The organism is Arthrobacter sp. SPT-J7, from assembly GCF_059089965.1.
Genome location: NZ_JBNHFF010000001.1, coordinates 511236 through 565368, shown reverse-complemented (window position 1 = coordinate 565368; position 54133 = coordinate 511236). Strand labels below are relative to the sequence as shown.

The 54133-nt window shown below is 66.7% G+C and carries 60 protein-coding genes and 1 riboswitch (2 of these 61 only partly in view); of the genes, 32 read left to right on the top strand and 28 right to left on the bottom strand.

The genetic code is table 11. The features are described from left to right. Together rfaE2 (AC5RWX_RS02650) and AC5RWX_RS02645 are read right to left on the bottom strand one after the other, a co-directional pair. Positions 1-1015, bottom strand: the 5' portion of a protein-coding gene (gene rfaE2, locus AC5RWX_RS02650) for a D-glycero-beta-D-manno-heptose 1-phosphate adenylyltransferase (RefSeq protein WP_493956634.1). It extends 512 nt beyond the left edge of the window; the window shows 1015 of its 1527 coding nt (coding positions 1-1015); its start codon is at positions 1013-1015; its stop codon lies off the left edge, out of view. Further along, the gene (locus AC5RWX_RS02645) at positions 1012-2409 is read right to left on the bottom strand and encodes an aldehyde dehydrogenase family protein (protein ID WP_494096952.1); all 1398 of its coding nucleotides are present in this window, start codon (positions 2407-2409) and stop codon (positions 1012-1014) included. Before AC5RWX_RS02645 ends, rfaE2 (AC5RWX_RS02650) begins: the two co-directional genes overlap by 4 nt. 436 nt (positions 2410-2845) lie before the next feature. Here AC5RWX_RS02645 and AC5RWX_RS02640 point away from each other — a divergent pair, with 436 nt between their 5' ends. Continuing rightward, entirely contained in the window at positions 2846-4033 is a 1188-nt protein-coding gene (locus AC5RWX_RS02640) for a glycosyltransferase family 9 protein (protein WP_493956636.1), read from the top strand. Here AC5RWX_RS02640 and AC5RWX_RS02635 read toward each other — a convergent pair. The 7 genes from AC5RWX_RS02635 to AC5RWX_RS02605 all read right to left on the bottom strand — a co-directional run bounded on the left by AC5RWX_RS02635 (position 3999) and on the right by AC5RWX_RS02605 (position 10814). After that, positions 3999-4700, bottom strand: a complete 702-nt coding sequence (locus AC5RWX_RS02635) for an SDR family oxidoreductase (RefSeq protein WP_493944985.1) — start codon at positions 4698-4700, stop codon at positions 3999-4001. The genes AC5RWX_RS02640 and AC5RWX_RS02635 overlap by 35 nt on opposite strands. A 122-nt stretch (positions 4701-4822) precedes the next feature. Further along, positions 4823-6184, bottom strand: a complete 1362-nt coding sequence (gene rfaE2, locus AC5RWX_RS02630; RefSeq protein ID WP_493941150.1) for a D-glycero-beta-D-manno-heptose 1-phosphate adenylyltransferase — start codon at positions 6182-6184, stop codon at positions 4823-4825. After that, the gene (locus AC5RWX_RS02625; protein ID WP_493945028.1) at positions 6181-6837 is read right to left on the bottom strand and encodes a D-sedoheptulose-7-phosphate isomerase; all 657 of its coding nucleotides are present in this window, start codon (positions 6835-6837) and stop codon (positions 6181-6183) included. Before AC5RWX_RS02625 ends, rfaE2 (AC5RWX_RS02630) begins: the two co-directional genes overlap by 4 nt. 113 nt (positions 6838-6950) lie before the next feature. Then, the gene (locus tag AC5RWX_RS02620) at positions 6951-8213 is read right to left on the bottom strand and encodes a glycosyltransferase (RefSeq protein WP_493944986.1); all 1263 of its coding nucleotides are present in this window, start codon (positions 8211-8213) and stop codon (positions 6951-6953) included. Then, positions 8210-9214 carry a glycosyltransferase family 4 protein gene (locus tag AC5RWX_RS02615; protein ID WP_493941152.1) on the bottom strand — a complete coding sequence of 335 codons (1005 nt, stop codon included), beginning with the start codon at positions 9212-9214 and terminating at the stop codon, positions 8210-8212. Before AC5RWX_RS02615 ends, AC5RWX_RS02620 begins: the two co-directional genes overlap by 4 nt. Then, positions 9211-10278 (bottom strand): glycosyltransferase family 9 protein, encoded by a 1068-nt coding sequence (locus AC5RWX_RS02610; RefSeq protein WP_493944987.1) that lies wholly within the window; start codon positions 10276-10278, stop codon positions 9211-9213. The genes AC5RWX_RS02615 and AC5RWX_RS02610 overlap by 4 nt, the downstream gene beginning before the upstream one ends. Continuing rightward, positions 10275-10814 carry a D-glycero-alpha-D-manno-heptose-1,7-bisphosphate 7-phosphatase gene (locus AC5RWX_RS02605; RefSeq protein WP_493944988.1) on the bottom strand — a complete coding sequence of 180 codons (540 nt, stop codon included), beginning with the start codon at positions 10812-10814 and terminating at the stop codon, positions 10275-10277. Before AC5RWX_RS02605 ends, AC5RWX_RS02610 begins: the two co-directional genes overlap by 4 nt. A 153-nt stretch (positions 10815-10967) precedes the next feature. On the opposite strand from AC5RWX_RS02605, the gene AC5RWX_RS02600 reads away from it, so the two are divergent. Beyond that, positions 10968-11984 carry a glycosyltransferase family 9 protein gene (locus tag AC5RWX_RS02600; protein WP_493956637.1) on the top strand — a complete coding sequence of 339 codons (1017 nt, stop codon included), beginning with the start codon at positions 10968-10970 and terminating at the stop codon, positions 11982-11984. Here the strand turns inward: AC5RWX_RS02600 and AC5RWX_RS02595 are convergent. Together AC5RWX_RS02595 and AC5RWX_RS02590 are read right to left on the bottom strand one after the other, a co-directional pair. Then, complete coding sequence (locus AC5RWX_RS02595; RefSeq protein WP_493941156.1) at positions 11917-12672, bottom strand: sigma-70 family RNA polymerase sigma factor; 756 nt, start codon at positions 12670-12672, stop codon at positions 11917-11919. The genes AC5RWX_RS02600 and AC5RWX_RS02595 overlap by 68 nt on opposite strands. Positions 12673-12867: 195 nt before the next feature. Beyond that, positions 12868-13608 carry a DUF427 domain-containing protein gene (locus tag AC5RWX_RS02590; protein WP_493944990.1) on the bottom strand — a complete coding sequence of 247 codons (741 nt, stop codon included), beginning with the start codon at positions 13606-13608 and terminating at the stop codon, positions 12868-12870. Between the two features lie 86 nt (positions 13609-13694). Here AC5RWX_RS02590 and AC5RWX_RS02585 point away from each other — a divergent pair, with 86 nt between their 5' ends. Beyond that, positions 13695-14165 carry a carboxymuconolactone decarboxylase family protein gene (locus AC5RWX_RS02585; RefSeq protein ID WP_493944991.1) on the top strand — a complete coding sequence of 157 codons (471 nt, stop codon included), beginning with the start codon at positions 13695-13697 and terminating at the stop codon, positions 14163-14165. A gap of 113 nt (positions 14166-14278) precedes the next feature. Here AC5RWX_RS02585 and AC5RWX_RS02580 read toward each other — a convergent pair whose 3' ends face one another. Beyond that, positions 14279-14671, bottom strand: a complete 393-nt coding sequence (locus AC5RWX_RS02580; protein WP_493941159.1) for a RidA family protein — start codon at positions 14669-14671, stop codon at positions 14279-14281. A gap of 145 nt (positions 14672-14816) precedes the next feature. Here AC5RWX_RS02580 and AC5RWX_RS02575 point away from each other — a divergent pair, with 145 nt between their 5' ends. The 9 genes from AC5RWX_RS02575 to AC5RWX_RS02535 all read left to right on the top strand — a co-directional run bounded on the left by AC5RWX_RS02575 (position 14817) and on the right by AC5RWX_RS02535 (position 20549). Next, entirely contained in the window at positions 14817-16064 is a 1248-nt protein-coding gene (locus AC5RWX_RS02575; protein WP_493941160.1) for a pyridoxal phosphate-dependent aminotransferase, read from the top strand. Between the two features lie 127 nt (positions 16065-16191). Beyond that, the gene (locus tag AC5RWX_RS02570) at positions 16192-16845 is read left to right on the top strand and encodes a septum formation family protein (protein ID WP_494096951.1); all 654 of its coding nucleotides are present in this window, start codon (positions 16192-16194) and stop codon (positions 16843-16845) included. 135 nt (positions 16846-16980) lie between these two features. After that, entirely contained in the window at positions 16981-17190 is a 210-nt protein-coding gene (locus tag AC5RWX_RS02565; protein WP_493944993.1) for a hypothetical protein, read from the top strand. A gap of 56 nt (positions 17191-17246) precedes the next feature. Continuing rightward, positions 17247-17615 (top strand): VOC family protein, encoded by a 369-nt coding sequence (locus tag AC5RWX_RS02560; protein WP_493944994.1) that lies wholly within the window; start codon positions 17247-17249, stop codon positions 17613-17615. Between the two features lie 306 nt (positions 17616-17921). Further along, positions 17922-18173, top strand: coding sequence for a hypothetical protein (locus AC5RWX_RS02555; RefSeq protein ID WP_493944995.1), 252 nt, complete (start codon positions 17922-17924; stop codon positions 18171-18173). Between the two features lie 189 nt (positions 18174-18362). Next, positions 18363-18752 carry a VOC family protein gene (locus AC5RWX_RS02550; RefSeq protein WP_493944996.1) on the top strand — a complete coding sequence of 130 codons (390 nt, stop codon included), beginning with the start codon at positions 18363-18365 and terminating at the stop codon, positions 18750-18752. Between the two features lie 52 nt (positions 18753-18804). After that, positions 18805-19101: an acylphosphatase gene (locus tag AC5RWX_RS02545; RefSeq protein ID WP_493944997.1), complete on the top strand. Its 297-nt coding sequence runs from the start codon at positions 18805-18807 to the stop codon at positions 19099-19101. Positions 19102-19165: 64 nt separating this feature from the next. Further along, the gene (locus AC5RWX_RS02540) at positions 19166-19597 is read left to right on the top strand and encodes a YbaK/EbsC family protein (protein WP_493944998.1); all 432 of its coding nucleotides are present in this window, start codon (positions 19166-19168) and stop codon (positions 19595-19597) included. A gap of 409 nt (positions 19598-20006) precedes the next feature. Then, the gene (locus tag AC5RWX_RS02535; protein ID WP_493956638.1) at positions 20007-20549 is read left to right on the top strand and encodes an AMIN-like domain-containing (lipo)protein; all 543 of its coding nucleotides are present in this window, start codon (positions 20007-20009) and stop codon (positions 20547-20549) included. A 7-nt stretch (positions 20550-20556) separates the two neighbouring features. Here AC5RWX_RS02535 and AC5RWX_RS02530 read toward each other — a convergent pair whose 3' ends face one another. Further along, entirely contained in the window at positions 20557-22464 is a 1908-nt protein-coding gene (locus tag AC5RWX_RS02530; protein WP_493945000.1) for a penicillin-binding transpeptidase domain-containing protein, read from the bottom strand. A gap of 151 nt (positions 22465-22615) precedes the next feature. Between AC5RWX_RS02530 and AC5RWX_RS02525 the strand changes: the two genes are divergently transcribed. The 6 genes from AC5RWX_RS02525 to AC5RWX_RS02500 all read left to right on the top strand — a co-directional run bounded on the left by AC5RWX_RS02525 (position 22616) and on the right by AC5RWX_RS02500 (position 27315). Next, positions 22616-23542, top strand: a complete 927-nt coding sequence (locus tag AC5RWX_RS02525) for a diacylglycerol/lipid kinase family protein (protein WP_493941170.1) — start codon at positions 22616-22618, stop codon at positions 23540-23542. A 200-nt stretch (positions 23543-23742) separates the two neighbouring features. Further along, a complete protein-coding gene (locus AC5RWX_RS02520) occupies positions 23743-24561 on the top strand; it encodes an amino acid ABC transporter substrate-binding protein (protein WP_493941171.1) in 819 nt (272 codons plus the stop codon). Positions 24562-24592: 31 nt separating this feature from the next. Beyond that, positions 24593-25258, top strand: a complete 666-nt coding sequence (locus tag AC5RWX_RS02515; RefSeq protein ID WP_493941172.1) for an amino acid ABC transporter permease — start codon at positions 24593-24595, stop codon at positions 25256-25258. Further along, the gene (locus AC5RWX_RS02510) at positions 25245-26048 is read left to right on the top strand and encodes an amino acid ABC transporter ATP-binding protein (protein ID WP_493945001.1); all 804 of its coding nucleotides are present in this window, start codon (positions 25245-25247) and stop codon (positions 26046-26048) included. The genes AC5RWX_RS02515 and AC5RWX_RS02510 overlap by 14 nt, the downstream gene beginning before the upstream one ends. A gap of 360 nt (positions 26049-26408) precedes the next feature. After that, positions 26409-26621 carry a hypothetical protein gene (locus tag AC5RWX_RS02505; protein ID WP_493941174.1) on the top strand — a complete coding sequence of 71 codons (213 nt, stop codon included), beginning with the start codon at positions 26409-26411 and terminating at the stop codon, positions 26619-26621. A gap of 121 nt (positions 26622-26742) precedes the next feature. After that, a complete protein-coding gene (locus tag AC5RWX_RS02500) occupies positions 26743-27315 on the top strand; it encodes an NADPH-dependent F420 reductase (RefSeq protein WP_493941175.1) in 573 nt (190 codons plus the stop codon). 26 nt (positions 27316-27341) lie between these two features. Here AC5RWX_RS02500 and AC5RWX_RS02495 read toward each other — a convergent pair whose 3' ends face one another. Then, on the bottom strand, positions 27342-27545 hold the full coding sequence (locus tag AC5RWX_RS02495) for a hypothetical protein (protein ID WP_493945002.1): 204 nt from the start codon (positions 27543-27545) through the stop codon (positions 27342-27344). Positions 27546-27641: 96 nt separating this feature from the next. Here AC5RWX_RS02495 and AC5RWX_RS02490 point away from each other — a divergent pair, with 96 nt between their 5' ends. Both AC5RWX_RS02490 and AC5RWX_RS02485 read left to right on the top strand, forming a co-directional pair. After that, positions 27642-28511: a prephenate dehydratase gene (locus AC5RWX_RS02490; protein ID WP_493941177.1), complete on the top strand. Its 870-nt coding sequence runs from the start codon at positions 27642-27644 to the stop codon at positions 28509-28511. 100 nt (positions 28512-28611) lie between these two features. Continuing rightward, positions 28612-28726, top strand: a riboswitch (SAM riboswitch). Between the two features lie 42 nt (positions 28727-28768). After that, positions 28769-29275: a flavin reductase family protein gene (locus AC5RWX_RS02485; protein ID WP_493945003.1), complete on the top strand. Its 507-nt coding sequence runs from the start codon at positions 28769-28771 to the stop codon at positions 29273-29275. Here the strand turns inward: AC5RWX_RS02485 and AC5RWX_RS02480 are convergent. Continuing rightward, complete coding sequence (locus AC5RWX_RS02480) at positions 29272-30264, bottom strand: aldo/keto reductase (RefSeq protein ID WP_493945004.1); 993 nt, start codon at positions 30262-30264, stop codon at positions 29272-29274. The two genes, AC5RWX_RS02485 and AC5RWX_RS02480, sit on opposite strands and share 4 nt — an antisense overlap. 188 nt (positions 30265-30452) lie before the next feature. On the opposite strand from AC5RWX_RS02480, the gene AC5RWX_RS02475 reads away from it, so the two are divergent. Continuing rightward, a complete protein-coding gene (locus AC5RWX_RS02475; protein WP_493945005.1) occupies positions 30453-32120 on the top strand; it encodes an MDR family MFS transporter in 1668 nt (555 codons plus the stop codon). Positions 32121-32173: 53 nt separating this feature from the next. After that, entirely contained in the window at positions 32174-33169 is a 996-nt protein-coding gene (locus AC5RWX_RS02470; RefSeq protein WP_493945006.1) for an aldo/keto reductase, read from the top strand. A 40-nt stretch (positions 33170-33209) separates the two neighbouring features. Here the strand turns inward: AC5RWX_RS02470 and AC5RWX_RS02465 are convergent, their stop codons facing one another. From AC5RWX_RS02465 to AC5RWX_RS02440, 6 genes are all read right to left on the bottom strand, one after another. Then, complete coding sequence (locus tag AC5RWX_RS02465; protein WP_493945007.1) at positions 33210-34226, bottom strand: alpha/beta hydrolase; 1017 nt, start codon at positions 34224-34226, stop codon at positions 33210-33212. Between the two features lie 100 nt (positions 34227-34326). Then, positions 34327-34704 carry a hypothetical protein gene (locus tag AC5RWX_RS02460; RefSeq protein WP_493945008.1) on the bottom strand — a complete coding sequence of 126 codons (378 nt, stop codon included), beginning with the start codon at positions 34702-34704 and terminating at the stop codon, positions 34327-34329. A 110-nt stretch (positions 34705-34814) separates the two neighbouring features. Then, positions 34815-35747: a cytochrome b/b6 domain-containing protein gene (locus AC5RWX_RS02455; RefSeq protein ID WP_493945009.1), complete on the bottom strand. Its 933-nt coding sequence runs from the start codon at positions 35745-35747 to the stop codon at positions 34815-34817. A gap of 181 nt (positions 35748-35928) precedes the next feature. Then, positions 35929-36642, bottom strand: a complete 714-nt coding sequence (locus AC5RWX_RS02450; protein ID WP_493945010.1) for a FadR/GntR family transcriptional regulator — start codon at positions 36640-36642, stop codon at positions 35929-35931. Next, the gene (locus AC5RWX_RS02445) at positions 36639-37883 is read right to left on the bottom strand and encodes an MFS transporter (protein ID WP_493945029.1); all 1245 of its coding nucleotides are present in this window, start codon (positions 37881-37883) and stop codon (positions 36639-36641) included. Before AC5RWX_RS02445 ends, AC5RWX_RS02450 begins: the two co-directional genes overlap by 4 nt. A 285-nt stretch (positions 37884-38168) precedes the next feature. Next, positions 38169-39410 (bottom strand): glycerophosphodiester phosphodiesterase family protein, encoded by a 1242-nt coding sequence (locus AC5RWX_RS02440; protein ID WP_493945011.1) that lies wholly within the window; start codon positions 39408-39410, stop codon positions 38169-38171. A gap of 201 nt (positions 39411-39611) precedes the next feature. Here AC5RWX_RS02440 and AC5RWX_RS02435 point away from each other — a divergent pair, with 201 nt between their 5' ends. The 6 genes from AC5RWX_RS02435 to AC5RWX_RS02410 all read left to right on the top strand — a co-directional run bounded on the left by AC5RWX_RS02435 (position 39612) and on the right by AC5RWX_RS02410 (position 45875). Further along, positions 39612-39995: an RNA-binding S4 domain-containing protein gene (locus AC5RWX_RS02435; RefSeq protein ID WP_493941318.1), complete on the top strand. Its 384-nt coding sequence runs from the start codon at positions 39612-39614 to the stop codon at positions 39993-39995. 221 nt (positions 39996-40216) lie between these two features. Next, positions 40217-40843, top strand: a complete 627-nt coding sequence (locus tag AC5RWX_RS02430) for a DUF4240 domain-containing protein (protein ID WP_493941317.1) — start codon at positions 40217-40219, stop codon at positions 40841-40843. 93 nt (positions 40844-40936) lie between these two features. Then, positions 40937-41665 (top strand): hypothetical protein, encoded by a 729-nt coding sequence (locus tag AC5RWX_RS02425; protein ID WP_493941316.1) that lies wholly within the window; start codon positions 40937-40939, stop codon positions 41663-41665. Between the two features lie 257 nt (positions 41666-41922). After that, positions 41923-43329 (top strand): NAD-dependent succinate-semialdehyde dehydrogenase, encoded by a 1407-nt coding sequence (locus AC5RWX_RS02420; RefSeq protein ID WP_493941315.1) that lies wholly within the window; start codon positions 41923-41925, stop codon positions 43327-43329. Positions 43330-43602: 273 nt separating this feature from the next. After that, entirely contained in the window at positions 43603-44685 is a 1083-nt protein-coding gene (locus tag AC5RWX_RS02415; protein ID WP_494096950.1) for a fatty acid desaturase family protein, read from the top strand. Positions 44686-44810: 125 nt separating this feature from the next. Then, positions 44811-45875, top strand: a complete 1065-nt coding sequence (locus tag AC5RWX_RS02410) for an ATP-dependent DNA ligase (protein ID WP_493941313.1) — start codon at positions 44811-44813, stop codon at positions 45873-45875. Positions 45876-45882: 7 nt separating this feature from the next. Here the strand turns inward: AC5RWX_RS02410 and AC5RWX_RS02405 are convergent, their stop codons facing one another. Continuing rightward, positions 45883-46908, bottom strand: a complete 1026-nt coding sequence (locus AC5RWX_RS02405) for an LLM class flavin-dependent oxidoreductase (RefSeq protein WP_493941312.1) — start codon at positions 46906-46908, stop codon at positions 45883-45885. An 812-nt stretch (positions 46909-47720) separates the two neighbouring features. Here AC5RWX_RS02405 and AC5RWX_RS02400 point away from each other — a divergent pair. Beyond that, positions 47721-47945, top strand: a complete 225-nt coding sequence (locus tag AC5RWX_RS02400) for a hypothetical protein (RefSeq protein WP_493941311.1) — start codon at positions 47721-47723, stop codon at positions 47943-47945. Positions 47946-48235: 290 nt separating this feature from the next. After that, positions 48236-48505: a hypothetical protein gene (locus AC5RWX_RS02395; RefSeq protein ID WP_493941309.1), complete on the top strand. Its 270-nt coding sequence runs from the start codon at positions 48236-48238 to the stop codon at positions 48503-48505. Positions 48506-48581: 76 nt separating this feature from the next. On the opposite strand, the gene AC5RWX_RS02390 is transcribed toward AC5RWX_RS02395, so the two are convergent. Beyond that, on the bottom strand, positions 48582-49010 hold the full coding sequence (locus AC5RWX_RS02390) for a hypothetical protein (RefSeq protein WP_493941308.1): 429 nt from the start codon (positions 49008-49010) through the stop codon (positions 48582-48584). Positions 49011-49164: 154 nt separating this feature from the next. Between AC5RWX_RS02390 and AC5RWX_RS02385 the strand changes: the two genes are divergently transcribed. Both AC5RWX_RS02385 and AC5RWX_RS02380 read left to right on the top strand, forming a co-directional pair. Beyond that, positions 49165-49362: a hypothetical protein gene (locus AC5RWX_RS02385; protein ID WP_493941307.1), complete on the top strand. Its 198-nt coding sequence runs from the start codon at positions 49165-49167 to the stop codon at positions 49360-49362. 452 nt (positions 49363-49814) lie between these two features. Further along, positions 49815-50291 (top strand): SRPBCC family protein, encoded by a 477-nt coding sequence (locus AC5RWX_RS02380; RefSeq protein ID WP_493941306.1) that lies wholly within the window; start codon positions 49815-49817, stop codon positions 50289-50291. A gap of 131 nt (positions 50292-50422) precedes the next feature. On the opposite strand, the gene AC5RWX_RS02375 is transcribed toward AC5RWX_RS02380, so the two are convergent. From AC5RWX_RS02375 to AC5RWX_RS02355, 5 genes are all read right to left on the bottom strand, one after another. Continuing rightward, entirely contained in the window at positions 50423-50959 is a 537-nt protein-coding gene (locus AC5RWX_RS02375) for a flavin reductase family protein (protein ID WP_493941305.1), read from the bottom strand. A 20-nt stretch (positions 50960-50979) separates the two neighbouring features. Next, on the bottom strand, positions 50980-51831 hold the full coding sequence (gene catA, locus AC5RWX_RS02370) for a catechol 1,2-dioxygenase (RefSeq protein ID WP_493941304.1): 852 nt from the start codon (positions 51829-51831) through the stop codon (positions 50980-50982). Between the two features lie 146 nt (positions 51832-51977). Next, positions 51978-52256, bottom strand: a complete 279-nt coding sequence (catC, locus tag AC5RWX_RS02365; RefSeq protein ID WP_493941321.1) for a muconolactone Delta-isomerase — start codon at positions 52254-52256, stop codon at positions 51978-51980. 31 nt (positions 52257-52287) lie between these two features. Further along, positions 52288-53388 carry an enolase C-terminal domain-like protein gene (locus tag AC5RWX_RS02360; protein WP_493941303.1) on the bottom strand — a complete coding sequence of 367 codons (1101 nt, stop codon included), beginning with the start codon at positions 53386-53388 and terminating at the stop codon, positions 52288-52290. After that, positions 53378-54133: the 3' portion of a LysR family transcriptional regulator gene (locus tag AC5RWX_RS02355; protein WP_493941302.1), read on the bottom strand. 144 nt of this gene lie beyond the right edge of the window; only the last 756 of its 900 coding nucleotides appear in the window; the start codon falls outside the window, past its right edge; it ends in the stop codon at positions 53378-53380. The genes AC5RWX_RS02360 and AC5RWX_RS02355 overlap by 11 nt, the downstream gene beginning before the upstream one ends.

Sequence of the window (54133 nt, the reverse complement as noted above, 5' to 3'; positions counted from 1 at the left end):
CTGCATCTGAGAAGGTGCCCAGGTGCGCGGCCAGGTCCATGGTGCTACAGACCGAGGTGCCTCGCCGGTGCACCACCACATCGGCGGCCGCTTGAGCCAAGTCCAGGCTGGTACTCAACGGCAGGCCTGCGGCCCGAGCCAGGGTCAGGCACGCCACGTAGGTGTCGCCCGCCCCGGAAGCCTGCTTCTCGGTAACCGGGCTTGCCCACGTTCGGTGCGTGCCGCCGTCGTGCATCAACAGGAGAGAGCCGTCCTTGTCCAGCGTGACGACGGCGGCGCCCGCCCCGGTTGCCTCGAGCAGTTTGCCGGCATGGGCGGCCACTGCGGCAGCCCGGTCGGTGTCCGGGTCCAGTGTCACCCCCAGCAGGGCGGCAGCTTCTGCGGCGTTGGGCGTGACGAGATCCGGTGCTATCCCCGACCACAGCGACGGGTCGTGGGCATCTACCACCAGCAGCCGGCCGCCGCGGTGCCGGGCCAGCACGCTGCGCACAGCATCGCCCAACCCGCCGGTGCCGTAGTCGCAGACCACTACGGCGTCGCTGCCGGCCAAGGCAGTAGGCACAGCCGCAGCCAGCCGCTCCTGGGCGGCTTCGGGCACCCGGTCCATGGTCTCGTCCAGGCGCAGCATGATCTGGTCGCCGCCGATGATGCGATACTTGGTGGTGGTCAGGACGTCTTCGTGTTCCACCAGCCCCGAGGTGTCCACCCCCGCTCCCTGAAGCAGCGTACGCAGCTGCCGTCCGGCGTCGTCCGGTCCAATCAAGCCGACCATGCGCACCCGCGCGCCGAGGGCGGCCAGATTCATGGCCGTGTTGGCGGCGCCGCCCGGGGCATACTCCCGTTTGGCCATGTCCACTACCGGTGCCGGCGCCTCCCGGCAGAACCGCTCGATTCGTCCGCTGAACCAGCCGTCCAGCATCACATCGCCCACCACGGTGACCTGCGGTGCAGCCTCGGCCAGCCGGGCCGGCAGCCAGCCGGCGAGTCCGGAAACATCCGACAGGGGGGTGCTCATGGCCGCGCTCCGCCGGGCAGGCCCAGATGGACCACTTTGACCGCGCTGAACTCGTCCAGCAGTTCGGGCCCATAGCCGAAACCGTGGCCGCTGGCCCTGCGGGGCTGGGCGGAGCCGCCGGGCGCGCCGCCGAAGACCGCGTTGACCTTGACGGTGCCGACTTGGAGCGCTGCCACGGCGCGGTGGGCATGTTCCATGTCCGCTGTCAGGACGTTCGCGGCCAAGCCGTACCGGCCTTCCGTCGCGAGCCACAGCCCGTCGTCGAAGCTGTCCACCACCTGGACCGGGGCCACCGGGCCGAAAGTCTCCTCCTGCATCACGGCCATGTGGTCGGCGCAGTCCAGCAGGACGGTGGCCGGGTAGTGCGCGCCGGGGCCTTCGGGCACCACACCGCCTTCGGCTGCCGTCGCGCCGAGCGCGAGCGCTTCGGCCACCTGCGCCTGGACGCTGTCCCTCAGCCGGCGGTCCACCAGCGGGGCCATCAGGCCCTCCGCGTTGCGCTGGCGGGCCTCGGCGACGAGCGCTTCACAGAACCGTTCGGCGACGGCCCGGTGCACATAGATGCGTTCCACCGAGGTGCAGATCTGCCCGCTGTTGGTGAAGGCACCAATGGCTGCCTGTTCGGCCGCCCACACGGGATCGACGCGGTCGTCCACAATCAGCGGATCGTTGCCGCCGTTCTCCCTGATGACATGGGCTCCGGTGAGGGCTGCCGCCCGGGCAATCCTGGCGCCGGTGAGGCTGGAGCCCACGTGCGCGATGACGTCTACGTCCGGGTTGCTGGCCAACGCGGCACCCACTGCCGGTCCGCCGTTCAGCGTGGTCATGACCTGCGCGGGCAGCACGTCGGAGAAAATCCGGCCCAGCAGTTCACCCAGATGCGGGCAGCGTTCGCTGGGTTTGTGCAGCACGGTGTTGCCGGTCGCCAGCGCCGCGCCCAGCAACCCGGCGGCCACCGCCACCGGATCGTTCCACGGCGTCAGCACCACTGCCACGCCACGCGGTTCGCTGACTGTGTAGTCGACGGCCAGCTGACCGCCGCGCAGGCTGCGGCCGCGATGCACCGGCCCCAACTGCGCGTACTGCCGCAGCGTTCCCGCCCCGGCCATAACGCCCTCCAGGGCTTCGTGTATGGGCCGGCCGGTTTCGCGGGCGTTCAGCTCGGCAAGCTCCGCGGCGTGCTCCTGCAATGCTGCGGCGGCGGCTTCCAGCAGTTCACCGCGAACCGCAGCGTCGGTGCCGGCCCAGCCGGGTTGGGCTGCTTTGGCGGAGGCGACGGCGGCGCGCACCTCGTCGGGGGTTGCTTCCTCCAGCGTTCCCACCAGGCTGCCGTCCCTGGGGTCGTACACCTCCAGCGAGACAGTGTCCCGGGCAGTATCGGAATCGGTGGTCATATCGCTCCTCCCGTCCAAGGCAGGGCCAAGGCCGGCCCGCTGGTCTCTGGTTTAGGTCCACATTCACGCAACGCCGGTGCGCTGCCCGCCGCGGGGAATCCCCGCCGACAGCAACGCCTGCCGCATCGCGTGGTACTGGATTCCTACCCCTCGCCGCGCGCTTTCAGACAGTCCCAGCCGAAGCCGGATTCTTTCGCCGTGTCCTCGGTTTCCCCCGCGGCGGAACACGGTTCCGGTGGGCCGCGAGCACCTCCTGGCGGGTTGCGGGCTCTGGCCAGCGGCCCGGAAGCGCCCTAGGGTGAATTTCACGGCGGGGCTCCCGTGGGCGGACTTATTGGGGGCCGTGGGAGACAGGGAAGCCCCGAAACTGCTGCAGTGATGAAACCCCGGAGCCGGCAAGAACCGGCTGCCGCGGGCGTGGATCCAGGAGGTCAAGATGACAGATTCCCCGACAGGCGGCGCCGCTTTCGGCAACCAGCGGCTAAGCACCGAGGCCAGGCACGGGATCGGAATCGGACCGGTGCTGCAGCCCTTCGAGGACGTACGCAAAATAGCGGTCCTCCGTGGCGGCGGCTTGGGCGACGTGCTGTTTTCGGTCCCTGCCCTTGAGTCGCTCGCTGCCGCCTATCCGGAGGCGACCCTGACCCTTTTGGGCACTGAGGCACACGCAGCGCTGTTCCGCGGCAGACCCAGCCCGGTGAACCGGGTAGAGCCGCTTCCGTTCGCGCACGGCGTCCGGCCGGGACCGGAGGACCCGCAGGCTGTGGCGCAGTTCCAGCAGCGGATGCGCGGCGAGCAGTTCGACCTGGCGGTGCAGCTGCACGGCGGCGGCCGGAATTCGAACCCGTTCCTGCTGGAACTGGGTGCACGGCACACGGTGGGTACCCGGACCGAAGACGCGGCGGCGCTCGAGCGGACCATCCCATACCTCTATTACCAGCACGAGGTGTTGCGGGCGCTGGAAGTCGTGGGCCTGGCCGGCGCGGCCCCGGCCGCGCTCCAGCCGGAGCTGGAGCCACTGCACGATGAAGAGGCGATGCTGGCCGGGCTGCTCGACGACGGCCGGCCCTCGCTGGTGACCATCCACCCGGGTGCCACCGACCCACGGCGGCGCTGGCCGGCGTCGCACTTTGGCCAGGTGGCTGCTTGGGCGGCGGACGACGGGTGCCAAATCCTGGTGGTGGGCGATCCGTCCGACGTCGCGCTGGCCGACGAAGTGGTGGAACGCGGCCGCGAGACAGCCGGATCCGGCAGCGGCAGCATCAGCTCCGTGGCCGGACGGCTGGGCCTGGACGAGCTGTCCGCACTGCTGCGGGCCAGCGACGTGATGGTGGGCAACGACAGCGGTCCGCGGCACCTGGCCCAGGCGGTCGGCACACCAACGGTCGGCATCTATTGGGCCGGGAACATGATCATGGCCGGGGCGCTGGGCCGGACCATGCACCGGGTGCACATGTCCTGGATGACGAACTGCCCGGTCTGCGGGGCGGATCTGACCCAAGTGGGTTGGACGGCCGAACGCTGCAGCCACCAGTTCCCGCTGACGCGGGAGATCCGCGCAGAGGATGTCTACGCGGATCTCCGTCAGCTTAGGGCCACGAGTCTTCTTCTTCGTGGCAAATGACCATCTCGCGCACTTCGCAGCCCTTCGGCTGTGAGAGCGCGAAGATGATGGCATCGGCCACCCGTTCCGGGTCGTTGAGCCGGGAGTCGTCCTGCGGCTTGTACTGCTCGGTGCGGTCATCGAAGAACCTGGTCTTCATGCCCGCCGGAATCATCGTGGTGACGCCGATCTGCCCGCGGGTTTCGGCCGCCAGCGCGCGGCTGAAACCCACGACGCCGAACTTGGAGGCGCAGTAGGCGGTGGCGTCGGAGACGGCCTTGATCCCCAGCGACGAGGCCACCGTGATCACCCGTCCGTGCGAGGACATCAGGTGCGGCAGGGCGGCCCGCACCACCGAGACGGTACCCATCAGGTTGACCCCAATGACCTTCTCCCATTCCTCGGCGGGGACGTCCTCCAGGCGTCCGCAGCGGTCGATGCCGGCGGCCGTCACCACGGCGTCAAGCCCGCCAAGCGTGTCGGCGGCCTGCTGCACGGCTGCTTCGACGGCGGCGCGGTCGGCGACGTCGACCTCCACGCTCTTGGCCTGGCCCACCCGGCTCACGTCGCGGTCCAGCACCACCGGGGTGCCGCCGGCCGCCAGGACCGCTTCCACCACGGCGGCTCCGAGACCGGAGCCTCCGCCGGTCACCAGGACACGGCCGGGATTGGTTGCTGCAATACTCATGTTTCCTCCTCGGGTTCGAAATGGCGGTTTCCCGCCGGGGCTATCGGGTGGAGAGCAAGCGGCATCCCGGGAACCCCGGGCTCCGCCCTCCTCGCCACTGGATGGTTGCTGCTCCGGTGGCCTCAGCCGACCTTCGCCAGCGCTGCGGCCAGACCGGTGGTGGAACGGGCCGGGTAGTAGGGCACGGTGACGGTCTGACCGCCCCACGACTGCAGCAGCCGGGCTTCGGGCAGCTGGTCGGCGGTGTAGTCGCCGCCCTTGACCCAGATGTCGGGACGCAGCCGTTCCAGTGCCGCTTCCGGAGTGGATTCATCGAAGACCAGCACGGCATCCACGCATTCCAGCGCCAGCAGCAGTTCGGCGCGGTCCTCCTGGTTCATGATCGGGCGTTCCTCACCCTTCAGCCGGCGGACCGAATCGTCCGAATTGAGGCAGACGATCAGGCAGTCGCCCAGCTTCCGTGCGGCCGCCAGCGTTCTGGCGTGGCCTGCGTGCAGTAGATCGAAGCAGCCCCCGGTAGCCACCACCGTGCCGCCGGCTTCGCGCGCCTGGGCGGCAACCCGCATGGCGTCCACGCCGGGCCCGCGCAGCTGGACCGGCGCGGTCTCTTGGCGCAACGAGGCCACGCCGCCGGCTGCGAGGAAGGCCGCCGCCTGCCCAACGGCTTCCTCCACCGAGGCGTTCAGCGGGAGCCCGGAGGCCAGGCCCACGGCCAGTGAGGCGGCGAACCGGTCGCCCGCGCCGCAGGTATCGGCCGCGTCCGCCGCGGGGGCGGGAATGGCCTGCGGCAGTTCGCCGTCCTGCTGGACTATCGCTCCTTCCTCGCCCAGCGTGACGACGACGGCGCGGCTGTTCCAGCGCGAGCGCAGTTCGGCGGCCGCGAGCGCTGCTTCGCCGGTGCCGCCCTGCGCCAGTCCGACCATCCGCAGCGCCTCCGGCAGGTTCGGCGTCGCGGCAGCCACGCCCTCGACCGGATCCGGGCCGGCAGGATGTGGGTCCCAGACCACCGGAATCCGGTGCACCAGCGGAGCGAGCGCGTCGCGCAGCGCGGGTGCAGCCGCCAAGCCGCGGCCGTAGTCCGCCACGATGATGGCGTCGGCCGTTCCGAGCGCGTCAAGCATGTCCGGGGTCGGAACCGGCAACGGGGCGGGGGCGCAGCCCTCGTCCACCCGGACCACCGACTGGCCGCCGGCGCGGATGCGGGTCTTCACCGGCGTCGGCGCGCCCGATGGCCCGGCGACCACCTGGATCCCGTCCAAGGCATCGCGCAGCCGCGAGGAGGCATCGTCGTCGGACAGTGCCGTCACCAGAAGGACGTCCCGGCCATCGCGGGCCAGCATCCGGGCAACCAGCCCCGCTCCCCCGGCACGGTACGTCGTTTCGGCAGCGTCCACCACCGGCACCGGTCCGTCCGGGCTCAGCCTGGTAGCTGCCCCTTCCACATCGGCGTCCAGCAGGATGTCGCCCACCACTACAATCCTCATGACCGGGTCACCCCGCTGTGTGGGCCTCGTTCTGCGTCTGCGGTGGAGTTCGCGTGCCGCGCCACCTCGGCGTCGAACGCCCGGCACATCGCGTGCAGCGCCATCAGGTGGCCCTCCTGCACATTGGCAGGCAGCGCGTCCACGGCCACGTAGTCGTCGCAGAGCCTGGTCAACGGGTTCGGTGCGCTGCCGGTCAGCGCCCAGCTGGTGATGCCAATGTCGCGGGCAGCTTCGGCCGCCCGCAGCAGGTTCTCGCTCTTGCCGCTGGTGGTCAGCAGGAGCAGCACATCGCCGGCCCGCCCGTGGCCCAGCACCTGCCGGGCGAAAAGATGGTCGTAGCCGTAGTCGTTTGAAATCGCCGTGACAGCCGACGTGTCCGCGTGCAGTGAGATGGCGGAGAAGGCCTGCCGTTCGCCCTCGAAACGGCCCACCAGTTCCGCGGTGAGGTGCTGGGCTTCGGCCGCGGAACCACCATTGCCGGCCGCCAGCAGCCGCCCGCCGTCAAGCAGCCGCCGGGCCAGCTCGGTTCCCCAGCCGGCCAGTTGCCCGGCCTGGGCGCGCAGTGATTCCACCGCGGGCTGCACGGCCTGCAGGTGCGCCAGCACGGCGTCCACCGCCTCGGTTCCGGTGTGCCGCTCAGGGGCCGCCGGCACCGGGACGAGTGCGGGACCTGGCCGGAGATAGGCGTCGGTCCGGGCGCGCGGGGCGGCAGCGGTTGGCGCACCGGTGCCGGCGGTTGTGGGGCGGCCGTCCGTTACTGCGCGTTTCACAGTGCTTCTCCTTCGAGTTGCCGGGCTCCGACGGCGACTGCGCTGGACCCTTGGTTAACTGCCAGGTGATAGGCCTTTTCGGTGTCCGCCGCCACCCGGTCCCATGAGTAGCGGGTGCGGGCACGCTGTTGCCCGGCTTTGCCCAGTTCCCGGCGCAACTCCGGATTCGCCAACAGCTCGGCGACTGCGTCCGCTATTGCCTGCGGGTCCCGCGGCGGCACGTGCAGACCGGTCTTCCGGTCCACCACGGTGTCGATCAGGCCGCCAACCGAGGCCGCGACCACCGGAACACCGCAGGCCATCGCTTCCAACGGGACAATCCCGAACGGTTCGTACCACGGCGCGCAGATGACCAGGTCGGCGCTGCGCAGCACCGGCGGGATTTCGGTCTGCGACAGCTGGCCGCGCAGCACCAGTTGGTCTTCCACGCCGAGTTCCCGGGCCAGGCCGCGCAGCCGCTGGGCTTCCGGATCGGCCGCCAGCCCCGCTGCCCCGGCAGCCCCGCCGACCACCAGCAGCTCGACGTCGTCGATGCCTCGGTCCTTGAGCAGCCGCAGGGCGCGTACCGCCAGATCGATGCCCTTGCGCGGAACCAGCCGGCCGAGCGTCACAATCCGGTGGGTGCGGCCGCGCGGTTCGGCCTCGCCGTCGGCGGTGAAAAGTGCCACATCCACGCCGCAGGGGGCGATGGACACATTGCTGCGCGGGATGCCCATGGCCGCCAACTCGAACACCTCGTCGGAGCAGGTGGCGATGATGCGGTCCACGTCGCGGCCCACCAGGGGTTCCAGCCAGGCGCGCTGTGCCGGGCTGGTGTCCTGGGCGCCCTGGTGGCGCCGCTTCACGGTGCCAAGCGCGTGGAAAGTCTGCAGCACCGGCACCTGGCAGCTGCCCGGGCGGCGTGCTGCATCAAGGGCAGCGACGCCGGACATCCAGAAATGCGCGTGCACCACATCCGGCGGGTTCTCCGCCCAGTCCGCGCTGATGCCGTCGGCCAGCTGGCCCATGAACGGCAGCAACTCGTCCTTCGAGACCGGTTCCGGCGGGCCGGCGTTGATGTGGACCACCTCCACCCCGGGCCGCATGGTGACGCGGGCCGGCAGCAGCGGATCATCGCGGCGGGTGTAGACGCTCACGCTGTGCCCGCGGCGGGCCAGCGCTGCGGAAAGGGCCGCCACGTGCACGTTCTGGCCGCCGGCGTCCACCCCGCCCAGCGCGGCCAGCGGGCTGGCGTGTTCGGAAACCATCGATATCCTCACGGCTCTCTCCTCTCGTTGGCGGCCATGGCCCGTCCGGTACGTGTGGTGGTCTCGGCCAGCAGGCTGTCCCAGTTATCCAGGAATGCCTGCAGCCCGTAGTTCTGCAGCGCCACCTCGCGCGCGACGGCGCCGCGTGCCGCAGCCTCGTCCGGATCCTTCAGCAGGCGGGCCGCTTCGCGGCGCAGCTGGCTTACGTCAGTGGAGATGGCCCCCGCTTCCGGTGGAACCGCCCGAGCCGCCTCCGTAGTGTCCAGCGCCACGACCGGCATTCCCAGATGCATGGCTTCCAGCAGCGCCAGGCCCAGCGACGTCCAGCGCAGCGGGTGCAGGTAGAGGCGGCAGCGTGCCAGCTCGGCGTGCAGCAGGTGGCTTGGCAGATCTCCCCGGACGCGCAGCTGGTCTGGGCCCAGATCGGTGGCAGCGGCCAGCTGGTCGGTTCCCATGCCGAACACGTCCAGCGGCCCTGCCTGCGCAAAAGCCGGCAGCAGGTCCGTCCCGGTGACGCGCCAGCGGCGTACCGGTTCGTTGACCACCACGCCCTGGCGTTCCAGTTCTCCGGTGTAGAGCTTGCCGGGGTCCACGATGCCGTGCTCGATCACGGTGGTCCGGGCCGTTCCGCAGTCCCAGAACAACTCGTTGAAGTGGGTGACGTGCACTATCGTCATGTCCTGCTGGTCGGCCAGCGGATGCAGCGAGTTGGGCACATCGCCCTTGGGCGTGTTGTGTTCGAGGAACACCGCGGGAATGTCCCGTCCCGGCCGGCGGCCGAGCAGCCGCTCGCATTCCTCAATCTCCTCGGGCCGCTGCAGCACCACCACATCGGGTTCCTCGTCGCGCAGTCGGCCCGGCTCCACGTCCCGCACCGACGGCGGCCAGTCGCGGCCGGCGCGGCCCAACCCCCACGCGCCGCCCTCGGCCGTGGCGGGCAGCAGGTACTCGTGACGGCCGCGCACAAAAGCGTCGGTCCAGCCACCATGGACATGCCAGAGCAGAATCTTCATGCGTTCCTCATCTTTCTCCGGGCGGACAGGTACGTCACATCGCGGGTCAGCCGTTGTACGGCCTCCAGCACTTCTTCCGGGGCCACATTGGACAGGCAGGGATGCCCGGGAACCGGGCAGATGCGGGCACGGCTGAGCCGGCACGGCGCATGCTGGTCACCGAGCAGCTCCAGCGGGACTTTGTAGGGCGCCCAGCGGATCGCCGGCACCACCGGCGCGAACAGTGACACCACCGGGGTGCCTACGGCGGCGGCAAGATGCGCGGGTCCGGTGTTCCCGGTGACGACGGCGGAGGCTCCGGCGAGCACTCCGGCCAAGCTCCGCAGGTCCGTTTGCCCGCCCAGGTCCAGCGCACCCGGGACGGCCACGGTGGCGGTCAGCTCCTGCTCCTGCGGGCCGCCGGTGACCACCACCCGGTATCCGGCGCCGATCAGCAGTTCGACGGCGGCGGTATGGTGCAGCGGCGGCCAGGCCCGGGCCGGAACCGCCGCGCCGGGATGGACCGCGATGTACGGCTCGCCGCCGGTCAGGAACGAGGTATCCGGAATGTCGCGTACCTGCAGCCGGCCGTCATCGCCGGCGGGCAGCCGGTAGCCGGCAGCCGCGGCGATCTCCAGCGCACGCTCGGCCTCCGGCTGGTCCTCCGGAAAGTCTTCGCCCGGGCGGAGCCGCCGGTCCAGCAGCGAGCCGGCGTAGTCCACGGAAGCCCCCGTGATCTGCCCGACGCCGGCCAGCCGCAGCAGCAGCGCCAGCGGCAACGGGGACTGGTGGAAGGAGGTCAGAATGATGGCCTCGGAGATGCGGCTTGTCCGTACCCAGTCCACCAGCGCCGCAACGTGGTCCTGGGTTGCCGGCGGTGCAGGGTCCACAATCCACGGACTGGCCCAGCTGAAAACCTCGGCAACGCCGGGAAGCAATTCCGCGGCGGCTTTGCCCTGCGGGCCACACAGCATCACGACGTCGTTGGGGCTGCCGCCTTGGCCCGCTGCCACTGCCCGCACCGCCGGACCGGCCAGCAGCACATCGCCCGCGCTGTCCAGCCGCGCCACCAGCACGCGGCTCACGGGCGCCCCGCCAGCAGAAGGGAAACGGCGTCGGCCAGATTCTCAGCCACCAGTTCGGCGGCCTCCACCTCTTCGCGCCGAGTAACCGGCGTCGGCACCAGCACTCCGGTTGCGCCGGCGGCGGCGGCAGCCTCGACGTCGGCCCCGATGTCCCCGATGTAGGCCACGTCGGACGGATCCAGTCCCAGCCGGTGGCAAGCCGCGAGGATCATCCCGGGCTGCGGTTTGCGGCAGCGGCAGCCGTCGTCGGGGTGATGCGGACAAATTTCCCAGACGTCAAAGGGGCCGAGTAACTCTTCGACCCGCGCATTGACCGCGTCGACCTGATCCCGGTTCAACAGTCCGCGGCCAATGCCGGATTGATTGGTCAGCACTCCGCAGGGCAGCCCCGCGGCCCTGACCGCCTCGAGTGCCTCACGGGCGCCGGCGACGGGCCGGACCTCGGCGGGATCCGGGTTATAGGGCACGTCCGTGACCAGGGTGCCGTCCCGGTCGAACAGGATGGCCCGCGGCGGGGAGACTGCGGTTGCGCTCATACCAGCACTGTTCCCAGCAAAGCCGCGACCTAAACACTTCTGCCGCTACTGGATTTGCCGTGCGGCTGCCTTCCGGCGGCCGGGCAGGGCCGGGAAGCGGATGCCGCAGGCATCTGGCAGGATGGGCCACAACCGGCTTGGAAGGAAGGCGCAGTGGCAGAACCTCAAGAACTGGAACGGGACGGACGGCCGGAGCTGCTGGTGCTCCGGGCGCTGAAGCTGGGCGATCTGCTGGTTGCTGTTCCCGCGCTGCGGGCCTTGCGCGCGGCCTACCCGGACCATCGGATTCTCTACGCCGCCCAGGCCTGGCTTCAGCCCATCCTCGAGCTCACCGGATCCGTGGACGACCTGCTGCCCACGCACGGACTGGATGTCCCGGTGGCACTGGAGCCCGGCCGGGTGGAGATCGCTGTGAACCTGCACGGCAACGGCCCGGAGAGCCGCGGCAGGCTGGAAGCGCTGCAGCCCGCCGTCCGCATTGGACACCGCGCGCCGGGTTGGAAGGGCCCGGCGTGGCCGGGGGACGTGCACGAACGCGAGCGCTGGGCCCGACTGCTGCAGTGGCACGGGATTGACGCCGATCCGCTGGACTACCGGCTCGCCCAGCCGAGGGTGCCGAGCCCGTGCCCGGGAGCGGCGGTCCTTCACGTCGGCGCCGCCTACGGCAGCCGGCTCTGGCCGGCCGAGCGGTTCGCCGCCGTCGCCCGCGAACTGGCCTCCCAAGGCCACCGGGTCCTGTTCACCGGGAGCACGGCCGAACGGCCGCGCGCGCAGGCCGTTGCCGAACTGGCCGGGTTGGGGCCGGAATCCGTCGTCGCCGGTACTCTGTCGCTGGCGGAGTTCGCGGCCACGGTGGCCGAGGCCGCCGTCGTCATTTCTGCCGACACCGGCGCGGCCCATCTGGCCTCCGCTTACGCCAGGCCGTCAGTTGTCATCTTTGGTCCGGCACCGGTCAGCGTATGGGGCCCGCCACCGGGACCACACATCGTCCTAACCAACGAAAGCCTGCGGCTGGGCGACACGTTCTCCACTGACCCCGACCCGGCACTGCTGGCGGTCAGCGCGGACGATGTCCTGGCGGCGGTTGCGGAACTTCCGGTCGTTACGCCGTCCGCATCGGTTGCCGGACCGGCGCTGGCTGCTCCCCCAGCACCCGGCGCTGCAGTTTGACCAAGATCCGGGCCAGCGCACGGGAGACCTGCATCTGCGTCATGCCGATGCGTTCGCCGATGCAGCGCTGGGATTCTTCCTGAAAGTAGCGGTAAAAGAGCAGTTGCCGTTCGCGCGGCTCGAGCTCACGGATAGCACCCCGCAGCATCAGCAGCTCCTCGGTGCGTTCGGTGCCGCCGTCCGTCGCTGCCAGCGACTCGGCGAGGCTCTGCCCTTCAGGGGTCCCGTCCAGCGATACCGGCCGCAGGCTGCCGTGGCAATTCAGCGCTTCGGCCACCGCCTCCGGGCTCTCCGCCAGCGCGCCGGCCAACTCCGTCAGACGCGGTTCGCGGCCCAGCCGCTGCGCAAGTTCCGGCGTCATTTTGATGGCCGCCGTCCGCAGGTCCTGCAGATGGCGTGGCGGCCGGACCATCCACGAGCTGTCCCGCAGATGCCGCTTCAATTCACCATGCACGGTGGGGACTGCATAAGCCGCAAAGTCGGCGCCGTGGTCCGGATCGAAGCCGCGGACGGCCTTGAGCAGTCCCAGCCGTGCCACTTGCTGCAGGTCGTCGATCTCCCGGCCCGGGGCCAGATAGTTGCGGGCAATCCCTTCGGCGATGCCCAGGTGTCCCAGCACCAGCTCCTCTTCCAAGGCTGCACGCAAGGATCCCTTGGCGCGCTTCGCTCGGCGGAACAAAACCTGCACGTCAGCCTCGTCGCAATGCATCGTCAGACCACTCTCACTCGGGGAAGTGCGGGACCAGAACCGCTTCTCCCCAAAGGAATCATAAGCATGCTGATTGTGCAACAGGTTGGCGTGGGAAAAACGCGCAAAAGTCTTTTCTTCTCCGCGGAGAAGAAGGTATAAGCAGCAGAAGCAGTCCGATCCGGGCCGCGGCCTTCAGGACCAAGGAGTGTCTGGCCGCTCCTGCGGAACGCCGTCAACCACCAGGTCCACCCGCTCATTGAAGAAGCAGAACAGGTCCCGGATCTTCGGGTTTTCCGGGATGGGATCCGGATAGCTCCACAACACGTCGCGCACCACACTCTGGCCCATCCGGACGGACCAGTACCGGGCCTGGCCCTTGTAGGGGCAACTGGTGACGGTGTCGCTGGCTTCCAGCAGGTCGGTCCGTATGTCTGCAGCCGGCAAGTAGTAGCGGACGGGCAAGCGCGTTTCGAAGAGCAGCAGCGGCCGGATGCTGTCGGCCACCTTCTGGCCCTCAAGATAGACCTGGACCCGGCGCGAACTGCGCAGCGTGTCCACCCGCTTGTAAGGGTCGCGGGCATGCACCAGGGCCCGCTCGTCTTCCTCATACCATTCCAGCTGCCGCCAGGAGAACGTCACGTGACCGGCCAGCCCGGCCAGCGCTCCGGTTGGCTGAGGGTGCTCCCAGGCGCCGGCGTCCGCCCGCTTGCTGCCGAGGGCCACGTCCCAGATCTGTTGCCCGGCAGACCCCGCGCGCGGATGAGACAGCGCTCCGGCTGCCACGTCCTCCCGCGGCAGGTAGTACGTGGGCAGTTCGCCCGGGCCGTAGGCGACCAGCAACTGGGCCCGGCTACTGTCCGCCACCAGGTTCCCGCCCAGCCGGACCCGGATCCGGCGCTCGGTGGGCTCGGCAAAGGGTCTCTCGAATTCCATGGGGCACACGCTACTCTTCACCGGTTGCGGAGGGCAGGGTGCCAGAATGGGAATTCACCCCAGTGACCCAGAATCAGGAGGCTTGAGTGAGCACCGACGAACGTCGCGCCAACATCTACATCGACAAGCAGACCCCGGCGGCGTACCGCGCCCTCAACGGTCTGGCCCTCAAGGTCGGCGACGCCGCGGAAGCAGCCGGTTTGGACCGGAAGTTGGTGGAGCTGCTCAATCTGCGCATCTCGCAAGTCAACGGCTGCGCCTACTGCCTGAACATGCACACCCGGCTGGCGTTGGGCGAAGGTGAAACGGCCCAGCGGCTGTCCGTCCTTCCGTCCTGGCGGGACACCGAAGTGTTCACGGACAAGGAACGCGCGGCCCTGGCCCTGGCCGAGGCGCTGACCGAGCTTCCGGCCCACCACAGCCAGGAACGGGAGTATGCGGCCGCCCGTGAACAGCTCACCGACGAGGAGTTCTCCGCGGTCAGTTGGATCACGGTTGCGATGAACGCCTTCAACCGGGTCTCAATCGTCAGCAAGCACCGCGTCCGCCCGCAGTAGCCGCGCCGGTCACCTGCCCAAAGGTCAGTGCACGACGGCGGCCCACACCGCCGTCGTGCACGTCCCTCGGGAGGGGCGGCCCCACTGCTTCGAGCGGCCGCGCTCCGGCGCGCTTACTGTTCCGGAACCTGCGCGAGGGCGTCGATCTCCACCAGGACGCCGGGCCGGGCGGAGCCCACCTGCAGGACGGTGATCGCCGTCGGCACCTGGCCCCAGACCTCGGCGGCCGCGGCGTACCCTTCGTTCGCGTCCTGCCCGGCGGCCAGATAGATGTTCAGCTTCGCGACGTCCTGCTGGGTTGCGCCCGCTTCCTTGAGCACTGCCAGCACGTTGCGCATGGCCTGCCGCGTCTGGCCAGCCAGGTCATCGCTGACCATGACGCCGTCGGCATTGACCCCGTTCTGGCCGCCGACAACCAGCAGCCGTCCCGGTCCCTCGACGAGCACGCCCTGGGAAAAGGCCGGACTGCGAAACATTCCGTCCGGGTTGATGTGCTTCAGGCTCATGGCGTTCCTCCGTAGGTGCTCCGCATTGGGGTCATCACGCTAGGCCGTCACGGCGTCGGGCACCAGACCTGGCGCCGGAGCATGCACCACGGCACCGTGGTGAACACCACATCAACGGCCTGTGCCGGATGTGAAAACATAGGGCATGCGTCCGATGCAGCACTCCAGCAAACTCCAAAACGTCCGATACGAGCTTCGCGGCCCCATTTTGCACGCGGCCAAGAAGATGGAGGCCGAGGGCCACCGCATCCTGCGGATGAACCTGGGGGATCCGGCGCCGTTCGGACTGGAGGCGCCGGAATCCATTGTGGTGGACATGATCCACCACCTGCGCGGAGCCCAGGGCTACAGCGATTCCAAAGGCATCTTCTCCGCCCGCACGGCGATCTCGCAGTACTACCAAACCAAGGGCCTGATGCAGATCGGCGTGGAGGACATCTTCATTGGCAACGGTGTCTCCGAACTCATCTCGATGACGCTGCAGGCGTTCCTGGAAAACGGCGATGAGGTGCTGATCCCCGCGCCCGACTACCCGCTGTGGACCGCGTCGGTGACCCTCTCCGGTGGCAAGGCCGTGCACTACCTGTGTGACGAGGACAACCACTGGTGGCCGGACATGGCGGACGTTGAAGCCAAGATCACCGCCCGGACCCGCGCGATCGTGCTGATCAACCCCAACAATCCCACCGGCGCCGTCTACCCACGGCACGTGCTGGAGCAGTTCGCGGCGCTGGCACGCAAACACGATCTGGTGCTGTTCTCCGACGAGATCTACGAGAAAATCACCTACGAGGACGCCGTCCACATCCATACCGCGTCGGTAGCCCCGGACCTGCCGGTGCTCACGTTCAGCGGGCTGTCCAAGGCCTACCGGATGCCCGGCTACCGGGCCGGCTGGGTGGCCATCAGCGGTCCCCGCGCCGAGACCGCCGCGTACCGCGAATCGCTGGAACTGCTGGCCTCACTGCGGCTGTGCTCGAACGTGCCGGCGCAGCACGCCATCCAGACCTCACTGGGCGGCTACCAGTCCATCGGCGACCTGGTGAAGCCCGGCGGACGGCTGCGCGAACAGCGCGATCTGGCCTGCCGGCTGCTTAACCAGATCCCCGGTGTCAGCTGCGTCCCGGCAGCCGGGGCCATGTACCTCTTCCCCAGGCTCGATCCCGCGGTCTATCCCTTCGAAGACGACGAAAAGTTCGTGCTGGACCTGCTGGAGGAGGAGAAGATCCTGGTCTCGCACGGCACCGCCTTCCATTGGCCGACGCCGGACCACTTCCGCTTCGTGATCCTGCCTTCGGAGGAGGACATCGAAGAAGCGGTACGCCGGATTTCCTCCTTCCTGGCCATCTACCGGAAGAAGACGGCCGACGCCACTGCTGCCACCGCCAGGTGATCGCGCCGACCCAGCGTCCCGGATCAGTAGCAGTGCCCTGCTAGGCTGCTGACGTTCCGGCTGGCTTCGTACGCGGCCTCGGCACTGACATCGGGGGACCATGCGGATCAGGTTGACGGCTGCCCACGTGGCGCTTGGCGCGGTGCTGCTCGCCGGATGCTCGGGGCCTTTACCATCAGACGCAGGTGCTGCACCGGTGCACTCCAAAAGCCCGGCGGCGGCGCCAACCGCCGGCAGCGGATCGTCCGGTTCTGCGGCTGGCGGCGCCGCCCCGGCAACCGGCCGCTTTGCCACTCCCCTGCCGTCTGGATCCGTTATAGAGCCATCCGATGAGCCGGAGGTGGCCCTCAGCGAAGAGGAATCCGCGGCCAATATCGCGTACATTGACAGCTTCCTGGCCGAGCAGTGGAAGACGGGAACCAAGCCGTCGACCCTGAGCGCTGCCCGGCCCGGCGATTGCGTGTTCTTCGACTGGGAATATTCCTCCGGCCCCACGCAGACTGCCCTCTTCCCCGTGCCCTGCGGTGAGCCACACGAAGGTGAGGTCTTCGGCGTCGTCACGCATAGCGATCAGCCCTATCCGGGAGAGCTGACGCTCAGCAGTGAAGCGACCGGCGCGTGCGCCGACTTTCTTGAACAGCACCTTGAAAAGCTAGCTCGCGGCCATAGCTTCCGGCCCTTCTCACCCACCGAAGCTGATTGGAAAGCCGGTGAACGCAGCTCAGTGTGTTTGTACAGCCCGCCCGGACTTTTGTCAGAGCGAAGCCACTTCATGAATTAGCACCCCGCGGCAGCTCGAAGTCCCGTGTTAATTCGGCGTGAACATCGGGCCGGAGCCCTTGTGGCCGCCACTCTCCGCCCGCATTGTGGAGGAGAGAGATGCACCGACCGTTGGCCCGATCTGAGGAGTACCGAAATGCCTGATACCCCGCTCGAAAACTGGGACTTGGTTCCCGGCACCATGGTGGAGGTTCACAAGGACGGAATGATGCTGCGAACCGGGCGGATTGACGCGGTGACGCTCGATGCGGACATCGTCTGGCTCGCCGACAACGGCTCCCACCCGCGCAGCCTGTTTGAGAAGTCCGAAGGGTACCAACTCTGCCTGGCGAGGGACAGGAACTGACCGCGGGCACGGCTTGCCCCTATCCCCACCGGGGTGCCGGCGCTAGCGTGTCTGCCATGGAGATGAAACTTGAACTCGTTCCCGTGCCGGTCACCGACGTGGACCGCGCGAAGAAGTTTTATGTAGAGCAGGTGGGCTTCAACGCGGACCACGACTACCAAGTCAATCCCGAACTTCGGTTCGTGCAGCTCACGCCTCCCGGTTCAGCCTGTTCCATCGTGATCGGCGACGGCATCACCGAGATGGCGCCCGGCTCCCAGCAGGGCCTGCAAATGGTGGTCGCCGACGCCGGGGCAGCATGGGAGGAACTGATTGGCCGCGGTGTCGAAGCCAGCGCCGTGGACGTGCAGCCGTGGGGACATTTCGTCTATTTCAGTGATCCGGACGGCAATACGTGGTCGCTGCAGCAACTGCCGCCCCGGTAACCCCTGACCCCAAACTTTTTTGGCCACACCGGAATAAACCCGGAGGAGCGCCGGTTCTATTAGACGAAACTGCGAATGGAATACCGAGGGACCGGCATGTTTGGAGCAGGAGATCAGCGGAGAAGTTCTTTCCCGCGCCCTGCCACTTTGCTTCCCCGCCCGCATTGCTAGCGTCCTTCTGCAGCCGGCATAGATCGGCCTTTTGTCTCACCAGCAGTTCCTGAACGTTGCCATAACAGACCGGCCGCACGGCTGATCCGGTCTGCCACGGTACGCCTTTCCCGCCCGCTACATCGGAGGTCATGAATGACACTATCCACAACCAACAAGTCCCCCCTGGTCAATTCCACTCCCACCCGGATCCGCAACCTCGGGCATCTGCGCCGCGGCGATTCGGTCGAGGCCCGCATGGACAATGCCGTCCAGTACCGAGGCCTCGTCGACCGCACCGCTCCGGGTGTCGGCTTAGTCTGGATACGCGACGCCGCGGACGGTTCACGGCGCGCCATCAGCACCCAGGATTGCACGGTCTGGCGTTTGCCGAGCCAGCAGGCGTAGCGCGCAGCACCACCCACTCTTGGCGGACGACGCCGGCACCCATCGAAGTGCCGGTTCCGTCCGCTACTGCGTTAACGCGCCGTTATTGCGCTGGTAAGCACCTTGTCCAGCAGCGGGGCGCGGAGTTGAATAGAGCCGGAATCGCCGGACGGGAGAGGGCTCGTCCGGCCACCGCAATCGGAGAGCGTCATGGCCGTCTCGTTCAACCACACCATTGTCTATGCCGCGGATAAGAAAGCGTCGGCCACATTCTTTGCGGAGATCTTTGGACTCGGTCCGCCGCAGCCGCTGTTCGGCCACTTCATGTCGGTCACACTGGAGGGCGGCGTGGCGCTGGACTACGCGGACGCGGCAGGAAGAGTGCAGCCCCAGCACTATGCCTTTCTGGTCGGCGAAGACGACTTCGACGGAATCTTCGCACGCATCCAGTCGGCAGGAATCGACTACTGGGCTGACCCGGCCAGGCGCAGGCCCGGGCACATCAACCACAACGACGGCGGCCGCGGCGTCTACTTCACCGACCCGGACGGCCACTTTCTGGAGGCAATCACCCGCCCCTACGGTTCCGGCACCAGCTGAGGCGGGGTCCCGCCGTCGTACGCTGGACGCAGAATCCGTAAGGAGGGACCGCATGGACGAACAGCACGCGGCCAGCCCGCACGTCCGCCTCAGCGCAACGGTGAGGGGCCGGGTCCAGGGCGTGGGCTTCCGCTACTGGACCCGGGACCAGGCCGAGCGGTTGGGGCTGGTCGGAGCGGCGGTGAACCAGCCCGACGGATCCGTCGGAGTGATGGCCGAGGGCCCGCGGGATGCCGTCGAGCAACTGGTGGCGGCACTCGAATCCGGCAGCACGCCGGGCCGGGTCAGGGGCGTGGAAACGACATACACGGCCGCGACGGGCGGGCTCAGCGGCTTCGATGTGGGCTGAGGCTCCGGCCCCTTGGATACCATCGGGTCATGAATAACCCGGTTGACGCGGTCCGGCCGCCTTGGTGGAACGTGGCGTTGCGGATACCGTCAGGGTCTTCGACGACGAGGTTCCCACCGCAGCAGATGCGGCCAGGGTGCTGGGTTGCGATGTAGCAGCCATAGCCAACAGCCTGGTGTTCAATTCCGGCGGCAGCCCGCTGTTGATCTTGGCCAGCGGTGCACGAGTGGATACCAAGCTGGTAGCGGCCACGCTGGGAATGGATTGTCTCCGGCGTGCCGATGCGGACTTCGTCCTCACGCATACCGGCCAAGCCATCGGCGGCGTGGCACCGGTGGGACACCCCGCGCCGATCCGCACCGTGCTGGATCGGTCATTGGCAGGCCATTCCGTGCTGTGGGCCGGCGCCGGCGACCATCGCGCCATGTTCTCGATCGGCTTCGACGACCTGCGCCGAATCACGTCGGCCACGGTGATGGACGTCAGGGCCGGCTGAACTCTCCCCCACGCTGACACTCCCCCTGCCAAAGCTGAGGCGCAGATGCGACGTCTATGGGGCGGCAAATGGCGTTTAAGTTGGCCAGCCCCGCGGTGTGTTCACGCGGGGCTGGCACTTTGGGGGATTGGCCGGCCCGGGTGAATTGGGGGGTCCGTGACCGACTAACGCTCACAGTATGCCACTCGTCCCGCCGCGAAATGACACACTTGTGATTTGTGTTACGCAGCGGCGTAACAGTGCGGTTTTTGGTGGAGCGGATCACGGACCGGTCACCGCGAGATCAAGAAAATACCGGCCGGAACAGGGCGCCGTAACGGTTTCAGCATCAGTTCGGAACCGCCCGGTCCAGCGCCGGAAAAGGCTTCTATCCTGAGTGCATCTGATCCCCGATGAAAGGCAGTGTGCCATGAGGAAGCTCCCCACATGGCTGTCCGTGATCCTGCTGGTTTTGGGCCTGGGGTTGGTGGCGCCGGGCTCAGCGGCCGCCGCCCCCTACTGCGGGATTTCCTGGGGGTCCGGGGCAAAATCCGCAGCCGGGAGCACCTCTGCCCCCATCATCAATGTCCGCTCCGCGCGCCACACCTGCTACGACCGCATGGTCATCGATCTCCGCGGTGACGTTGCCGGCTACTCCGTGCGTTACGGAACGGTGCGGGCCCAGGGATCCGGCCGCGTCATCCCGCTGCGCGGCGGTGCTGACCTGGCCGTCGTGGTCAAGGCACCGGCCTACAATTCCAGCGGCCGGGCCACCTACCGTCCCGCCAACCCGAAGGAACTGACCAACGTCCGTGGCTACACCACCTTCCGGCAGCTCGCCTGGGGCGGAAGCTTCGAGGGCTACAGCACCATCGGCCTGGGCGTGCGTGCGCGGCTGCCGTTCAGGGTCTTCACGCTGGATGGCCCGGGCAACATGTCCCGGCTAGTGGTGGACGTGGCCCACCGCTGGTAGGAACAGCCTAGTCGGCGGCGGCTTCCAAGAAGGCCTCGGCCAGCGGGCCGGCCGTCTCAGCACCCAGCTTGCCGTCCTCTACGAACACCGCAATGGCAAGGTCGCCTTGGCCGGCGATCACCCAGGAGTGTGTCTGGGGCGGATCCTCGGAGCCGTACTCCGCGGTTCCGGTCTTGCCGATCGCGGGCTTGCCGGGCAGGTCGGCCAGGTTGGCCAGGTAGCCATCCACCACCGCGGAGCGCATCATGGTCCGCAGCTGCTCGGCTTCCTTGCTGGTCAGCTTCGGCACGTCCGGCAGCTTGGCCTGCGGATCGTGTCCCTCCACCAAGGTGGGCACCACGAAACCGCCTTCCACCACGGCCGCCATCATGGTGGCGAGCGACAGCGGCGACGTTTGCACGCGGGACTGGCCGATCAGCGAGGCGGCGTGAGCGGTGCCCTTGGAGTCCTCGCGCGGCACACTGCCCAAGAAGGCCTCGATCCCGGGGTCCGCGGTCATGCCGACACCCAGCGCACCCGCGGCATCCGCGAGCTGGTCCTGCGAGAGCTTCTCGTGTTCGGAGATGAATGCCGTATTGCAGGAGTGGGCGATGGCCTCGGTCAAGGTGATCTTGCCGGTGAAGGCCGCCGGGTAGCTGTCCGCGTTCTCGAAGGTGCGGCCGTCCACCACCAGGTCCGGATCGCAGGTGACGGTGGAGTCCGGGGTCATGCCGTTGCGCAGCAGGCCCAGTGCGGTGGCGATCTTGAAGGTTGAACCGGGTGCGTACCGGCCAAGGAACGCAGTGTTGTAGCCTTCGCTGTCCGGGCCGTTGGCCGCCGCGAGGACGGCACCCGTCGACGGCCGCAGCGCGACGATCGAACTCGGCGACTTGATGTCGGCCAGGATGTCCTCGGCGGCGGACTGCAGGTCCGGAACCAGCGTGGTCTTCAGGTCCTTGCCGTCGGCAGCGTCCTGGTGGAACAGGCGGCGGGACGGCGCTTCGGCGCCTTCATCGGCTGGCTGCGCGACCGCGGACACCGTGGCGCCGGGAGTGCCGGAGAGCTCTTTGTTGAACGCCGCCTGCAGGCCGGACGAGCCGACGGTCTCGCCGGCCACCACCTTTCCTTCGGACTTCTCGATGTCCTCTGCGGTGGCCTCGCGAATCGAGCCCAGCACCGGCCCGGCGAAGGTGCGGCTAGGTGCCAGCGGGATCTGGTCGTCCACGGCCAGGAAGCCGTCGATGTCCTCCAGTTTGCCCTGGTCCAGCTTCTTGAAGGCGCCCTCGCGAAGGGTGATCGCGTCAACGAAGGCCTCCGGCCCGTAGGCAGCGACCTTCTTTGCGTAGTCTGCCGCGTCGATGTCGACCAGCGCTGCCAGCTCCCGGGCGGAGTCCTCGGCGGCTGTTTTGTCCAGCCCGCTCTTGTCGATCCCGACAATCTTGACCGGGCGGTTCTTGACGATCGCCTCGCCGGCGGCGTCGAGGATCTGGCCGCGCTGCGGCTCTGCCGTGGCCAGCACCAGCCGCTCGCCCTCGGCCAGCGAGGGTTCAAGGACCTGCGGGGTCCAGCGCACCTGCCAGCGGTCGTCCGCAAAGTGGAGGTCGGCGGTCGTGGTGTAGCTCCAGCTCTGCTCCGAGTCCGGCACCGGCCAGTCATAGGAAAGGGTGGCCCGGAACAGGTTGGATTCGACTTCTTCGACGTCGGCCACCCTGACGTCTGGCTGCCACGGGTCCATATCCTTGGTCAGCGCGGCGAGCTGCTCCTGCACCTGTGCCCCGGTGGCATCAGCGAAAGGCACCGCCGAAACATCGTTGGCGGCCAGGCCTTCGGCCAACGCCTGGGCGGTTGGGTCGGGCGATTCACGCTCGGGAGCACAAGCAGCTACCGCTACCGCCAGCAGCAGGGCCATGATGAATGCAAGTGCGCGCCGAAGCATTATTCTCCTGGATCCGAGATTGTCCTGTTCGAACTTATAAGCGCCCCGTGGCGATGTCGAGCCGGGCGGCAGGTGGCGAATGCTGCTTCAATGGGTTTCGTCGGGTTGCAAGGCCACGGCGCCGGCCGGACAGGACTGCAGTAAGGACATCATGACTGAATTTGCTCCCTCAGGATCCCGCCGTGCCGCGGTGGTTTGGAACCCATCGAAAAAGTTCAACTTTGATCTGATCGAGCTAGTCGAGGGCCTGTGCGCCGAAACCGGTTGGCAGCCGCCGCTCTGGCTGGAGACCACGCTGGAGGACCCAGGTGCCGGACAGACACAGCAGGCGATGGACGCCGGAGTCGACCTTGTCATCGCGGCCGGCGGTGACGGCACCGTACGGCGCGTGGCCGGGCGGCTGGCCGGAACTGATACACCCATGGGGGTGATTCCGCTGGGCACCGGCAACCTGCTGGCACGCAACCTGGACCTGCCGGTGGACGATCCGGAGACCGCGGTGCGCATCGCCTTGACCGGCCGCGACCGGCAGATCGACGCCGTTCGTGCCAAGGTGGACGGCGCCGGCAGCGGCGCGGTGTTCCTGGTCATGGCCGGCCTCGGCTTCGACGCCGCTGTCATTGGTGGCACGGACGACGCGCTCAAAGACCGCATCGGCTGGCTCGCCTACGTGGAAGCCGGTTTGCGCAACCTGCCGGGCAAACCGGTCCGGGCCACGCTTTCCATCGACGGCGGCAAACCCGTGACCCTGCGGATGCGCAGCGTGATGGGCGGCAACTGCGGCAAAATCCAGGGCGGTTTCGAGATGTTCCCCGGCGCGCAGATCGATGATGGCCTGTTGGACATCATGACCATCTCCCCGCGCGGCCGCTTGGGCTGGCTCGGCGTGCTGGCCGGGCTCGCCAAGCGCGGCCGGAGCGTGGACCCGTCGGTGGACTACTACCAGGGCAAGGAAGTGGAGATCACCGCTGGCCGGCCGCAGGAGATGCAGCTGGACGGGGACCATATTGGCCTGGGTTCCCGGCTCTCGATGCGCGTCGACCCGGGCGCGCTGCGGGTCCGGGTGGCCGCGGACTGATCCACGGGGCGACGGCGGTGCCTGCCGCCGGGCGAGGGCGCGGCAACGTGCAACTGCGTCCCGGCAGCGTGCGGCTGCTCACAGTACCGACACAGTTCGGAACATATCTTGAGGTAGCGGTTGTTGTACGTGCTAGCGTTCAGCGTCGCCGGCCACCCCAGCGGCAGGCTCACCCTCCTAGACCACAAGGAATTTTCACCATGATTCGTCGTCGTTTGTCAGTGCTCGGTGCCGTTGCAGCTGCCGCCCTGGTGCTGGCCGGCTGCAGCACGACCTCGCCGACGGAGTCGCAGCCCTCGACGTCGGCCGCCGCGAGCTCGCTGCAGGAGATCAAGGACGCCGGCGTGATCACCGTAGGGACCGAGGGCACGTACCGTCCGTTCAGCTTCCACGAGGGCGGTACCGGCGAGCTGACCGGTTACGACGTCGAGGTTGTCAACGCGGTGGCGAAGAAGCTGGGCGTGGACGTGAAGTTCGAAGAGACCCAGTGGGACGCCATCTTCGCGGGACTGGACGCCGGGCGTTTCGACGTCATCGCCAACCAGGTCTCCATCAACAAACAGCGCCAGGCCGAGTACGCCTTCTCCGACCCCTACACGGTGAGCACCGGCGTCGTCGTCGTGAAGAGCGATAACAACGATATCTCCTCGCTTGCCGACCTGAAGGGCAAGACCACCGCCCAGTCGCTCACCAGCAACTGGTACGCAATGGCCAAGTCGGCCGGTGCCAAGGTGCAGGCGGTTGAGGGCTGGGCGCAGGCGGTTTCGCTGCTGGAGCAGGGCCGCGTTGACGCCACCGTCAACGACAAGCTCACCTACTTGGACTACCAGAAAGCCCACGACAACCAGAACATCAAGGTGGCCGCCGAGACGAATGAAGAGTCGCAGAGCGCCTTCACCTTCCAGAAGGGCAGCGATGACCTGGTGGATGCCTTCAACAAGGCGCTGGATGAGCTGCGCGCCGACGGCACGCTGGCCAAAATCTCCGAGAAGTACTTCGGCGCAGACGTCTCCCAGTAAGCGGGCGGACCCAAGACGCTAACGTAGCCATATGGACATCGATTGGGAGCTGCTGGCCAGCTCGTTCTGGCCCATCGTCCAGGGCGGACTGACCGGCACCATCCCGCTGGCGCTGGCCAGTTTCGCCATTGGCCTGGTCCTGGCCATCTTCCTCGCGTTGATGCGGATCAGCGGCAACCGAATCTTGGCAGGCATCGCCCGGGCCTACATCTCGGTCATCCGCGGGACTCCGCTGCTGGTGCAGCTGTTTGTGATCTTCTACGGCCTGCCGAGCATCGGAGTGGTGCTCCAGCCGTGGCCCAGCGCGATCATCGCGTTCTCGCTGAACGTGGGCGGCTACGCGGCGGAAATCATCCGGGCCGCCATTCTGTCCGTCCCCAAGGGCCAGTGGGAAGCCGGCCACACCATCGGGATGTCCGGCACCACCACCCTGCGCCGGATCGTCCTGCCGCAGGCCGCTCGGGTGTCGGTACCACCGCTATCCAACACCTTCATTTCGCTGGTCAAGGACACGTCCCTCGCGTCGCTGATCCTGGTCACCGAAGCGTTCCGTGTGGCCCAGGAAATCGCCGCCTTCAGCCAGAAATTCCTACTGCTGTACATGGAGGCCGCGGCGGTCTACTGGGTCTTCTGCCTGGTCCTCTCCGCCGCCCAAACACGACTGGAGAAGAGGCTGGACCGCTATGTCGCCCACTGACTTTCCGCCGATGGACTCGCCCGCGGGCGCCGACGGCAATCCCGTCCTCGCCGTGGAGGGACTTCGCAAGTCCTTCGGCGACAACCAGGTGCTGACGTCCATCGACCTGTCGGTGAAGACCGGAGGCGTGCTGGCGCTGATCGGTCCCTCGGGCTCCGGCAAGACCACCGTACTGCGCTGCCTGAACGGCTTGGAAATTCCCGACGGCGGACGGGTCGCCTTCGCGGGCGGACCGGCCGTGGACTTCGGCTCCGCGGTGAACCGCAAACAGATCTCCGCGCTGCGCGACCGCAGCGCCATGGTGTTCCAGCACTACAACCTGTTCCCGCACATGACCGTGCTGCAGAACATCATCGAGGGCCCGGTCCAGGTGCAGAAGCGGCCCCGGACCGAGGCCGTGCGTGAGGCGATGTCGCTGTTGGAACGCGTGGGCCTGACCGGCAAGGAAGACCAGTACCCGCATCAGCTCTCCGGCGGACAGCAGCAGCGGGTCGGCATTGTCCGGGCACTGGCGCTCAAACCCTCGCTGCTGCTCTTCGACGAGCCGACCTCTGCCCTGGACCCCGAACTGGTGGGCGACGTGCTGCATGTGATCAAGGAGCTGGCCGAGGAAGGCTGGACCATGGCACTGGTCACGCACGAGCTGGCGTTCGCCCGGGAAGTGGCCAGCGAAGTGGTGTTCATGGACGGCGGCGTGGTGGTGGAACGCGGCCACCCCGAGCAGGTGCTGCGCGAACCGCAGGAAGAGCGCACCCGGCAGTTCGTCCACCGGCTGCTGAACCCTTTCTAGGGATCGCAAACGGGGCTATCAAAACCAGCACGAACAGCACCGCAAAGCCGGTGTGGATGCCCGCGTTCGAGCTGTAGCCCCTGCTTCCCACTATCGGCTGCCCGCTCCCGTAACGTCGGTGCCCAGTAACGTATTCTTGACCACACTTCTCTGCTGCCGATCCGCGCAAAATCCGCGCCAGAGCCGCCGGAGCGCGGGAAAACGGCGTCCGCCACGCCGCTTGAAAATTCATCTGATGTCCATTGGAATGGCAGAATGTAAACTTCCATGCACCGTTCCGCATGGGCACCACGTTCCGGCCGGAAGCTACCAACCGCGCTTTCTCCTCTGCGGCAGCCTCCGGTCACGAAAGGCAGAACCATGGCCACGACTTTGGCTACCAAGTCTTTGACGGCACAGACGGCCTCCGAGGCCCACGATCTTCTCAATGCTGCGGTGGAAGAATTGCAAAAAATCGCGGCCATCGACGGGGATTGCGGCATCCTGGTCACCCGCACCGGACCCGGGCAGTTCACCGTGGAACTGAGTGACGACGTGCCCTACGGCATCACGCAGGAATCACACCTCGACTAGAACCCACCTATCAGGCTGAGTGCGCCAGTCGCGGCCCGCTGCGGGCCTTGACTCCCCGGTCGATGCTGCTACCGTTTCGCTCGTACGTTCAGGCAGTCCGGCAGACCTGAGGAGCGTTCCCGTGGCAAACGTCAGCATCATCGGTACCGGCAACATGGGCCAAGCCATCTCCGGCGTGGTCAGCAAAGGCGGGAACGTCGTCGAGACGTTCGGGCACGACGACGACAGACCCGTAACCGGCGACGTTGTCATCTTGGCGGTGCCGTACCCCGCCCTGTCCGACGTCGTCCGCACCCGCGGCGACCAGTTGGCCGGAAAGGTGGTGGTGGACATCACCAACCCGCTGAACTTCGAAACCTTCGACTCGCTCACCGTGCCGGCCGACAGCTCGGCGGCAGCCGAACTCAGTGCCGCGCTGCCGGACTCCCGCGTGGTCAAGGCCTTCAACACGACCTTCGCCGCGACGCTGTCCTCGGGCACCGTCGGCAGCCTTCCCACTACCGTGCTGATGGCGGGGGACGACGCCGAGGCCAAGTCCCTGTTGGCCGAGGTGGTCACCGCCGCCGGGCTGCAGGCGATCGACGCCGGCGCGCTCTCCCGTGCCCGGGAGCTCGAGGCCGTGGGCTTCCTGCAGATCACCCTGGCCGCTGCCGAGAAGGTGCCGTGGACCGGAGGCTTCGGCGTCGTCGCCTGACCGCGGTGGGGTGCCCGGCGCCGGGCCTACCGCCGCCCCGACCGCTTGGCCGCAACGGCCATCCCGGCCAGCACTCCGGCGCCGATCAGCAGCAGCACAGACACCACGATGAGCGGGGGCATCACATCCAGCCCCATAATGGACGGCATCACCGTCAGGCTGACGGCAAAGAGGGCGACGACGGCAGCGGCCAGCCAGAGGGCGACGGCACGGGGGTTGGATCCTTCCACGTCCTCCACTGTATCCGCGTCTCGCTCCGGCTTTGTGACGGCGGCCAGACCCCGCCGAATAAGGCCCCGGGCTCTTGCGGTGGGATAATTTCGCCCATGGCTCCAGCAATCGCGTACCAAGGTGAACCCGGCTCGAACTCGCACATGGCGTGCCTTGAGGTCCGGCCCGGCTGGGACGCGGTGCCGTGCGCCAGCTTCGAAGACGCCTTCGCCGCCGTCACAAGCGGCGAGGCCGAACTGGCCATGATCCCCATTGACAACTCGATTGCCGGCCGGGTGGCGGATATCCACGCCCTGCTGCCCAAGACCACGCTGCAGATAGTGGAGGAATTTTTCCTGCCCATCCGCTTCAGCTTGCTGGGCATTCCGGGGGCCACGGTGGAACAGGCCCGCGAAGTGCACAGCCACATCCATGCCCTGGGCCAATGCCGAAAGCTGATCCGCCGCTTGGGGCTGACGCCGGTTATTGCGGGCGACACCGCCGGCTCGGCACGGGAAGTAGCCGAATGGAACGACCCGACCAAGGTCTCGCTCGCGCCGCCGATGGCTGCGGAGCTTTACGGCCTGGAGGTCTTTGCCGAGAAGGTGGAAGACGACCCAACCAACACCACCCGGTTTGTGGTGCTGGCCGATCAACGGCCCGTCCCCAGCCGCGAAGAACTGCCCGGTCCCGCTGTGACCAGCTTCGTCTTCCGGGTGCGGAACGTTCCCTCGGCGCTGTACAAGGCGCTCGGCGGCTTCGCGACCAACGGCATCAACATGACGCGGTTGGAGAGCTACATGGTCGGCGGCGAGTTCGCTGCCACCATGTTCATGGTGGACGTCGAAGGCCACCCGGAGGATCAGTCGATGGTCCATGCCTTCGAGGAACTGGAGTTTTTCACCACCGAGATCCGGATCCTGGGCGTCTATCCCGCCCATCCGTTCCGGCTGCACCGCGGCGCGGACCAGCCCGCGGACGCCTGAGGCAGCCGAATGCGGGTGCCTGCGCCTGGCCCCGGACGTTCTTAACGAACTGTTACCCGTGTTTGACCGGGGACACATCGCGCTCTTACCGTGGGACATGAATCACGAGCGCCAACTTCACAGCCCTGGCTGGTTGGCCGGCAACCCTCTACCGTAGCGGGGTGCTCCAGGTGATGATTCGGCCCGCCGGGTTTGTCGGCAGGCAAGTACGCGTATCCTCCGGCAGCAGCGGATGCGCCCTAGCTTCAAGGATGGCCATGTCCCTGCACAACGACTTGACCCCGAACACCCTGCGCTCCGCCTTCGGTCGCTTTCCCTCCGGAATCGCAGCGCTCTGCGCCGTCATCGACGACACGCCGCAAGGCATCGTCGCCTCCTCCTTCACCGTGGGCGTTTCGCTGGAACCGCCGCTGGTGATGTTCGCGGTCCAGAACACCTCCCGGACCTGGCCGCTGGTCCGCCAAGCCGGTCGGATCGGTGTTTCGGTGCTGGGCACAGGGCACGACGGCGTCTGCCGCCAGATTGCTTCCAAGAGCGGCGACCGCTTCGCTGGGCTTAGTCTGCACCGCACCGACCAGGACGCGCTCTTCCTCAACGACGCAGCGCTCTGGCTGGATTGCTCGGTGCACCAGGAGGTTCCGGCCGGGGACCACCACGTGGTGCTGCTGGAGGTACATGGACTGGCCACGCACGACGGCGCGCACCAGCCGCTGGTCTTCCACGACTCCGTGTTCCGCCGGCTGGAACAGCCCGCGTTCGTTTAGGGCAGCGGTCGCCCCCGTGCCGCGACCCACAGCGCGTACCAGTCCTGCCGGGTCATCGCGGCGCCGATCTCCTCGGCCTGTGCACAGGCCTTGATCCGTTCCGGGTTGCTGGTACCGACGACCGGCCGGATGTTGGACGGATGGCGCAGCAGCCAGCCCAGCACCACGGCTTCCTGCGTGCAGCCCTTGTCCCGGGCCAGTTCGGTGACCAGAGTCGCCGTCGCTTGGTCCGCTCCAGCCCCGGTTCCTGCTTTGCCGGCGGTGGCGTGGTCGCCGGCCTCCGGCTCCATGGGCCGGCCGCTGTAGCGGCCCCGGGCCAGCGAGCCCCAGGCCTGCAGCTCCACCCCGTGCGCAGCGCAATACTCCAGCGTGCCGTGCGGGAAGCTGACGGCCGCGCCTTCCGGGTGGTTGACCAGCACGCCTGATTCAAGCCAGTCCCGCCGGTACAGACTCATTTCCAGCTGGTTCACAGCAAGCGGCTCGTCAAGCGCTGCCTGCAGCCACCGCATCTGTTCGCCGGCCATGTTCGAGACGCCCAGCCGGCGGACCTTGCCCGCCATCCGGAGGTGGCTGTAAGCCTCGGCGATCTCTTCAGCCGGGGCCAGCGGGTCAGGCCGGTGGATCAGCAGCGTGTCCAGGTAGTCGGTGTGCAGGCGGCGCAGGCTTTCCTCGGCACTGGCCACGATCGCCCCGAGAGATGAGTCATATTGGCCGGCCAGCCCGGGAGCCGGCAGCCGGATGCCGCACTTGCTTTGCAGCTGGATGGTTTCCCGGAGTTCCGGGCGCTCGGCCAGCACCCGGCCGAACGCAGCCTCCGCCTTGCCGTGGGCGTAGATGTCGGCGTGGTCGAAAATCCTGATGCCGATCTCCAGCGCCGCGTCCACCACCGTGTGGGCGGCGGCGACGTCGGCTGCCTCCAACGGGCCGCTCCCCCAGCCACCGCCCAAACCCATGCAGCCGAAGATCAGGCGGGATCCGGCGTCGTCCATTGGCATGTCCCTTCGCTGGGCGGGCTTCCAGCGTACGTCAACGCCGTGCCGGAACCGGGGCTTGTGGTGCCGGAACCGGGGGTTGTGCCGCTCCGCGGACGGCAGTACGGTACAGACGCGGGGCGGCGGGCGTCCCCAGGCAACCACATCAGGCCACCTGCGCCACCCGCGCCGCCGGAAAGTTCACCATGGCAGTACCTCCCAGCCCAGACCGCGGCCCGCAGCCCGCCGGCCCCTCAACAGCACCGGTTTCCGCCCCCACGGACCATGGCCGGAACCACGGCCGGGACCGCGCGGCCACGGCACAGCCGCGGATCATGGTGGTGTTCCTGGGGCTGATGCTCGCCGTGCTGCTGGCCGCGCTGGACCAGACCATCGTGGCGACCGCGCTGCCCACGATCGTCGGCGACCTGAACGGGCTGGAGCACATCTCGTGGGTGATCACCGCCTACATTCTGGCCGCCACCATCGGGCTGCCGATCTACGGCAAGCTCGGCGACCTGTTCGGGCGCAAGAGCATCTTCATCTTCGCGATCGCGGTGTTCCTGGGCGGCTCCATGCTCTCCGGCATGGCCCAGAGCATGCCGCAGCTGATCGCCTTCCGCGCCATCCAGGGAGTTGGCGGCGGCGGGTTGATGATCGGTGCGCAGGCGATCATCGGCGATCTTGTTTCGCCGCGTGAGCGGGGCAAGTACATGGGTTTAATCGGGGCGGCCTTCGGTCTTGCTTCGGTCAGCGGGCCGCTCTTGGGCGGGTTCATCACCGACAACTGGAACTGGCGCTGGATCTTCTACATCAACCTGCCGCTGGGGGCCGCGGCGTTGGTCGTCATCACCACCACCCTGCACTTGCATAAACCGGGCGGGCCCCGGCCCAAGCTGGACTATCTGGGCACCTTCCTGCTGGCGGTCGCCAGTGCGGCGGTCATCTTGTTCACCAGCTGGGGCGGGACCACCTATCCGTGGGACAGCCCGGTGATCATCGTGCTCGGCGCCCTCACCATTGTCGCCTCGGTGTTGTTCGTGCTGGCCGAGCGCCGGGCCGTGGAACCGGTCCTGCCGCTGCGGCTGTTCCGCGACCGGGACTTCACGCTGCCCACCCTGATGGGCGTGTGCGTGGGCATTGCGATGTTCTCGGCGATCGCCTATCTGCCCACCTTCCTGCAGATGGTCAACGGCGCCAGCGCCACCGAGTCGGGCCTGATGATGATTCCAATGACGGCGGGCATGGTGGGGGCCACCACCATCACCGGACAGCTGGTGACCCGCACCGGGCGCTACAAGATCTTCCCGATCATCGGCACCGTGCTGATCGCCGCCGGGCTGGTCATGCTCTCCCGGATCTCTGACACCACGCCGTACGCGTTCACCGCCGCCGGCATGCTGGTGCTGGGTATGGGACTGGGCTCCATCATGCAAAACCTGGTGCTGATCGTGCAGAACAGCGTCCGACGCCGGGATCTGGGCACCGCCACCTCGGCCACCAACTACTTCCGCCAGATCGGCGCCACCTTCGGCATTTCGCTCTTCGGCGCTATTTTCATCAGCCGGTTGACCGAGCAATTTTCGACGGCGCCGCACGAGTTGCTGACGACGATGCGTTCCGGAGGCGGCCAAAGCTTCAGTTCGCTCGGCCCCGCTGTGGTCGCTTCGCTGCCGGCCCCGGCCCAGGAGTTCATCGCGCATGCCTTCGCGCAGGCGCTGCCGCCGATCTATCTTTTGGCCGTCCCCATCGTGCTCGCCGCCCTGGTGCTTGCCTGCTTCGTCAAGGAGATCCCGCTCTCGGAGGAAGTGGGCACCCCGGCCAGCCGGGACCGGACGGAGCAAGCCGGCGGCCTGCGGGACCGGACGGAGTAAGCGGGCGGCACACGGCGGGACGGTGGTCTCCGTGGCGGCGGTATCGTCAAAGCATGACTACGCGCACGATCGGAACTCTAGACGTCGGCGGCATTGGGCTGGGCTGCATGAATCTCAGCCACGCGTACGGGGTCCCACCAACCCGCGAGGACGCGGCGAAACTTTTGCTGCATGCACTGGACGCAGGCGTGCGGCACTTCGACACCGCCGCACTGTACGGTGCCGCCGCGAACGAGGAGCTGATCGGCGAGGTGTTGGGCTCCCGCCGGGAGGAGTACTTCCTGGCCAGCAAGTGCGGCATGACCAGCGTGGCCGGCCGGCGGGTCATCGACGGGCGTCCGGAGACACTCAGGGCAACCTGCGAGGCGGCATTGCAACGGCTGCGCACGGACCACATTAACCTCTACTACCTGCACCGCTGGGACAAGACCATCCCCGTCGAGGAGTCGGTCGGCGCGCTGGCTGAACTGGTCACCGCCGGCAAGATCGGGGCGATCGGCCTGTCGGAGGTCTCCGCTGCAACCCTGCGCCGGGCGCATGCTGTGCATCCGATTGCGGCCCTGCAGACCGAATACTCGCTCTGGACGCGCAACCCGGAACTGGGAACGCTGGCAGCGTGTGCGGAACTCGGCACGGCCTTCGTCGCCTTTAGCCCGCTGGCGCGCGGTTTCCTCACCGGCACACTGAATGATCCCTCGGCGCTGCCAGCGAGCGACATCCGCCACGGTATGCCGCGCTTCTCCGCCGAGAACTACCCGCGGAACCTGGCGCTGCTGGATGGCTTTCGTGCCATCGCGGACGACGCCGGCTGCTCACCTGCCCAGCTGGCCCTCGCCTGGGTGCTGTCCCGCGGCGAGCACGTGATTGCGCTGCCGGGCACCCGGAGTATCGCCCACTTGGACGAAGACCTGGGCGCCGCGGAGGTGTCACTGGATGCAGACGTGCTGCAGCGGCTGGAGTTGCTGATCAACCAGGACACTGTCCATGGCCCGCGCTACAACGCAGCCACCCAGGCCGACGTGGACACCGAGGAGTTCGCCGCCGCTTAGCAGCGCTTGGCAGGGAGGGTGCGCGGCCGCGTACGGACAGTCAGGCGGTGTGCTGGCGGAGGAAGTGCACGCTCCGCTCCAGTGCCCGCCACGCCGCCTCCAACTCCAGGTTGAACTGGAACTGGTGCCCCAGCCCGGCAGCCGTCTGCGGGAAGAACTCCTCCACCGGTGTGCCGTTCTGCTTGAGCGCCTTGACGAGCGCCAGCGAGTGCGGCAGCAGCGGGTCGGTGTTGCCTGCGGAGACGAAAGCCGGCGGGAAGTTGCCGTCCACATGTCGGGCAACGGACGCCAGGGCGATGTACGGTCGCTCCAGATAATCCTTGGCGCCTGTGTAGGACCACAGCACGGTGCGCAGATAGTTCTGGTTCCCGGCTTGGTCCGCCCCGGCCAGGGACACGTCGTAGGCACCACAGTGCAGCAATACCGCGCGCAGTTTGTCCGGTGCCGTAGGCGAGGCGATGCCGAGCTTTTTGGCATACGCCGGATCGGAGACGACCAGCGCCAGCTGCGCCGCGATCTGCGCGCCGGCCGAGTCCCCGGCAAGCACTATCCGCTCGGTATCGATGTGCAGCCGCTCGGCATTGTGTTCCAGGTAGCGCAAGGCCGCAGCGCTCTGTCGCACCGGCGCCGGATAGCGGCGCTTGTGCGCCAGCGAATAGTCCACGCCAACAGTGGTAAAGCCGTAGGAGGCCAGAATCCGCAGGTAATTGGCGATGTAGTCCTTGGTCCCTGAGATCCACGCTCCGCCGTGGATCCAAACGATCGTCGGCAGGCGCAGCGCATCCCGCGCTGCCTCGTTCGGGAAGAACACGTCCAGGTAGGTGTGGCCATGGTTGCTGAGGTACTGCTGGTTCAGGATTTCGCTGACGCCGTCCGGCACATGGCGGGCCATGGCGCGGGCAGTGCGCCGGCCATCCCGCTCGGCCAACAGCCGTAGCAGCACCGCCAGCGGCCGAGGGCTGAAGCGCAGCCAGAAGACCGTCCCGCCGGCCAGGGCCGCCGGGACGGCCGCAATCACCGCAAGGGCAATCAGCGCTCGGCGGAAACGGACCTGCATGACTGCCTCCTGATCGGCGTTAATGAACCAATCGTGAGCCTGCCGTGCGCGCGGGGCAAGCCCCGATTTTTCTCTCCGAGGTACGGGCCGGAGAGCGTCTTCAGCCGAGGGCAACCGCCAGGCTGAGCACGCCCAACACCAAGGCCACGGGCGTCATAGTCCACCGCTCGGGCTTGCTGCGCGAAATGGCATTCATCAGGACGCCCAAAAACAGGTAGGCAGTAAGGATCCACATGAGCACCACGGACGCGGTGTGGGGCAGCGCGTCCAGAAGCTGCGCCCGGTCCAAAATGATAACCCCGAAAAAGCCATACAGGATCACCGAAACGGCGCTGCCAATCCGGAATTTGGCCGGCAGGACACGGTGGCTGCCTCCCCACGCGAACCGGCCCAGCGGCAGGCCGGCGGCCAGCAGGATCTGGAAGACGGCCAGCAGGGCAAGGAGACAGCAGGCGGCAACGGCCGCAACAGTGATCACGTGGGCAGTGTAGCCGTGCGTGAGCGCGGCGCCTGCCGCACCGGCAGCTGCCAGCGTGTCGCGGTGTGCCGGAGGCGGCTTTGCCGGTCAGCGGGTGGTGACCTTGCCGATCAGCGGGTGGTGACCTTGCCGGTCAGCGAGGCGATCGGCCGCAGGAAGATCGGCCGGGCCAGGAACCATGCCGCAACAGTGACCGCCAGCGAGGCGGCGAAGATCCAGAAGCCGGCCCAGCCGCCGTCGTCCGATGCCGCATACATGTGGTTGAGGTTGCGCAAGGCGCCGGTGGCCAGCACCAGCGTCACGTGCACCACGATGAACGCCACGAAGTACACCATCACCGGGAAGTGGATGGCGCGGGCCGCCTCGATTGGGAAGTACTTGTTCACCGCTGCCTTCTTGGGCCAGGCGGCCGAGGTGCGCAGGCCGGAAATGATTGCCAGCGGCGCCGCGATGAAGACGGTGGCGAAATAGGTCAACAGCTGCAGCGCGTTGTAGTTCACCCAGCCGTTTTCCAGCGGCCAGTCGAGCGAGGCGTACTGCAGGGCCGCGGAGAGCGCGTTCGGGAAAACGTCCCAGCTGGTGGGCACAATCCGCATCCAGTGCCCGGTGGCGAAGATCAGCACCATGAACACGATCCCGTTGAGCACCCACAAGGCATCCAGCGTCAGGTGGAACCAGAGGTTCAGCGTGATCTTGGTCGGCTTGTTCTTGGTCTTGACCAGGCCCTGGTTGTTGCGGGTCCAGTAGGCCGGCGGGCGCGTCTCGGTGCGCACCTGCAGCCCGGTGCGGATGATCAGCACCAGGAAGAAGAAGTTGAGGAAATGCTGCCAGCCCAGCCAGGCCGGCAGCCCCACCGGGGCCGACTCGGGCAGCTCGGAGCGGCCCGGGTAGGCGGCCAAAAAGTCCTGCACGCCCGGCATGGTGCGCAGCCACTTGGCCAGCAACACCAACAGCAACAGCACGACGACGGCGCCGGCCACTGCCGCGGTGATCTTCAGCCACGACTTGCGCGTGCTTCCGGACGGTTTCGTCGAAGTCGACATCGCCAGCTTTCCTCGTTCCCTCGCATCCCGTACGTTCCGGGGTTCGTGATTCAAGGTACCCCGGCCGCGCGGGATCGTGCCACAAGCCCCACCGCTGGCCGCTTCTGGGCTCCCCCATGCGCTCTAAGCGCGGCCGTGCGACGTGGTGCTCGCTGCGTCCAGAGTGCCTGCCGCCGCGGACCTAGGACTGGCGCTGCGGCATCCATTTCAAGCAGTACTGCAGGTTGGCTATCACCGTCTGCGCCGCGGCGTCGGCATCGCCCGCCGCGATGGCGTCCGCGAGGTCCTCATGGCCGGCGCGCAGGCAACCGTCGAAGCCGTCGCGCAAACGCTGGGCCATCTTCGCGCCGTGGAACACGTCGCCAAAACTGGAATACAGCTCATGCAGCAGCGGATTCCCGGACGCTGCAGCCACCGCTTGGTGGAAGTCCCAGTCAGCGGCGATCCAACCCTCCAGATCCTGCCCGGCCCAAGCCTCCCGGCGACGGGCAAGCATGTCGCGCAGCGCCGCGACGGCGCCGTCGTCCGCCGCCTCTTGCATCACCTGAGCAGCCAGCCGCGCGGCCTGGGTGTCCAGCGCGAAGCGCACCTGCAACACGTGCTCGTCGTCGTACTCGCGGTAGGCACGGCGGGCGGTGCCGCTGATCTCGCTGGTGGCGCGCACGTAAGTTCCGTCGCCGCGGCGGACCTCCAGCATCCCGGCGTGGGCCAGCGCCTTGACCGCTTCCCGCAGCGTGCCCCGGGAGACGCCCAATCTGGCCATCAGCTCCGGCTCCGGCGGGATCCGCCCGCCCATCGGCCAACGTCCCGCCACGATGGACTCGCGCAGCCGGGCGGTCACTTCTTCCGCCAGCGGCGGCCGGTGCAAGGGGCCTCGCCCCGGAGCTGCGGTCATTTCCGTCCCTCCCGCACCAGCGAACTGACGCCGTGCGCCAGCAGCAGCTGCAGCACCGCGCCGGCCACCAGCAGCACCAGCGGAACGGTCCAGTCGGCCAGCGCGTCATGCAGCAGGCCCAGCCCAAACGGTCCCAGCGCTGCGAACAAGTAGCCCACCGATTGGGCCAGCGTGGAGAGGGCGGTGGTCTCGACGGCGTCGGAACCGGTACGGCTGATCACCAGCATCAGCAGCGGGAAGACACCGAACCCCAGGCCGATCAGGGCAGCGGGGACCACGGCCAACTCGGCGGGCAGCACCAGCAGGGCGAGATAGCCGGCCAGTGAGGCCGCGCAGGTGAGCATGAAGGCCGGCCGCAGCAGTCCCGGCCGGGCTGCCATCGCCAGCAGCAGAACGACGGCGGGAATGGAGACCACCTGGACCAGCGCCAGCGTTTGGCCGGCGGCCGCCGGAGCCATTCCGCGCGAGATCAGGATGTACGGGAACCACCCCATCACGGTATAGACCAGCAGCGCCTGGATGGTGAACAGCCCGGTCAGCAGCAAACCCTTGCGCGTGCGCAGCAACGGCCACGGCGACAAGTGGCCGCGGGTCCCGGGAGCCAGCTGGCGCCGACCGGCCAGCGTCATCGGCATGAAGACCGCCAGCCCGACGACGGCGAGCAGCGACCAGGCGGCGAGGCCAAGCGACGGCGATTCCAGCTGCATGGCCAGCGGTACGCTGACCGCCGCGGCGATGGTTGCTCCGACGGACATGGAAATGGTGTAGGCACCGGTCATCGTCGACGGCCGGTGCGCGAAGTACTTGCGGATGAACGTCGGCATCGCAACGTTGCAGACCGCCAGCCCGGACATGGATACCACCGTGCCCGCGAGCAGGAAGCCGACGGACTCAATGCCGCGCAGCCCCAGTCCCGCGGCCAACAGCGCCAGTGCCAGCGCGATGGCTCGCTCCAGCCCCATTCGGCTGCTCAGCCAGGCGGTTGCGGCCCCGGCCAGCGCGAAGCACAGCACCGGGACCGTGGGCAGCAGCGCAGCGACCAGCGGCCCGTAGCCCAACAATTGCTGCAGATCGTGGAACAGCGCCGCCGCGCTGGCAATGCCCGCGCGCAGGTTCAGCCCGATGAGGACGACGGCCGCCACCGCGGCCGCGACCAGCCAGCGGCTGCGGGCGGCGGAAACAGGCTCCGGCGTTGGCTCCGGGTCCAACCCCGGCATGGGTGCTGGCTCCGGCAGCTGCATTTCCGGCACCAAGGCGTCTGCAAACTCCACCGCCGGAACGTCGTGGTCCTCGTCCTTCACGATTGCTGGCGTCTCTGCCTGGGTCCGGTCCAAAGTCATTCCTAAACATTAGACGTTTGATGTTTAGGGCGGCAATCCGGGCCGACGGAAGTACCCGTACTGGGGTCCAGACCTCCAATGCAGCCAGACCTCAACACAAAGCACGCGTTCTAAAACAACGTCGGCACTTAGGCAGCCCTGAAGCTGGTCCCAAGCACCGGCGTCGTTAGTGAGAAGGGTTCCCTCTTAGTTGGCGAAGACGTCCTGCAGTTGCCCCTGAGGGCTCCACAGGGCCACCGAGTCGCCGCCGTTGTTTAGCAAGGAGGCGGTGCCGCCGTTGTAGTAGGCGTCAGTACCGTTGGTGCCGGGACCGGTGTAAACGCGCAGTTCGGCGCCCGGTGCAAGGGTGTAGCCGTCGCCGATTTCGAGCACGTTATTGGCGGCGTCGCGGATGATGTAGCCGCTGACGTCCAGGGTGTGCCCGCTGGCGTTGCGCAGCACCACGTGCTCGCCGGTCTCGGGCTGCACATCGTTGCCAGCCGGATCATTGACCGCGCCGGCGATTTCCACGCCGGCGCCCGCCGGGAAGGGCTTCCGCCCGTCCAGGTAGCGGGCGGTCTGGATCGGGAAGTCACCGGTGACGGCGTCGACGCCCAGATTGATGGAATGCTGGACGGCTTCGGGCGAGTTGGCGGTGTAGACGCCGATAACCAGACCGGCGGCCCTGGTGTCGGCCACGTTCTGCGCCGTCAGGGTGCGGTAGTTGGTACCGACCGAATCGGCGAAGCTGGCCCACGATGCCAGCACGGCCGGGCCCGGCACAGTGCTGGCGAGCTGCTGCAGCGCGATCTCCGGCGCGATCTCGGCGAAGGTGCGGTTGGAGGCCTCATCGAAGCTGAGGACCTGGATCTTGTCCGCCGCGACGAGCTTTTTCCACTTGGCGTCGGTGCGCAGCTCGTCTGCGACAAGCCGTTCGATACCCGGGGAGTTCTTCGGCGACTTGATCTCGATGTACACGCCCGTGTTCACCGTGGCGACCTTCGCGGCGTCGTCCAGATGCGGGATGCGTTCGCCGTCAAACTCGGCACCGAAGTAGGATCCGGCGTCGAGCTGCTGCAGTTCGTCCCAGGTGAAGGACGTGATCGGGTCACCGGCACGGCCCGGGAAGACCTCCTCCACGTTGGTGGTCCGGGCGGGAGTGTCGTCGTGGAACAGGAACGGTACGCCGTCGGCGCTGAGCTGCACGTCGATTTCGAAGAAGTCGGCACCGGAGGCCCGGCCGTCCTTGAACGCAGCCACCGTGTTCTCCGGCGCCGTGCCGGCGGCACCGCGGTGGCCGATCAGCAACGGGGCTTCCTGCCCGGCCTTCTTGTTCTGCGTGTTGTTCTGCGCGTTGTTCTGTCCGGTGTCCTGTGCGCTGGCCGGAATGGCGGCGAGGGTGGCGCCGACGGCGACGGCCGCGACGGAGCAAGTGAATGTTCTGATCAAGCGAGATGCCACGGGAATGACGCCCTTCGTAGGTGGTGTTCGTGCGGTTCCCCCATTGCGTCGAGCTTCACAGCGGTTGCGAACCTGCTGACCAACTGGTTGTGAACATGGGGTGAAAGGAAAAATCACAGCCGAGGTCGAAAGGACGGTGACCTTCCCTGCGGGGTGCTGGCAGCGGGTCGGCGCTAGACTCGGAGGGGCATGAACACTTCAGCCAATACCCCCAGTTCGGTCCGCGTTGACGCGTGGCTGTGGGCCATCCGCGCCTACAAGACCCGATCCGCGGCCACCGCCGCCTGCCGTGCAGGACATGTCCGGTTGAACGGGAATCCGGTCAAGGCCTCCCAGTCCGTGGTGCCGGGCGACACCCTTCGCGTGCGGCAGCCCGGCTACGAGCGGATTCTGGAGGTGCGCCGGCTGATCGCCAAGCGCGTGGGTGCCGAGGCGGCCGCGCATTGCTTTACCGACCACACACCGCCGCGCCCGGTGGCTCCGGCTCTAGGCCTCCCGCAGCGCGACCGCGGCACCGGCCGGCCCACCAAGAAGGACCGGCGGGACATGGAGAAACTGCTCCGCGAACGCTAGGAGTTAAGCACCCGGGGTGGGAAGGCACCAGTCGGGGCGGCTTAGCAGTGACATTGCGCCTCGGATGCCTGGCAGCACGGCAGCACGGCAGACTAAGAGGACACGGTGTTGCAGGGAATCGGCGCTGCAGCGTGAAATCATGCGGGCATGACCGATAAAGCCGACGCGGCTGTGGCACTGAAGGCGAATCAGGGCCTGCCCCTGAGAAGACGCACCGCGGCATGAGGGCGAAGATCTGGGCGGTGCCGCTGCTGGCGGCCGGGATCCTGATTGGCGGCTGCGGATCCGGTGAGGAGGCGGCGCCGGCACCGTGCGGCGGCGTCGCCAGCATCGAGGACGGCGGCTTCTGGGACATCATCGAAAGGACGCACGCGGCCTCGGACGGAAACACCCAAAGGCACGCCGCGGCGCTGAAAGAATGCCTGTCGGAGCTTCCCGCCGCCGAAGTCGCCGCGTTCGATGCTGAGTTCGTCCGCCACAACCAGGAGCTCTATTCCTGGGAGCTGTGGGGCGCGGCCTTCGTGCTGCTGACTCTCTGCGGCGATGACTGCTTCACGGACTTCCGCAGCTGGGTCGTAGCCCAGGGCCGAGACTACTTCGAAGCGGTCCGGGATGACCCTTCGGCGCTGGCCGACGGGCGCCTGACCGATCAGGAAGAGGTCGCGCAGGCGGAACTGCTCTCCTACGTCGCCTCCGACACCTACACGGCCCTCACCGGCAGGGAGATCTGGGATGACTACCCCGACCACCCTGGCGTCTTCGACGTCGACGGACCGGCCGGCAAACGATGGGAGGAGCCTGACGTTGATGCCATGTTCCCCGAGCTAACGCCCCTGCCGCTGGAATGATGCCGCGGGTCTAAGCCCTCCGGGCAAACCGGTCCCGCGCGCCTGCAGCAGTACCCGGTCGTACTCCCGCTCGTCGAAGGCGAAGGTGACGGCGTGGGGATCAGGTTGGCATCCCGCTCGTGCAAGACATGCCAGCCGCTGTTCGGCCAGAAGACCATTCGCTTGGCTGCCCCAAAGATTGACACCTGCATAGACGCCCGGTGCAATGAGCGCATGGTGTCCGCGAAGGTCGAAACGGTCCTCCGGATTGTCGATGGGCTTTTCGTCATCGTGCTGGGGGTCCTGTCCGTTGTCCTTTTTTGGACAGGGCCGTTCGATTTCTGGTTGCGCCTCCTCGCATCCGCGTATGCTGTCCTCGTCGCGGGGTTGGGGTTGCTTGTTCTGTTCGGTCGGAGCGGCCGTGGCAGCAGCACGCTGAGGCTGACCCGCCGGCGGTGGAAGTATGTTTTCGTTTGTGTGTGCCTGACCGCCACGGTCGTCGTCGCAGTCGTCAGCTCTCCCGACTTTCTTCGAAATCCGGCATTTCCGCTCTTTCCATGCCTCATGGGCCTGTCCTTAACTCAGTTGTTCGAGCCTGAGGCGAGCCGAAATTTCAGGGCTTCCCAGCTCAGCAGCCGCGATGCCGGAAAGTGGAAACGGGTCATGATCGCTTCGGCGATAGCAGCGGCAATTCTCGGCCTGCAAGCTGTCATTTCCGCACTGTTGGGCGGTTTCTACGTGACGGTGGTTGCGGTTCCGCTTGCCGTTGTCTTTCTTGTTATGAGTGCAGCGATTTGGGTGATGCTGAAGGCGAGAACGAAGGAACTGGAGAATGAACCCTGACCGGAACCAGCCGCGTCATCCCCCCTCCGTCCTTGAACACTTCGTTTCGCCGGCCGGTCGATGGCAAGGGAGCCGGAGCGCTTCATTCCGCACCGCCCGGCCGTGTTGCGTTCCTACGCACCGCCGTGCGGGCATTTTCCCCTCATGCCGTCAGCGTAACCCGCTTCACATAACCGGCCGGACGGTACAAGATGGAGACCGGAGACGGCCGTGCGGCCGCCCCGCTGATACGTCATTATCCGAAGGAGACCAGGGCTGTGACCACCACTTCCCACGCCGCTTCATCCACCCAGCCGGGCTACCGGGTCCAAAACCCGTCCACCGGCGAGGTGGTCGAGGAGTTCCCCACTGCCACCGACGCCGAGGTCAAGGACGCCCTCGCCAAGTCGCAGGCTGCCTACGAATCCTGGAAAGAGGTGCCGATCGCGGACCGCGCCAAGGTGGTGTCCCGCCTGGCCGAGCTGTTCACCGAACGGGCGGACGAGCTGGCCGCGATCATCACCGAAGAGATGGGCAAGCCGCTCTCCGAGTCCAAGGGGGAGGCGGAGTTCTGCACGGACATCTTCAGCTACTTCGCCACCGAGGGACCGGAGTTGGCCGCTGACCGGGAGATCAAGCCCATCGGCGGCGGCCGCGCCATGATCCAGAAGCTGCCGGTCGGACCGCTGCTAGGCATCATGCCGTGGAACTACCCGTACTACCAGGTGGCCCGTTTCGCCGCGCCGAACCTGGTGCTGGGCAACACCATCATCCTCAAGCACGCCGAGACGTGCCCGCGCTCGGCGCTGGCCATCCAGCAGATTATGGACGACGCCGGCGTCCCCGAGGGCGTGTACATCAACCTCTTCGCCAGCCACGAACAGATCGCCGACATCATCGCCGACCCGCGCATCCAGGGCGTCTCGCTGACCGGCTCCGAGCGGGCCGGCGCGATTATCGGCGAGCTGGCCGGCAAGAACCTGAAGAAGGCCGTGCTGGAGCTGGGCGGCTCCGACCCCTACGTGGTGCTGGATACCGACGACGTGAAGGCCACGGCCGCCGAAGCCTGGGCCACCCGGATCGAGAACACCGGCCAGGCCTGCAACTCCAACAAGCGCATGATCGTCATGGAAGACATCTACGACGATTTCGTGGCCGAGCTGACCAACCTGGCCAAGGACCTCAAGCCCGGAAACCCGGCCGAAGAACTTGAGGGCACCTATGCCCCGCTCTCCTCCCGGGCCGCCGCCGAAGGACTGCACGAGCAGCTTATGGACGCGGTCAACAAGGGAGCAACCCTGCACGCCGGCGGTACCCTGCATGACGGCCCGGCTGCCTACCTGGCCCCGGCCGTACTCACCGGCGTCACCCCGGAGATGCGCGCCTACCGTGAAGAGCTCTTTGGACCGGTGGCAGTGGTCTACAAGGTCTCCAGCGACGAAGAGGCCCTGGAACTCGCGAATGACACCGACTACGGTCTCGGCGGTGCCGTGTTCTCCACTGATGAGGAGCGGGCCCGCAAGATTGCCCAGCAGCTGAACGTGGGCATGGCCAACGTCAACGGCGTCGGTGAAGCCGCGGACCTGCCCTTCGGCGGCGTGAAGCGCTCCGGCTTCGGCCGCGAACTCGGCCCGCTGGGCATGGACGAATTCGTCAACAAGCGCCTCTTCTACATCGGCGAGTAATCCCCGATCCGCATCAACTATCCAGCAGGCGGCCTTTCCATATATGGGAAGGCCGCCTGCTCATCTTTCCTCTAATAGCTTCTCGGGGGATCCGCGCTCGCAGCCGCTCTGCCGGCACCACCGTCTCGGTCACTACGTCCGTATCTGGTGACAGACCGTTCCGACAGGAGTAGATTCCAGCCAGAGACCGGTGCTCGTGCGGTATTTCTGCTGTACCGCCATCGGTTGGTTTCGAGGTATCCCATGGACCCCCAGCCCCAGCCAGACGCGCGCATGTTCCCAGCACGAGCCTCCCAAGCTCCGGCACCTAAGGCTCCGAACAACATTGCCGCCGGCTATCTTGCTTTAGCGGAAAAGATCAAACAATCGGGACTGCAGAAACGCCGCCGCTGGTACTACATCACCCTCTTCACGGTCCTGCTGGCCCTGCTTGCCGCGGCTTGGACTGGATTCTCCCTGCTCGGCGACAGCTGGCACCAACTGCTGATTGCGTCTGCGATGGGAGTGCTGTTCACCCAGTTCGCATTCCTTTCCCACGAGGCGGCGCATCATCAGGTGTTCAAGTCCAAGCGGGTCAATGATTGGGCGGCCCGGCTGGTCGGCACCAGCCTCGTGGGCATCAGCTACGCCATGTGGATGCGCAAGCACACAAGACACCATGGATTTCCAAACACAGTGGATAAGGACCCGGACATCAAGACCGGGTCCATCGCGTTCCATCCGGATGCTGCGGCGGAGCGGCGCGGGGCCATGGCCCGCGTTACGCGGCTCCAGGGATACCTGCTGTTCCCGCTGCTGCCGTTCCTGGGCTTCGCCCTCTATGTGGATTCCTTCAAGTACCTGATCCGGCAGGACAAGGTGGAGCACCGCTGGCTGGAGCTGAGCATCCTCACTGCCCGCGCCGCGGTGCTGCTCGCGGTTGTCTTCTGGTTGCTCCCGTTAGGGCAGGCGCTCGCGTTCATTGGCGTTCAGATGGCGGTTTTTGGCTTCTACATGGGCGCATCGTTTGCGCCGAACCACAAGGGCATGCCGATCTATCCCAAGTCCAGCCGCCCTGACTTCGTCACCCGTCAGGTGACAGCCTCCCGCAACATCCGCGGCGGCTGGATCATGGATTTGCTGATGGGCGGCCTGAACCGCCAGACCGAGCACCACCTGTTCCCTGACATGCCCCGTCCTTGCTTGAGCAAGGCGGCGCCGATGGTTCGCCAATACTGCCGCGAACATTCCATTCCGTACACGGAGACCAGCCTGCTGGCGTCCTATGCGGCCATAGTCCGCTATTTGGGCGCCGTCGGCGTAGCCGCTGCTGACCCGTTTCACTGTCCGGTGGCGGACATCTACCGCCGGGTCTGACACCTTCATACGGGCTGCGCAGGCGCAGTTCCCGCAATGCTCACCGGGATTCCTCCGACCCCTTAACCGCTTGCCTTGCCCGCGAGGGCATGGACACTGGCTGGGCCAGCACCCAGAATGGGCGCATGGACCTGCCGCTGATGCCGCCCGTACCGCCCATGCTCGCCAAGGGGGTGGCCAAAATCCCCGACAGTGGTATGAAGTACGAGCCGAAGTGGGATGGATTTCGCTCGATCATCTTCCGCGACGGCGACGCCGTGGAGATTGGCAGCCGGAACGAGAAGCCGATGACCCGCTACTTCCCCGAACTGGTGGAGGCTTTCCGCGCGCAGCTGCCGGAGCGCTGCGTGGTGGATGGGGAGATCATCCTGGTGGGCGAAGGCGGCGACAGGCTGGACTTCGAAGTGCTGCAGCAGCGCATCCACCCGGCGGCCAGCCGGGTCAAGCTGCTCTCGGTGCAGACACCGGCCCGGTTCGTAGCGTTCGACCTGCTGGCCCTCGGCGACGAAGACCTGACCTCCCGCCCCTTCGAGGAAAGGCGGGCCGCGCTGGAAAAGGCGCTCTCCGCCGTCGTCAATCCCATCCATTTGACCCGTACCACGGACGATCCGGCGGTGGCCGAGAAGTGGTTCCACGAGTTCGAGGGCGCCGGGCTGGACGGCGTGGTCGCCAAACCGCTGGACGGGACCTACCAGCCGGACAAGCGGACCATGTTCAAGATCAAGCACGAGCGCACGGCCGATTGCGTGCTCGCCGGCTACCGGGTGCACAAGAGCGGTCCGAACCGGGTGGGGTCGCTGCTGCTGGGTATCTACGACGACGGCGGAACGCTGGTCCATGTGGGCGTGGCCGGGGCGTTCAGCATGAAGCGCCGCGAGGAGCTGTTCGAGGAACTGCAGCCGCTGATCGCCGATTCAGGCGACCACCCGTGGAACCGGGAGCAGCACGAGGCCGGCGAGCGCACGCCGCTCACGTCCGAAGGCAGCCGGTGGAGCGGCGGCAAGGACCTCTCGTTCGTGCCGTTGCGGCCGGAACGGGTGCTGGAAGTTAAGTACGACCACATGGAGGGCGAGCGCTTCCGGCACACCGCGCAGTTTGTCCGCTGGCGGCCGGACCGCGACCCTGAATCGTGCACCTACGAGCAGCTGGACGAGCCGGTCTCCTACGACCTGAACGACGTGCTGCAGTAGTTGGCATTCAGCGCCAGCCGGCGGCCGGCGCCACGTGCTGCACGATGTTGCCCAGCAGCTTGGCGTTGTACTCCACGCCCAGGTAGTTCGGCACGGTCAGCAGCACCGTATCCGCGGCTTGCACGGCCTGGTCCGTAGCCAGGCGTGTGGCGATCCTGTCCGGTTCGCCAATGTAGCTCTTGCCGAACCGGGAGCGGGTGCCGTCCAGCATGCCCACCTGGTCATGCTGGTCCGCCTGGGCGCGCAGCCCAAAGTAACGCCGGTCTTCGTCGTCGACAAGAGGCATCACGCTGCGGCTGACCGACACCCGCGGCGCATGGCCGTGGCCGGCCTTGCGCCACGCTTCGCGGAACAGGTGGATCTGTTCGGCCTGGAGCTGGTCGAACGGCACACCGGTGTCTTCGATCAGCAGCGTCGAGCTCATCAGGTTCATACCCTGCTCGGCGGCCCACACAGCTGTGGCGCGGGATCCGGCACCCCACCAAATCCGCTCTGGCAGCCCGGGAGAAACCGGCTCCACGGGAAGCATTCCATCATGCCGGTTCTGCACGTGGTTGGGGTCCGCGGGAGCCATTCCGGCGCCGGTGATGGCGCGGCGGAACACGGTGGTGTGGCGGCGGGCCATATCCGCGTCGGTCTCGCCCTCGGCCGGCCGATACCCGAAGGCCGCCGCTCCGTTCAGCGCCGGCTCGGGCGACCCCCGACTGATGCCCAACTGCAAACGGCCTCCGCTGATCAGGTCAGTTGCCGCGGCCTCTTCGGCCATATACAGGGGGTTTTCATAACGCATGTCGATCACACCGGTGCCGATCTCGATCCGGCTGGTCCGCGCGGCGATGGCGGCCAGCAGCGGAAAGGGAGAGGACTGCTGCCGGGCAAAGTGGTGCACGCGGAAGTAGGCGCCGTCCACGCCGGCTTCTTCGGCGGCCACGGCCAGGTCGATGCTTTGCAACAGGCCCTCCGCTGCGGTGGGGACGGGCGAGCCGACGACCGGGCTCCAGTGGCCGAAGGACAGGAAACCGATTCGCTTCATGTCCGCCACAACCCCGCCGCCGGCGCCCCCATTCCCTAGCCGCCGTGCGGGACCACCACGGCCCGGCCTGAGATCTCGCCTGTCTGCAGCTTCCGTTAGGCCTCCAAGGCGTCGTCCATGCTGAAACTGGGAATGGACAACACTCCGATAACGAATGCCTCAATCGGAAGCTGCTTTTTCAGTAATACTGCTAGCTTCAGCAAATGAAGCAACGACTATTGTCGGCTCTTGCAACTGCGGGACTGCTGTCGACACCCCTGCTCACCGGATGCGGGGCGGAGAATGCTGCGGACAGTGGAAGCCTGTCACCGACTGGTTACCCAGGTAGTACTGCTACAGCGGTCGCAGATCCGGTCTCCGGTACTTTTTCGGGGACACAGACGATCGAGCTGGGCGCTCCGCCCGCGGAAGCCACCCACATGTATGTGGAACTGACTTGTCTCAGTGCCGGGACTCTCCTGTTTGAGGACGGATTTGAAGTAGCCTGTGGGGATCCGCAGGAGAGTACAACTCGAACCTTCTCGTCAGATGACTTGTCACTGGACCAAACCTCTTTCACGGTGACCAGCGATCCGGATGTCCGCTACATGGTGCGGGCCGTGTACGAGAACGGCGCATCTGTTCAATAGCCCTCCGTTCATCGCCACCTTGGGGAGACCGTAGCGTGGCCTCATGACTTCCAGCCTGCCGGCCGGTCTGTGGCCGCCTGTGGAGGTCGCCCTGGCTCATGCGGTGGAGAAGATCTCAGGCCCCGGGGCTCTACCCGGCGGAGCCTGGTAGAGGGAATGGCCAACAATCCATACGCTGGGAGCATGTCGGAGCAGCCGTCGAGGTCCAAGCCCGCCCCGCGGTTTCTTTTGCTGCTGGCCGTTGTGCAAACGTTCTTCGCCCTCTATGCGATCTTTGCTGCGCTCACCAATAGGTTTTCCGACACGTACTTCTGGCTGTTCTTGGGGACGGTCTTCCTTCTGGGCGGTGTGGCCCAGTTCATGACATGGCGAAAACTAAGACAATCTCCTGACCCCGACGCCCGCTAGCGGTGCCTTCCTCCCATTCATGCACAAATCTCACCTCGACTCAGACTAGTTTTCGTATAGTGGAAGCAAAACTGAAAGGCAGTGCCGTCGATGAGCGTCATTCTGAACGAAAGACACCGACGGTGGATCGCGGTTTTCGTTCTCGGCCTACTGCTTTACTTCCTCGTTATGGCCGCCCTATCATTCGTCGACGGAGATTGGCTGCTGGGCCTCGTTTTTCTCGTGCTCGCCGTAGTCCTGGTCGGTGCAGAATTGGCCAGGGTCCGAACCTCAAAGAAAGCCAGCCAACCGTGAACGGGGATAAGCCTCCCGGAATGGTTCCGGAGGCGTCAGGGGACGGCAGCGGCCGACCCAGCAACTGGGATATCCTCAGTTCCTTTGCCTACCCAGTCGGTGGAGCTGTCCTGATGGGAATCCTGTCGGACATATTCGGCTTCAGCACTGCACTGTGGATCATGCTCGGCTTGGCCGCCTGCATGGTTGCGGTGATAATCCCGATTCTTCTAAGGAGAAACCGGAAGTACATCCAGTCACGGGAGGGAAACGCCGATCACAGTTAGCGGCAACGCGGCGCGGGCGCCACGGAAGGCTGGGTAGATCCAGCGGAGCTGAACCGGACACACGATTGGACTCTGGTCACTTCAGGAGTCCGATGAATTCAGCCAGATCCTCGCCGCACTGACCGTAGTCGTAAGCTGTCGTTTCCATACGCGGCGAGCACTGGGCATTTATACGTGCGGGCATCTTCTCGGGTAGTTGAATAGAGATGACCTCTCCCCAGGTCCAGATGTTGGGCCGGATGTAGACGTTTATCGTTGAGTGCGCGGTTTGGACCCTGGTGTACTTCGCATGGCTCTCGGCAATCGTGGAGATCTTACGGCGCAGGGCATCGTGATCACCGTGCCAATCGAAAGAGCCAATTGCCGTTGCCCCTCTCACTGATACCCCGTTGCGGCGCGAGGTTTCGTTCGTTATGCGAGTCCGGCGGGCCAGAAACATCACCAATCCCACGCAGACGACCGCACCAGCGGCCAACAGAACCGGAACGTAAACCGGGATCCCCATGTGACATATCAAACTCGACGGGCTCGCATTGCGCCAGCGGAGTGGCCAAGGAGCAACCGCTATGCTCCGCCTCAAGACTCCGGTGGGAAACGGCTGAAAGTGAGCGGTCATGAAGCCTTAGGTTCATCCGCAAGTAAGGCGGGGCAGGATTTGGTTGTCCATCCAGATAGTTATGGCTACGGCCGCAACGATCACGGCCACTGTTCTCTTGCTGTCCAATCCAACCCACGAGTACGCCCTGATAGCTTGGGCGATGATCGTCCTCTGGCCCGTCCTTGTCGCAATCTTCATCAGAGAGTTGAAGAGGTTGCCGTACGTATACCGGTACGAGGATCCGGAGGAAGAACGGTAGACCCTCCTGATAAATCTACGCACTCCCAGCCCGTTCACCTGACCATGCACCGTATCTTGAGTACATGGATTCCAGCCTGCCGGTGGGCCTGCCGGTGGGCCTGCCAGCCGCCTGTGGCGGTCGCAGGCCCACGCCGTGGAGAAGATTCCAGGCCCCGGGGCTCTACCCGGCGGAGCCTGGTACGAGCCCAAGTGGGACGGGTACGGTGCGGTGAACATAGGCCGGGGCAGCCGCTGTCTTGACGGTTGGGCCGACACCCACAAAGTCGAAGGCGGCATCCACGCCGCGGCCACCTATCCGCTCCTCTCGGCCGGTTCTGGACTGCCCCCAACAGCCACCCTACGCACCGCGTGGGAATTAGTCAGCAAGCTGTCTTTTGTGTACCGTGGGGTTCATGAGGCCGTTGTGAACCCGCAATGGCGGGACCGGCCCGATTCCAAAGGAGGCACTATATGCAGACCGTGGAAGAAACCATTGATGTAGCCGTTCCGGTTCGTACCGCGTACGACCAGTGGACGCAGTTCGAGTCCTTTCCGAACTTCATGTCCGGGGTGGAGTCGGTGACCCAGCTGACCGACACCACCAACCATTGGAAGACCAAGGTTGGCGGCGTGGAGCGCGAGTTCGATACCGAGATCGTCGAGCAGCACCCGGACCAGCGGATCGCCTGGCGCAGCATCGACGGCAAGTCGCACGCGGGCGTTGTCACGTTCAGCCAGCTTGGTGCCGGCAGCACCAAGGTGTCCGTTCGCTTCGAATGGGACCCGGAAACCTTTGCCGAGAAGGCGGGTGCGGCCCTCAACCTCGACGACAAGCAGGTGAAGTCGGACATGAAGAAGTTCAAGGAGTTCATTGAGGCCCGCGGCACCGAAACCGGCGCCTGGCGCGGCGAAGTGAAGGACAGCGGCTCCACCGGCACCCAGCTGTAACCCCTCTCCCCCACATAACGACGACGGTGGGCCGGCTCTTGGGAGCCGGCCCACCGTTGTTGAATGGCACGAGTAGCTTCAACCTGCCGTGGCCGTGCCGGAACTCCTTCACGCCCTGGACAGCAGGAGAATCACACCCCGGACGCGCCCCACGACCACAGCGCCGGCTCCGGTCGTTGTCCGTCTTCGTCCGCACCGGACTGCAGGCCCTCCCCCAGCACCAGCGGCCGGGCAGTGCCGCTCAGGTCGTATCTCAAAACTTCACCCACGAGGAGAACGTGGTCACCGCCGTCGTACACATTCCACGGTGCGCACACGATCGTGGCGACATTGCCGCTCAAGAAGGGGACACCGCCGTCGTTCCGCCACTCCAGGCCGGACGTCGTCCCGGAGGCTATTCGGTGCGCGCTGTCCGCCTGATCTTGCGAGAGCACGTTGACCGCGAAAGCGGAATTGCCCAGCACGCGCCGCAGTCCGGGGCTGCGCCACAGAGTGACGTGGATCAGCGGCGGATCCTGTGACACCGGGCCGGCAGCACTGGCGCCGACGCCGCAGGGTACATCGTCTTCGCCGTTGACGGTCACGACTGTAGCGGCACCGCCCCAGCCGGCGAAGGCTTCCATCAGCTCCCGGGCGTCAGTGGCGGGCAGGGCAGAGTGCGGCGACATGGGTCCTCCTGGCCTGCTGGCTAGGACGCAGGGTCCAGGACGAAGTCGTAGGTGGTCTGCACGCCGGTGCCGGATTCGGCCGGCTTGATGTCCAGCATCAGTTCCGGCTTGACCGCGGTAGCGATGTCGTCCTCATTGTGCGGGTCGCCCGGGAAGTACAGCTGGGCGGTCAGCAGTTCGTGGCCAGGTGCGGAGACCTTCAGGTGCAGGTGCGCCGGGCGCCAGGCGTGCCAGCCCGCGGCTGCGATCAACTGGCCGCAGGCGCCGTCGGTGGGGATCTGGTACGGTGCCGGCTGCATGGTGTCGATGTGGAAGTTACCCTGCTCATCGGCAATGAAGGTTCCGCGCAGGTTCCACTCCGGAATGCCCGGAGCGAACTGGGAGTAGTAGCCTTCTTCGTCGGCGTGCCACAGCTCGATCTTCGCGTTGGGCAGCGGGGAGCCGTCCGTGGAGCGGACCTGGCCCTGGAAGAGCAGCGGGGTGCCCTTTTCATCCGGACGCATGCTGATCTTCGCCGGCGACTTCTGCTCCGGAGCGTCAGGGATGTAGTACGGCCCCTCGATGGAGCCCTTGTTGCCCTCGCGGTGGCTGGTGGCTACGTCCTCCACGGAGTGCTCGACCCAGACGTCCAGGAACAGCGGCCATTCGCCGTCCTCGCCGACCTTGATCAGCCATGCTTTGAAGGCGTTGTACTCGTCATACGTCACGCGCTCTTCGAGCACGATGTTGTTGACGGCATTGACCAGCTTGCTGGCCAGCAGGTTTACCCGCTCCTGGCTGGCGTGGACCGCGCCGGTTTTGCCCGACTGGCGGAAACGGTCGGTAGCGGCGTTTCCAGAGGCTGCGGCGCTGGCGGTTGATTCGATGGACATGGCGCTCCTTTGAGCAGTGGTGGATGAAGTGGGTCGTCGGCGCGAGAGCTGACGGTGATATGGCACTCAATCTAGGCCCGGGGCATCGTCAAGGGAAATACCTTTTGGACCGCCATTGGGACCGGTTTGATATGAATTTCCGGCGGTTACTTAATGGAGTTGGGGTGCTTGGCCAGCGGCGTGACCTTGATTTTCATGTAGGGGTACATCGGGAAGCCGCTGAGGATTTCGTGCAGCTCGTCATTGGAGGCGACGTCGAACAGCGAGTAGTTGGCGTACTCCCCGACGATGCGCCAGATGCCGGCGAACCGGCCGTCCCGCTGCAGGCCTTGCGAATACTCTTTCTCCAGTCCCTGCAGCCGGGTGACCTCCTCCGCGGACAGGTGCGCGGGGAACTGGACTTCCATTCGGGCGAGGAACAGCATGTGTGGATTCTCCTGGGTGTTGGTCAAGGGGTCAGGACAAGCGGTACTTGGCGAGTTTGCCCTCGTCGATGGCAGCGCCGACGCCGGGCACGTCGCGGACGGAAATGGTTCCGTTTTCAATCCGGATGGGCTCGGCCAGCAGGTCGTCGGCCATGTCCAGGAAGTTGGACAGCTCTCCGGCGCGCCGGCTGGTGGCCTCGTGCGCGGCACCGAAAGTGACCGTGGCCAAGGAACCGACTTGGGTGTCAATCTGGTTTCCCATGGTCACGTCCACGCCCAGCCCGGTGCACAGGCCCAGGATTTGCTGCGCCTCCGTGAACCCGCTGCGGGCGGTCTTGATGCAGATTGCATTACAGCCTCCGGACAGTAGTTCGCGGGAGACGTCCCCAGCTGTGGGGACGGATTCATCTCCCACCACCGGGATGGGAGACTTCTCCACCAGCCGGCGTCGACTCATGGCTTCCTTCGCGTCGCAGGGCTCCTCCAACAGGCTCAGGCCGAGGCCTTCGGTGCGGCGCAGGACTTCGAGGGCTTCATTCGCGGTCCAGCCGCGGTTGGCATCCAGATAGATGTCGACGTCCTCGCCCAGCCCTTCCCGGAGCACATGGCACGCCTCAATGTCCAAGGCCAGCGGCCGGCGTCCCACTTTCAGCTTGAACGTGGTAATCCCGTACTCCTCGCCGAACCGCAGGGCTTCGTCCAGCAGTTCGTGGGCGGGACGGAAGCCCAGCATGTGGCTGACCCGCATGTGATCCGTGTACCCACCGAGCAGCTTGTGCACCGGGGTCTCCGTGGCCTTGCCCAGCAGATCCCACAGAGCGATGTCCAGCGCCCCCTTGGCCACCTGGTTGTGGATGGTGCGGTTCAGCACTGCGTGGATTTTGCCGCGATCCAGTACGTCCAAGCCGGTCACCTGCGGGGCGAAGACCTGTTCCACGATCGTCACGATCGAGGCCTGGGTCTCGCCGTAGGTGTATGGGCGCGGCGGCGCATCCGCTACGCCCACGAGCCCGTTGTCCGCATGGACGCGCAGGAGAACGTGGTCCGCCGTCGTCACCTCGCCGCTGGCGAACTTCAGCGGATGCGTGTAAGGGATGGCGTAGGGGATGGCTTCAATCCGCTCAATCTTCACGTGCGGTTCCTTCCGGGACAGTGGATGTTTCGAACAGGTCTACAAAGTTCTTGATCAGTGGAGAATCGCCGCCACGCCGCCAAGCCAGCGCCAAATCCACCGCCGGGGCGTCGCGCAGCGGGCGCAGCACCGTGCCCTGCAGAGCAAACACCCGGCGCGTCATCGGCACGAGCGCCAACCCCATGCCCGACGCGACGAAGGCCAGCAGGGTGGATGTCTCGCTGGCTTCCTGCACAATCCGGGGCTGGAAGCCGACCTGGCGGCAGGCGTCCATGAAGATGCCGCACACCGCCGAGGTCCGCGGATAGGAAACGAACTTCTCCCCGGCCAGGTCGGCCAGCTTCAGCGAACCGTGTGACGCCAAGGGGTGGTCTTCCGGAAGCGCGACGACGAGTTCGTCCTGCTCCAGGAACTTCAGCTCAAGCTCTCCGGACCGCACCGGCGGACGCAGCACAGCGACGTCAATGCGGTTTTCCTCCAGAGCCTCTTCCAAGGCGGGAGTGAGCATTTCACCCAGCACATGGAGCTTCAATCCGGGCAGCCTCCTTCCCGCCGCTTCGACAATGCGCGGCATCAACCGGTAAGTGGCCGAACCAACCACGCCGACCCGCAGCACGCCGCTGGCTCCCTGGCCCACCAGCTTCACGTCCTGCCCCAGCTGGTCGATCTCGGCCAAGAGCCCGCGGGCCCGGGCCAGCAGCAGCTCCCCGGCCGGCGTCAACTCCACCTTGCGGGTGGTACGGAC

Excerpts from the sequence above, each read along its gene's own strand:
- AC5RWX_RS02645 (WP_494096952.1), bottom strand. The coding sequence starts at position 2,409 with ATGACCACCGATTCCGATACTGCCCGGGACACTGTCTCGCTGGAGGTG.
- AC5RWX_RS02640 (WP_493956636.1), top strand. The coding sequence starts at position 2,846 with ATGACAGATTCCCCGACAGGCGGCGCCGCTTTCGGCAACCAGCGGCTA.
- AC5RWX_RS02635 (WP_493944985.1), bottom strand. The coding sequence starts at position 4,700 with ATGAGTATTGCAGCAACCAATCCCGGCCGTGTCCTGGTGACCGGCGGA.
- rfaE2 (WP_493941150.1), bottom strand. The coding sequence starts at position 6,184 with ATGAGGATTGTAGTGGTGGGCGACATCCTGCTGGACGCCGATGTGGAA.
- AC5RWX_RS02615 (WP_493941152.1), bottom strand. The coding sequence starts at position 9,214 with ATGAAGATTCTGCTCTGGCATGTCCATGGTGGCTGGACCGACGCTTTT.
- AC5RWX_RS02605 (WP_493944988.1), bottom strand. The coding sequence starts at position 10,814 with ATGAGCGCAACCGCAGTCTCCCCGCCGCGGGCCATCCTGTTCGACCGG.
- AC5RWX_RS02590 (WP_493944990.1), bottom strand. The coding sequence starts at position 13,608 with ATGGAATTCGAGAGACCCTTTGCCGAGCCCACCGAGCGCCGGATCCGG.
- AC5RWX_RS02580 (WP_493941159.1), bottom strand. The coding sequence starts at position 14,671 with ATGAGCCTGAAGCACATCAACCCGGACGGAATGTTTCGCAGTCCGGCC.
- AC5RWX_RS02575 (WP_493941160.1), top strand. The coding sequence starts at position 14,817 with ATGCGTCCGATGCAGCACTCCAGCAAACTCCAAAACGTCCGATACGAG.
- AC5RWX_RS02565 (WP_493944993.1), top strand. The coding sequence starts at position 16,981 with ATGCCTGATACCCCGCTCGAAAACTGGGACTTGGTTCCCGGCACCATG.
- AC5RWX_RS02560 (WP_493944994.1), top strand. The coding sequence starts at position 17,247 with ATGGAGATGAAACTTGAACTCGTTCCCGTGCCGGTCACCGACGTGGAC.
- AC5RWX_RS02555 (WP_493944995.1), top strand. The coding sequence starts at position 17,922 with ATGACACTATCCACAACCAACAAGTCCCCCCTGGTCAATTCCACTCCC.
- AC5RWX_RS02550 (WP_493944996.1), top strand. The coding sequence starts at position 18,363 with ATGGCCGTCTCGTTCAACCACACCATTGTCTATGCCGCGGATAAGAAA.
- AC5RWX_RS02545 (WP_493944997.1), top strand. The coding sequence starts at position 18,805 with ATGGACGAACAGCACGCGGCCAGCCCGCACGTCCGCCTCAGCGCAACG.
- AC5RWX_RS02535 (WP_493956638.1), top strand. The coding sequence starts at position 20,007 with ATGAGGAAGCTCCCCACATGGCTGTCCGTGATCCTGCTGGTTTTGGGC.
- AC5RWX_RS02530 (WP_493945000.1), bottom strand. The coding sequence starts at position 22,464 with ATGCTTCGGCGCGCACTTGCATTCATCATGGCCCTGCTGCTGGCGGTA.
- AC5RWX_RS02525 (WP_493941170.1), top strand. The coding sequence starts at position 22,616 with ATGACTGAATTTGCTCCCTCAGGATCCCGCCGTGCCGCGGTGGTTTGG.
- AC5RWX_RS02520 (WP_493941171.1), top strand. The coding sequence starts at position 23,743 with ATGATTCGTCGTCGTTTGTCAGTGCTCGGTGCCGTTGCAGCTGCCGCC.
- AC5RWX_RS02515 (WP_493941172.1), top strand. The coding sequence starts at position 24,593 with ATGGACATCGATTGGGAGCTGCTGGCCAGCTCGTTCTGGCCCATCGTC.
- AC5RWX_RS02510 (WP_493945001.1), top strand. The coding sequence starts at position 25,245 with ATGTCGCCCACTGACTTTCCGCCGATGGACTCGCCCGCGGGCGCCGAC.
- AC5RWX_RS02505 (WP_493941174.1), top strand. The coding sequence starts at position 26,409 with ATGGCCACGACTTTGGCTACCAAGTCTTTGACGGCACAGACGGCCTCC.
- AC5RWX_RS02490 (WP_493941177.1), top strand. The coding sequence starts at position 27,642 with ATGGCTCCAGCAATCGCGTACCAAGGTGAACCCGGCTCGAACTCGCAC.
- AC5RWX_RS02485 (WP_493945003.1), top strand. The coding sequence starts at position 28,769 with ATGTCCCTGCACAACGACTTGACCCCGAACACCCTGCGCTCCGCCTTC.
- AC5RWX_RS02480 (WP_493945004.1), bottom strand. The coding sequence starts at position 30,264 with ATGGACGACGCCGGATCCCGCCTGATCTTCGGCTGCATGGGTTTGGGC.
- AC5RWX_RS02475 (WP_493945005.1), top strand. The coding sequence starts at position 30,453 with ATGGCAGTACCTCCCAGCCCAGACCGCGGCCCGCAGCCCGCCGGCCCC.
- AC5RWX_RS02470 (WP_493945006.1), top strand. The coding sequence starts at position 32,174 with ATGACTACGCGCACGATCGGAACTCTAGACGTCGGCGGCATTGGGCTG.
- AC5RWX_RS02465 (WP_493945007.1), bottom strand. The coding sequence starts at position 34,226 with ATGCAGGTCCGTTTCCGCCGAGCGCTGATTGCCCTTGCGGTGATTGCG.
- AC5RWX_RS02455 (WP_493945009.1), bottom strand. The coding sequence starts at position 35,747 with ATGTCGACTTCGACGAAACCGTCCGGAAGCACGCGCAAGTCGTGGCTG.
- AC5RWX_RS02450 (WP_493945010.1), bottom strand. The coding sequence starts at position 36,642 with ATGACCGCAGCTCCGGGGCGAGGCCCCTTGCACCGGCCGCCGCTGGCG.
- AC5RWX_RS02445 (WP_493945029.1), bottom strand. The coding sequence starts at position 37,883 with ATGCAGCTGCCGGAGCCAGCACCCATGCCGGGGTTGGACCCGGAGCCA.
- AC5RWX_RS02435 (WP_493941318.1), top strand. The coding sequence starts at position 39,612 with ATGAACACTTCAGCCAATACCCCCAGTTCGGTCCGCGTTGACGCGTGG.
- AC5RWX_RS02430 (WP_493941317.1), top strand. The coding sequence starts at position 40,217 with ATGAGGGCGAAGATCTGGGCGGTGCCGCTGCTGGCGGCCGGGATCCTG.
- AC5RWX_RS02415 (WP_494096950.1), top strand. The coding sequence starts at position 43,603 with ATGTTCCCAGCACGAGCCTCCCAAGCTCCGGCACCTAAGGCTCCGAAC.
- AC5RWX_RS02410 (WP_493941313.1), top strand. The coding sequence starts at position 44,811 with ATGGACCTGCCGCTGATGCCGCCCGTACCGCCCATGCTCGCCAAGGGG.
- AC5RWX_RS02405 (WP_493941312.1), bottom strand. The coding sequence starts at position 46,908 with ATGAAGCGAATCGGTTTCCTGTCCTTCGGCCACTGGAGCCCGGTCGTC.
- AC5RWX_RS02400 (WP_493941311.1), top strand. The coding sequence starts at position 47,721 with ATGTCGGAGCAGCCGTCGAGGTCCAAGCCCGCCCCGCGGTTTCTTTTG.
- AC5RWX_RS02390 (WP_493941308.1), bottom strand. The coding sequence starts at position 49,010 with ATGGGGATCCCGGTTTACGTTCCGGTTCTGTTGGCCGCTGGTGCGGTC.
- AC5RWX_RS02380 (WP_493941306.1), top strand. The coding sequence starts at position 49,815 with ATGCAGACCGTGGAAGAAACCATTGATGTAGCCGTTCCGGTTCGTACC.
- AC5RWX_RS02375 (WP_493941305.1), bottom strand. The coding sequence starts at position 50,959 with ATGTCGCCGCACTCTGCCCTGCCCGCCACTGACGCCCGGGAGCTGATG.
- catA (WP_493941304.1), bottom strand. The coding sequence starts at position 51,831 with ATGTCCATCGAATCAACCGCCAGCGCCGCAGCCTCTGGAAACGCCGCT.
- catC (WP_493941321.1), bottom strand. The coding sequence starts at position 52,256 with ATGCTGTTCCTCGCCCGAATGGAAGTCCAGTTCCCCGCGCACCTGTCC.